At 62.0% G+C, this 52,546-nt stretch carries 50 protein-coding genes and 2 pseudogenes; 40 read left to right on the plus strand and 12 right to left on the minus strand.

The features are described 5' to 3' along the window. The 8 genes from AC1DWF_RS06685 to AC1DWF_RS06720 form a co-directional block, all read left to right on the plus strand. Positions 1 to 936: GMC family oxidoreductase (locus AC1DWF_RS06685; RefSeq protein WP_476841543.1), on the plus strand; the 936-nt coding region annotated here is incomplete at its 5' end. A gap of 39 nt (positions 937 to 975) precedes the next feature. Then, positions 976 to 1,920 carry an aldo/keto reductase gene (locus AC1DWF_RS06690; RefSeq protein WP_476782651.1) on the plus strand — a complete coding sequence of 315 codons (945 nt, stop codon included), beginning with the start codon at positions 976 to 978 and terminating at the stop codon, positions 1,918 to 1,920. Between the two features lie 114 nt (positions 1,921 to 2,034). Further along, the gene (locus AC1DWF_RS06695; RefSeq protein WP_476782652.1) at positions 2,035 to 2,931 is read left to right on the plus strand and encodes an enoyl-CoA hydratase; all 897 of its coding nucleotides are present in this window, start codon (positions 2,035 to 2,037) and stop codon (positions 2,929 to 2,931) included. A 40-nt stretch (positions 2,932 to 2,971) separates the two neighbouring features. Continuing rightward, the gene (locus tag AC1DWF_RS06700) at positions 2,972 to 4,135 is read left to right on the plus strand and encodes an acyl-CoA dehydrogenase family protein (RefSeq protein ID WP_476782653.1); all 1,164 of its coding nucleotides are present in this window, start codon (positions 2,972 to 2,974) and stop codon (positions 4,133 to 4,135) included. A gap of 15 nt (positions 4,136 to 4,150) precedes the next feature. Continuing rightward, complete coding sequence (locus AC1DWF_RS06705; RefSeq protein WP_476782654.1) at positions 4,151 to 5,215, plus strand: acyl-CoA dehydrogenase family protein; 1,065 nt, start codon at positions 4,151 to 4,153, stop codon at positions 5,213 to 5,215. Continuing rightward, entirely contained in the window at positions 5,208 to 6,359 is a 1,152-nt protein-coding gene (locus AC1DWF_RS06710; RefSeq protein WP_476782655.1) for an acetyl-CoA C-acetyltransferase, read from the plus strand. Before AC1DWF_RS06705 ends, AC1DWF_RS06710 begins: the two co-directional genes overlap by 8 nt. 29 nt (positions 6,360 to 6,388) lie before the next feature. Next, positions 6,389 to 6,961 carry a DapH/DapD/GlmU-related protein gene (locus tag AC1DWF_RS06715; RefSeq protein WP_476782656.1) on the plus strand — a complete coding sequence of 191 codons (573 nt, stop codon included), beginning with the start codon at positions 6,389 to 6,391 and terminating at the stop codon, positions 6,959 to 6,961. Between the two features lie 11 nt (positions 6,962 to 6,972). Then, complete coding sequence (locus AC1DWF_RS06720; protein ID WP_476782657.1) at positions 6,973 to 7,878, plus strand: SDR family oxidoreductase; 906 nt, start codon at positions 6,973 to 6,975, stop codon at positions 7,876 to 7,878. A gap of 168 nt (positions 7,879 to 8,046) precedes the next feature. On the opposite strand, the gene AC1DWF_RS06725 is transcribed toward AC1DWF_RS06720, so the two are convergent. Beyond that, positions 8,047 to 9,672, minus strand: coding sequence for an AMP-binding protein (locus AC1DWF_RS06725; protein ID WP_476788961.1), 1,626 nt, complete (start codon positions 9,670 to 9,672; stop codon positions 8,047 to 8,049). A 143-nt stretch (positions 9,673 to 9,815) separates the two neighbouring features. Between AC1DWF_RS06725 and AC1DWF_RS06730 the strand changes: the two genes are divergently transcribed. Both AC1DWF_RS06730 and AC1DWF_RS06735 read left to right on the plus strand, forming a co-directional pair. Continuing rightward, positions 9,816 to 10,622: an SDR family oxidoreductase gene (locus tag AC1DWF_RS06730; RefSeq protein WP_476804451.1), complete on the plus strand. Its 807-nt coding sequence runs from the start codon at positions 9,816 to 9,818 to the stop codon at positions 10,620 to 10,622. A gap of 102 nt (positions 10,623 to 10,724) precedes the next feature. Then, on the plus strand, positions 10,725 to 11,933 hold the full coding sequence (locus tag AC1DWF_RS06735) for an ABC transporter substrate-binding protein (protein WP_476782660.1): 1,209 nt from the start codon (positions 10,725 to 10,727) through the stop codon (positions 11,931 to 11,933). A gap of 125 nt (positions 11,934 to 12,058) precedes the next feature. On the opposite strand, the gene AC1DWF_RS06740 is transcribed toward AC1DWF_RS06735, so the two are convergent. Further along, positions 12,059 to 13,666, minus strand: coding sequence for a GMC family oxidoreductase (locus AC1DWF_RS06740; protein ID WP_476788963.1), 1,608 nt, complete (start codon positions 13,664 to 13,666; stop codon positions 12,059 to 12,061). 251 nt (positions 13,667 to 13,917) lie between these two features. On the opposite strand from AC1DWF_RS06740, the gene AC1DWF_RS06745 reads away from it, so the two are divergent. From AC1DWF_RS06745 to AC1DWF_RS06780, 8 genes and pseudogenes are all read left to right on the plus strand, one after another. After that, on the plus strand, positions 13,918 to 15,117 hold the full coding sequence (locus AC1DWF_RS06745) for an ABC transporter substrate-binding protein (protein WP_476782662.1): 1,200 nt from the start codon (positions 13,918 to 13,920) through the stop codon (positions 15,115 to 15,117). A gap of 57 nt (positions 15,118 to 15,174) precedes the next feature. Further along, the gene (locus tag AC1DWF_RS06750) at positions 15,175 to 15,459 is read left to right on the plus strand and encodes a DUF1330 domain-containing protein (RefSeq protein ID WP_476782663.1); all 285 of its coding nucleotides are present in this window, start codon (positions 15,175 to 15,177) and stop codon (positions 15,457 to 15,459) included. A gap of 38 nt (positions 15,460 to 15,497) precedes the next feature. Beyond that, positions 15,498 to 16,265 (plus strand): ABC transporter ATP-binding protein, encoded by a 768-nt coding sequence (locus AC1DWF_RS06755; RefSeq protein ID WP_476782664.1) that lies wholly within the window; start codon positions 15,498 to 15,500, stop codon positions 16,263 to 16,265. Beyond that, positions 16,258 to 16,974, plus strand: coding sequence for an ABC transporter ATP-binding protein (locus tag AC1DWF_RS06760; protein WP_476782665.1), 717 nt, complete (start codon positions 16,258 to 16,260; stop codon positions 16,972 to 16,974). Before AC1DWF_RS06755 ends, AC1DWF_RS06760 begins: the two co-directional genes overlap by 8 nt. A 4-nt stretch (positions 16,975 to 16,978) precedes the next feature. Beyond that, positions 16,979 to 17,887, plus strand: a pseudogene (locus AC1DWF_RS06765) (branched-chain amino acid ABC transporter permease); the annotation flags it as partial. A 132-nt stretch (positions 17,888 to 18,019) separates the two neighbouring features. Further along, the gene (locus AC1DWF_RS06770; protein ID WP_476788969.1) at positions 18,020 to 18,910 is read left to right on the plus strand and encodes a branched-chain amino acid ABC transporter permease; all 891 of its coding nucleotides are present in this window, start codon (positions 18,020 to 18,022) and stop codon (positions 18,908 to 18,910) included. Beyond that, positions 18,907 to 19,662 carry an SDR family NAD(P)-dependent oxidoreductase gene (locus AC1DWF_RS06775; protein WP_476786112.1) on the plus strand — a complete coding sequence of 252 codons (756 nt, stop codon included), beginning with the start codon at positions 18,907 to 18,909 and terminating at the stop codon, positions 19,660 to 19,662. The genes AC1DWF_RS06770 and AC1DWF_RS06775 overlap by 4 nt, the downstream gene beginning before the upstream one ends. 2 nt (positions 19,663 to 19,664) lie before the next feature. Further along, positions 19,665 to 20,450 (plus strand): SDR family NAD(P)-dependent oxidoreductase, encoded by a 786-nt coding sequence (locus tag AC1DWF_RS06780; protein WP_476786113.1) that lies wholly within the window; start codon positions 19,665 to 19,667, stop codon positions 20,448 to 20,450. Positions 20,451 to 20,553: 103 nt separating this feature from the next. On the opposite strand, the gene AC1DWF_RS06785 is transcribed toward AC1DWF_RS06780, so the two are convergent. Then, positions 20,554 to 22,092 carry a class I adenylate-forming enzyme family protein gene (locus AC1DWF_RS06785; RefSeq protein WP_476786114.1) on the minus strand — a complete coding sequence of 513 codons (1,539 nt, stop codon included), beginning with the start codon at positions 22,090 to 22,092 and terminating at the stop codon, positions 20,554 to 20,556. Between the two features lie 105 nt (positions 22,093 to 22,197). Continuing rightward, the gene (locus AC1DWF_RS06790) at positions 22,198 to 22,953 is read right to left on the minus strand and encodes an SDR family NAD(P)-dependent oxidoreductase (RefSeq protein ID WP_476788965.1); all 756 of its coding nucleotides are present in this window, start codon (positions 22,951 to 22,953) and stop codon (positions 22,198 to 22,200) included. 227 nt (positions 22,954 to 23,180) lie between these two features. Between AC1DWF_RS06790 and AC1DWF_RS06795 the strand changes: the two genes are divergently transcribed. The 9 genes from AC1DWF_RS06795 (at position 23,181) to AC1DWF_RS06835 (ending at position 33,193) form a co-directional block, all read left to right on the plus strand. Further along, positions 23,181 to 24,191, plus strand: coding sequence for an NADPH:quinone oxidoreductase family protein (locus AC1DWF_RS06795; protein ID WP_476782302.1), 1,011 nt, complete (start codon positions 23,181 to 23,183; stop codon positions 24,189 to 24,191). Continuing rightward, positions 24,188 to 26,281, plus strand: coding sequence for a 3-hydroxyacyl-CoA dehydrogenase NAD-binding domain-containing protein (locus AC1DWF_RS06800; protein ID WP_476782303.1), 2,094 nt, complete (start codon positions 24,188 to 24,190; stop codon positions 26,279 to 26,281). Before AC1DWF_RS06795 ends, AC1DWF_RS06800 begins: the two co-directional genes overlap by 4 nt. 50 nt (positions 26,282 to 26,331) lie before the next feature. After that, on the plus strand, positions 26,332 to 27,210 hold the full coding sequence (locus AC1DWF_RS06805; RefSeq protein ID WP_476782304.1) for a CoA transferase subunit A: 879 nt from the start codon (positions 26,332 to 26,334) through the stop codon (positions 27,208 to 27,210). An 11-nt stretch (positions 27,211 to 27,221) separates the two neighbouring features. After that, complete coding sequence (locus AC1DWF_RS06810; RefSeq protein ID WP_476782305.1) at positions 27,222 to 28,022, plus strand: CoA-transferase subunit beta; 801 nt, start codon at positions 27,222 to 27,224, stop codon at positions 28,020 to 28,022. A 65-nt stretch (positions 28,023 to 28,087) separates the two neighbouring features. Continuing rightward, positions 28,088 to 29,296, plus strand: a complete 1,209-nt coding sequence (locus tag AC1DWF_RS06815; RefSeq protein ID WP_476782306.1) for an acyl-CoA dehydrogenase family protein — start codon at positions 28,088 to 28,090, stop codon at positions 29,294 to 29,296. A gap of 9 nt (positions 29,297 to 29,305) precedes the next feature. Continuing rightward, the gene (locus AC1DWF_RS06820) at positions 29,306 to 30,376 is read left to right on the plus strand and encodes a phosphotransferase (protein WP_476782307.1); all 1,071 of its coding nucleotides are present in this window, start codon (positions 29,306 to 29,308) and stop codon (positions 30,374 to 30,376) included. A gap of 13 nt (positions 30,377 to 30,389) precedes the next feature. Beyond that, the gene (locus tag AC1DWF_RS06825; protein ID WP_476782308.1) at positions 30,390 to 31,169 is read left to right on the plus strand and encodes an SDR family NAD(P)-dependent oxidoreductase; all 780 of its coding nucleotides are present in this window, start codon (positions 30,390 to 30,392) and stop codon (positions 31,167 to 31,169) included. 185 nt (positions 31,170 to 31,354) lie between these two features. Further along, positions 31,355 to 32,560 carry an acetyl-CoA C-acyltransferase gene (locus tag AC1DWF_RS06830; protein WP_476782309.1) on the plus strand — a complete coding sequence of 402 codons (1,206 nt, stop codon included), beginning with the start codon at positions 31,355 to 31,357 and terminating at the stop codon, positions 32,558 to 32,560. A gap of 27 nt (positions 32,561 to 32,587) precedes the next feature. Further along, positions 32,588 to 33,193 (plus strand): VOC family protein, encoded by a 606-nt coding sequence (locus AC1DWF_RS06835; RefSeq protein ID WP_476782310.1) that lies wholly within the window; start codon positions 32,588 to 32,590, stop codon positions 33,191 to 33,193. A 49-nt stretch (positions 33,194 to 33,242) separates the two neighbouring features. Here AC1DWF_RS06835 and AC1DWF_RS06840 read toward each other — a convergent pair whose 3' ends face one another. The 5 genes from AC1DWF_RS06840 to AC1DWF_RS06860 all read right to left on the minus strand — a co-directional run bounded on the left by AC1DWF_RS06840 (position 33,243) and on the right by AC1DWF_RS06860 (position 37,334). After that, positions 33,243 to 33,983: a TetR/AcrR family transcriptional regulator gene (locus AC1DWF_RS06840; RefSeq protein ID WP_476782311.1), complete on the minus strand. Its 741-nt coding sequence runs from the start codon at positions 33,981 to 33,983 to the stop codon at positions 33,243 to 33,245. A gap of 184 nt (positions 33,984 to 34,167) precedes the next feature. Continuing rightward, a complete protein-coding gene (locus AC1DWF_RS06845) occupies positions 34,168 to 35,061 on the minus strand; it encodes an SDR family NAD(P)-dependent oxidoreductase (protein ID WP_476782312.1) in 894 nt (297 codons plus the stop codon). Beyond that, on the minus strand, positions 35,058 to 35,936 hold the full coding sequence (locus tag AC1DWF_RS06850; RefSeq protein WP_476788968.1) for an SDR family NAD(P)-dependent oxidoreductase: 879 nt from the start codon (positions 35,934 to 35,936) through the stop codon (positions 35,058 to 35,060). The genes AC1DWF_RS06845 and AC1DWF_RS06850 overlap by 4 nt, the downstream gene beginning before the upstream one ends. Positions 35,937 to 36,038: 102 nt before the next feature. Then, complete coding sequence (locus AC1DWF_RS06855) at positions 36,039 to 36,527, minus strand: nuclear transport factor 2 family protein (protein WP_476782314.1); 489 nt, start codon at positions 36,525 to 36,527, stop codon at positions 36,039 to 36,041. Between the two features lie 36 nt (positions 36,528 to 36,563). Next, positions 36,564 to 37,334, minus strand: a complete 771-nt coding sequence (locus tag AC1DWF_RS06860; protein ID WP_476782315.1) for an SDR family NAD(P)-dependent oxidoreductase — start codon at positions 37,332 to 37,334, stop codon at positions 36,564 to 36,566. A gap of 190 nt (positions 37,335 to 37,524) precedes the next feature. Between AC1DWF_RS06860 and AC1DWF_RS06865 the strand changes: the two genes are divergently transcribed. From AC1DWF_RS06865 to AC1DWF_RS06910, 10 genes are all read left to right on the plus strand, one after another. After that, positions 37,525 to 38,667 carry an acyl-CoA dehydrogenase family protein gene (locus tag AC1DWF_RS06865; protein WP_476782316.1) on the plus strand — a complete coding sequence of 381 codons (1,143 nt, stop codon included), beginning with the start codon at positions 37,525 to 37,527 and terminating at the stop codon, positions 38,665 to 38,667. Further along, a complete protein-coding gene (locus AC1DWF_RS06870) occupies positions 38,664 to 39,839 on the plus strand; it encodes an acyl-CoA dehydrogenase family protein (RefSeq protein WP_476782317.1) in 1,176 nt (391 codons plus the stop codon). Before AC1DWF_RS06865 ends, AC1DWF_RS06870 begins: the two co-directional genes overlap by 4 nt. A gap of 49 nt (positions 39,840 to 39,888) precedes the next feature. Continuing rightward, positions 39,889 to 40,425 carry a nuclear transport factor 2 family protein gene (locus AC1DWF_RS06875; protein WP_476782318.1) on the plus strand — a complete coding sequence of 179 codons (537 nt, stop codon included), beginning with the start codon at positions 39,889 to 39,891 and terminating at the stop codon, positions 40,423 to 40,425. 41 nt (positions 40,426 to 40,466) lie between these two features. Next, entirely contained in the window at positions 40,467 to 41,234 is a 768-nt protein-coding gene (locus tag AC1DWF_RS06880; RefSeq protein ID WP_476782319.1) for an SDR family NAD(P)-dependent oxidoreductase, read from the plus strand. Positions 41,235 to 41,361: 127 nt separating this feature from the next. After that, positions 41,362 to 42,429 carry an NAD(P)H-dependent flavin oxidoreductase gene (locus tag AC1DWF_RS06885; protein WP_476782320.1) on the plus strand — a complete coding sequence of 356 codons (1,068 nt, stop codon included), beginning with the start codon at positions 41,362 to 41,364 and terminating at the stop codon, positions 42,427 to 42,429. 14 nt (positions 42,430 to 42,443) lie between these two features. Continuing rightward, complete coding sequence (locus tag AC1DWF_RS06890; RefSeq protein WP_476782321.1) at positions 42,444 to 43,202, plus strand: enoyl-CoA hydratase family protein; 759 nt, start codon at positions 42,444 to 42,446, stop codon at positions 43,200 to 43,202. Between the two features lie 23 nt (positions 43,203 to 43,225). Next, entirely contained in the window at positions 43,226 to 44,026 is an 801-nt protein-coding gene (locus AC1DWF_RS06895; RefSeq protein WP_476782322.1) for an SDR family oxidoreductase, read from the plus strand. 2 nt (positions 44,027 to 44,028) lie between these two features. Then, positions 44,029 to 44,487 (plus strand): MaoC family dehydratase, encoded by a 459-nt coding sequence (locus AC1DWF_RS06900; RefSeq protein WP_476789491.1) that lies wholly within the window; start codon positions 44,029 to 44,031, stop codon positions 44,485 to 44,487. A 34-nt stretch (positions 44,488 to 44,521) separates the two neighbouring features. Continuing rightward, a complete protein-coding gene (locus tag AC1DWF_RS06905) occupies positions 44,522 to 45,157 on the plus strand; it encodes a nuclear transport factor 2 family protein (protein WP_476786486.1) in 636 nt (211 codons plus the stop codon). Positions 45,158 to 45,161: 4 nt separating this feature from the next. Continuing rightward, complete coding sequence (locus tag AC1DWF_RS06910) at positions 45,162 to 46,256, plus strand: oxidoreductase (protein WP_476789497.1); 1,095 nt, start codon at positions 45,162 to 45,164, stop codon at positions 46,254 to 46,256. An 89-nt stretch (positions 46,257 to 46,345) separates the two neighbouring features. Here AC1DWF_RS06910 and AC1DWF_RS06915 read toward each other — a convergent pair whose 3' ends face one another. Then, positions 46,346 to 47,413, minus strand: a complete 1,068-nt coding sequence (locus AC1DWF_RS06915) for a helix-turn-helix transcriptional regulator (protein WP_476789492.1) — start codon at positions 47,411 to 47,413, stop codon at positions 46,346 to 46,348. A 424-nt stretch (positions 47,414 to 47,837) separates the two neighbouring features. Continuing rightward, on the minus strand, positions 47,838 to 49,055 hold the full coding sequence (locus AC1DWF_RS06920) for an ABC transporter substrate-binding protein (protein ID WP_476789493.1): 1,218 nt from the start codon (positions 49,053 to 49,055) through the stop codon (positions 47,838 to 47,840). Between the two features lie 302 nt (positions 49,056 to 49,357). Here AC1DWF_RS06920 and AC1DWF_RS06925 point away from each other — a divergent pair, with 302 nt between their 5' ends. The 3 genes and pseudogenes from AC1DWF_RS06925 to AC1DWF_RS06935 form a co-directional block, all read left to right on the plus strand. Beyond that, complete coding sequence (locus tag AC1DWF_RS06925) at positions 49,358 to 50,191, plus strand: AraC family transcriptional regulator (RefSeq protein WP_476789498.1); 834 nt, start codon at positions 49,358 to 49,360, stop codon at positions 50,189 to 50,191. 468 nt (positions 50,192 to 50,659) lie between these two features. Next, complete coding sequence (locus tag AC1DWF_RS06930; RefSeq protein ID WP_476789494.1) at positions 50,660 to 51,571, plus strand: alpha/beta hydrolase; 912 nt, start codon at positions 50,660 to 50,662, stop codon at positions 51,569 to 51,571. A 149-nt stretch (positions 51,572 to 51,720) separates the two neighbouring features. Continuing rightward, positions 51,721 to 51,798: pseudogene (locus tag AC1DWF_RS06935) on the plus strand (recombinase zinc ribbon domain-containing protein); the annotation flags it as partial. Between the two features lie 255 nt (positions 51,799 to 52,053). Here AC1DWF_RS06935 and AC1DWF_RS06940 read toward each other — a convergent pair. Next, the coding region (locus tag AC1DWF_RS06940) for a hypothetical protein (protein ID WP_476841544.1) at positions 52,054 to 52,546 on the minus strand (493 nt) is incomplete at its 5' end.

The following is a 52,546-nucleotide window of genomic DNA, read 5'->3' on the forward strand; positions in this document are numbered from 1 at the left end:
GAGCGCGGCATCGCCACTGGCGTGGAGTTCGCCCGGGCGGGACAGGTGAAACTGGCGTGCGCGCGCAAGGAGGTGATCCTTTCCGGCGGTGCGGTCAATTCGCCGCAATTGTTGATGCTGTCGGGCGTTGGGGAAGCAGCACGACTGCAGAAACTCGGCATCAAGCCGGTGGCCGACAGGCCAGAGGTTGGAAAGAATCTTCAGAATCACCCGATGTATCGGCTGATGTACACGACCACCAAGCCGGTGAGTGCCTACAGCCACGTGCGTCCATGGGGCGCGCTCAAGGCCGGCGCACAATATCTGTTCGGGCGAAGCGGCGTGTTGAGCCGTGGGCTGTTTCCGACGAGTGGGTATTTCCAGGCAGATAGCCGCGATGCCGGTGGCGAAATCCAGGTGTGCATGGCACCGGCATTGGTCATCCGGCGCGGGCCGGGCGTGCTCGGCATGTTGCCCAAGCAGCATGGGTTCACGCTGCTGCTCAACCACGGATCGCCCTATAGCCGCGGCCGGGTGACGCTGAAATCAGCCGATCCGCTTGTTCACGCAGCGATTTCGCCGAACTATTTCTCCGACCCGCGCGACATCCGCATCCTAGCAGAAGGTGCCGACCGGGCGCGTGCCATCGTGCATCAGCCGGCTCTTGCAAACTCGCTTGGGAAGGAGTTGCTGCCGGCCCGGCCGATACGATCGCTGGACGATTTGTGCGCCGATATACTTGCGACAACGGTGACACACTACCATGCCGCCGGAACCTGCCGAATGGGCGCAGATGAAGACTCGGTGGTCGATCCGCAACTGCGCGTGCGCGGCGTCGAGCGGCTCAGGGTGGCGGACGCTTCGGTGATGCCTGTGCTGGTCAACGGCAACACCTATGCCGCGACCATCATGATCGCCGAGAAGGCGGCCGATATGATCAAGGCGACTATCAATTGATACATATGCTTAGCGACGAATGATGATGGAGTAGGCGATATGGAAAAGCGCGTTCTGGGCCGTTCTGGCCTCGAGGTTTCGGTGGTCGGCCTCGGCTGCAACAATTTCGGCGGTATGATCAAAAGCCTCGACACTGAAGCTGCGCGCAAGGTGGTGCATGCAGCACTGGACGCCGGCATCACGCTACTCGACACCTCCGACTCCTATGGCGTCAATGGCGGTTCGGAGACCGCGCTGGGTGAAGTCCTTGGCGACCGGCGCAAAGACGTGGTGCTGGCAACGAAGTTCGCTTCGCCGCTGAATCGCGAAAAGAGCACGCGCTACAACGGTTCGCGCGGCTACATCATGGGTGCGGTGGAAAACAGTCTGCGCCGGCTCAAGACCGACTACATCGATCTCTACCAGTATCATTTCCCGGATCCGCTGACCCCGATCGAAGAGACGCTGCGCGCCCTCGACGATCTCGTGAAGCAAGGCAAGGTGCGCTATCTCGGCTGCTCCAATTTGTCGGCATGGCAGCTGGTCGACGCCAGCTGGACCTCGCGCCACCACAATCTGCACGGCCTGCAATCCACCCAGGCCGAATACAATCTGATTTCACGCGCGGCCGAAACCGAGTTGTTTCCAGCTATGCGCCGTATGGGCATGACGCTGCTGCCCTATTTCCCGTTGGCGAGCGGCCTTTTGACCGGCAAATACCGCAAGGGCCAGGAAATGCCCGCCGACACCCGCATGAACATGGCCTACTTCAAGGCCGGCCTGACCGACGCCAATCTCGACAAGGTGGAAAAACTGATCGCCTTCAGCGAGGCGCGCGGCAAGACCATCCTCGAACTGGCCTTCTCCTGGCTGGCGTCGCAGCCGATCGTGTCGAGCGTCATCGCTGGCGCAACGCGTCCCGAACAGGTTGTCGCCAATGCTGCTGCTGCTTCGTGGAAGCTTTCGGCAGAAGAATTGGCCGAGATCGACACGATCTGCCAGTGACTGGACGACGCACAGCTCCGCCGATGCGTTAGTCCCTTTGGACGATTGCGCCGCTTGCTGGCGGACGTAGTTTCCCGTCAGCTACGAATTTGAATTGTCAGCGGAAAACCTGAAATGAGTGATCTGGTAGAGCCGCGCACGGCCGATATCGCCTATGAGACCGACCAGCCGGTTCTCTACGAGACCGAAGGGCCGATTGCCTGGGTGACGATGAACCGCCCGCAGTTCAACAATGCCCAAAACTCGCAGATGACCTATGCGCTCGATGATGCGTTCAAACGCGCCGTCGACGACGACGCGGTCAAGGTCATCATCCTGCGTGGCGCTGGCAAGCATTTCTCTGCCGGCCACGACATCGGGACGCCCGGCCGTGACGTCAACAAGAGCTTCGACCGCCGCCTGATGTGGGCCAACCACACCAACAAGCCGGCGGCCGAGATGCTCTACACCCGGGAGCACGAGGTCTATCTCGGCATGTGCCGGCGCTGGCGCGACATTCCCAAGCCTACCATCGCCCTGGTGCAGGGTGCTTGTGTTGCCGGCGGACTGATGTTGGCCTGGGTCTGCGACTTTATCGTTGCGACTGACGATGCGTTTTTCCAGGATCCGGTGGTACGCATGGGCATCCCCGGCGTCGAGTATTTCGCCCATGCCTTCGAGCTGCCGCCGCGCATTGCCAAGGAGTTCCTGATGATGGGCGAGCGGATGCCAGCGGCACGCGCCGAGAAATACGGCATGGTCAACAAGATCGTCTCGCGCGAAGAGCTCGAAGACGCCGGTCGCAGCATGGCGAGCAAACTCGCCGAATATCCGCGCCTTGGGCTCTGGCTGTCCAAGCAGGCGATTAACCATGTCGAGGATCTGCGCGGCAAGCGCACGGCCATGGATGCACACTACCACATGCACCATTTCGCCCATGCCCAGAACGACCTGACCACCGGCAACACGCTGGGCGGGCAGGACGCCAAGAGCATGGCAGCAGCTAACAAGAAGCAGGCTGGCGAAGGTTGAGCCATTCGCCGCCAGATCGACCCAACAGGATTTCCCACGCGTGGATTTGAACTACACCGATGAGCAGAAGGCCTTCCGACAGGAAGTGCGCTCCTGGCTCGAAACCCATGTGCCACAAAAGCCGCTTCCGTCCTTCGACGCTAGCCGCGAGGGTTTTGAAGCGCATCGCGCCTGGGAGCGCGTGCTGAACGAAGGCCGCTGGGGCATGGTCACCTGGCCCGAAAGCTATGGCGGACGCGGTCTCGACCTGATCCAGTGGCTGATCTTCGAGGAAGAATATTACCGAGCCGCAGGGCCATTGCGCGTCAATCAGAACGGCATCTTCCTGCTTGGCCCCACGTTGATGGAATATGGCACGCCGGAGCAGAAGGCGCGCTTCCTGACGGCCATGGCTTCCGGCGACGAGATCTGGGCACAGGCCTGGTCCGAGCCGCAGGCCGGTTCCGACCTGGCTGCCGTGCGCGCCACGGCTGTGCCCGAAGGCGACGAATATGTGCTCAAGGGCCACAAGATCTGGTCGTCGCGCGCCGTCTTCGCTGATTGGGCTTTCGGCCTGTTCCGCACCGATCCGGCCTCGCAGCGTCACAAAGGCCTCTCGCTGATCTTTTTTCCGCTCAATGCGCAAGGCGTGCGCGTGCAGGCGATCCCGCAGATCGATGGCGAGACCGGCTTTGCCGAAATCTTCCTCGACAATGTTCGCGTGCCGGCATTCAACCGCCTCGGCGGTGAGGGCGAAGGCTGGAACATCTGCATGGCGACAGCCGGCTTCGAGCGTGGGTTGATGCTGCGCAGTCCGGCACGCTTCCAGGTGGCGGCGCGCAAGCTGGTCGAACTCTACAGAGCGCATGAGGCCGAGGTGGAACCCATAGTCCGCGCGGCAGTGCTGCAGGCCTGGATGGACGCCGAGGCCTATGCGCTGTCGATCTATGCCACAGCATCGCGCCTTGCCGCCGGCGGCCATATTGGCGCGGAAGCGAGCACCAACAAGATATTCTGGTCGGAAATGGACATCGCGCTTCACAAGGCGGCATTGTCGATCCTAGGCGCGCGAGCGGAGCTCCTGCGCAGCGCACCTGAGGCAGGCGACATCGGGCGTTGGCTCGACGGCTATTTCTTCTCGCTCGCCGGTCCGATCTATGCCGGCTCGAACGAGATCCAGCGCAACATTATTGCCGAGCGCATGCTCGGCCTGCCGCGCGCTTAAAGGGGAGGCGAAAAGATGGATTTCCGTTTCTCCGAAGAACAGACGATGACCGCTGACGTGGTTCGTGAACTGCTCGCAGATGTCTGCCAGCCGGCCGACCTGCGCCGGTTGATGGGCGAGGGCGCTGCGCGAGACGAAAACCGCTGGGCCAAGATCGTGGAGATGGGCCTAGCCGGCGCGCTGGTCGCTGAAGATAGGGGCGGGTTCGGCCTCAAGGCCATCGATTTCGTGCAGATCGCCGAAGCCTGCGGTTATGCCGGGCTGCCGGAACCGCTGGTCGAGAATGCGGGTGTCGCGCTTCCGTTGCTCGCGGAATTTGCCGACAATCTACGTGCTGCAGTAGTGCTCGAAAGAGCGCTGGCGGGCGAGGTGACCGTGGCGGTGGCTCATCCGGCCAATCCGTTCGTTGCCGATGCCGACAACGCAGCTGCGATACTCGTCGTGCGCGACGGGGCCGTGCATCTCGTTGAGAGCGCAAATGCGAGCATCGTGGCGCAGCCGAGCGTCGACCCGTTTCGGCGCCTTTTCACTGTCGAATTCACGCCAAGCTCTGAGACGTTGGTGGCAGATGCAACGCAGGCCTTAGCGCCATTGGCAGCGGCACTCGACCGAGGCGCGCTGTTTGCAGCCGCGCAGATGCAAGGCATGGCCCAGCGCTGCGTCGATCTCGGCGTTACCTATGCCAAAGAGCGCCAGCAATTCGGCAAGCCGATCGGCTCCTACCAGGCAGTGAAACACCATCTTGCGACCGCGCAGGTGAAAATCGAGTTCGCCCGGCCGGTGCTGCATGCGGCTGCTGCTCAGCTGGAGAACGCCGACCTCTACAGCCGCGCCCGCATCTCGCAGGCCAAGCTCGCCTGTACTGACGCTTGCGACGTCGCTGCCCGTACCTCGATCCAGGTGCATGGCGCTATGGGCTATTCGTGGGAAGTGGACGTCCACTTCTTTCTCAAGCGCGGCATTGCGCTCGCCAACTGGTGGGGCGGTAGCGCCTTCCACCGCGAGCGCGTCGCCGCACGCGTCTTCGGTCGCCCGCTCGGACCCGAACATACCTTTACCAGAGAGGCCGAAAATGCCTGAAGCCTACATCGTCGATGCCATCCGCACGCCGGTCGGCCGCAAGAAGGGCTCGCTTGCGGGGCTGCATTCGGCCGATCTCGGCGCCCATCCAATCAAGGCACTCATGTCGCGTACCGGCGTCGATCCGAATGCGGTCGACGATGTGATCTATGGCTGCACCGACACGATCGGTTCGCAGGCCGGCGACATCGCCCGTACCTGCTGGCTGGTGGCAGGATTACCCGACCATGTGCCTGGTGTGACGGTTGATCGCCAGTGCGGTTCGGCCCAGCAGGCTGTGCACTTCGCCGCCCAGGCGGTGATGAGCGGCACGCAGGACCTTGTCGTTGCCGGCGGCGTGCAGAACATGAACATGGTGCCGATGGCTTCCGCCATGATCGTCGGACAGCAGTTCGGATTTCCGGACCCCTTCAGCACTTCGCCGGGATGGCTGGCCCGCTACGGCGACCAGGAGATCAGCCAGTTTCGCTCGGCTGAGATGATCGCGGAGAAGTGGCAATGCTCGCGCGAAGAGATGGAGCAGTTCGCGCTTGAAAGCCACCTGCGCGCCATTGCCGCGATCGATGAAGGCCGCTTCGTCAATGAGATTGCCCCAATCGGCGATTTCGCCGTCGACGAGACGCCGCGCCGTGACACGACCCTGGAAAAGATGGCGACGCTGAAGCCGCTGATCGAGGGCGGCCGCGTGCATGCCGGCGTCGCCAGCCAAAACGCCGACGCCTCGGCAGCGCTGCTTATCGCCTCCGAGCGCGCCGTGAAGGATCACAATCTCAAGCCTCGCGCTCGCATCCACCACATGACGGTGCGTGGCGCCGATCCGGTGTGGATGCTGACGGCGCCCATTCCGGCAACGCGATACGCTCTGGAAAAGACCGGCCTGAGGATCGACGACATCGACCTGTTCGAATGCAACGAAGCCTTCGCCTCGATCCCTCTTGCCTGGATCAAGGAGCTTGGTATTCCGCGCGACAAGGTCAACGTCAATGGCGGCGCGATCGCGCTCGGCCATCCCCTTGGTGCCACCGGCGCACGCATTATGACGACGATGCTGAACGAGCTCGAGCGCCGCAACGGCCGCTATGCGCTGCAGACGATGTGCGAAGGCGGCGGCCAAGCCAACGTGACCATCATCGAAAGGCTCTGACCATGCCTGTCTATGCATTCGAGGGCATCGTGCCGGTGGTCGACCCGACCACCTATCTGCACCCGACGGCGGTGCTGATCGGCGACGTGACCATCGGCCCGCGCTGCTATATCGGCCCGAACGCGTCGCTTCGCGGTGATTTCGGGCGGATCACGGTCGTCGGCGATGCCAGCGTGCAGGACAATTGCACGCTGCATACGGGCGCCGGGTCGGACTGCATCGTCGGTCGGGGCGCGACCGTTGGCCATGGCGCGATCCTGCATGGCTGCACGGTGGGCGAGAACGCGCTGATTGGCATGAACGCGGTCATTCTCGACGGGGCGGTGATCGGCGACGACAGCCTGGTGGCAGCACTCAGCCTCGTCAAGAACGACGTGGTGACACCGCCGCGCAGTCTGATCGCCGGCAATCCGGCCAAGATTATCAAGGAAATGCCTGAAGAGGCGATCCGTTGGCGCAATAACGGCGACGGCGAATATCAGCGGCTGGCCGACCGATCGATTGCCGATCTCGTGGAATGCGAGCCGCTCGGCACCGCCGAGCCAAATCGCAAGCGCAATGCCGGCCAGGCTCGCGCCGTGCGGCTGTCGAAGACCAAGTGAGAAGGACTGACATGTCGGGTATTTGCGAAAACAGGGTTGTGATCGTCACCGGCGCGGGCCGGGGCCTTGGCCGTGCCTACGCGCTCGGTCTGGCGGCCGAAGGCGCAAAAATCGTGGTCAACGATCTCGGTGTCGGCACGCATGGCGACAGCACGGCTGAAACCCCGGCCCAGCAAGTGGTCGACGAGATCAAGGCGATGGGGGGCGAGGCAGTTGCAAACTATGACGATGTCGCCGATTTCGAGGCTGGCGGGCGCATCGTCAAGGCGGCGCTTGACGCTTTCGGCGACCTGCATGCCGTGGTCAACAATGCCGGCTTCGTGCGCGACCGCATGTTCGTGTCCTGCACGCCGGAGGAATGGGACGCCGTGCTGCGTGTGCATCTGCGCGGCCATTTCTGCGTCAGCCGCCATGCCGTCGACTACTGGCGCGCCCAGCAGAAGGCAGGCAAAACCGTTGACGCACGCATCGTCAACACCTCGTCGGGCGCAGGCCTTCAAGGGAGCGTCGGTCAAAGTGCCTATTCGGCGGCCAAAGGCGGCATCGCCTCGCTGACGTTGGTACAGGCAGCCGAACTGCGCCGCTATGGCATCACCGCCAACGGCCTTGCACCCAATGCCCGCACGCGCATGACCGAAACGGCATTCGCCGAGGCAATGCAGGCCAAGGAAGGTGAATTTGACATCTTCGCGCCGGAAAACACCGCGCCGCTGGTCGCCTGGCTGTGCAGCTCGGCCTCTGCCGATGTGAGCGGGCAGATATTTGAGCTGATAGGTGGCAAGATCCGCGTGACGCTGGGCTGGAACGACGGGCCCGAATTCGACAAGGGCAGCCGCTGGGATGCCGCCGAACTCGGCGACAAGATCAAGCAACTGGTGGCGGAGCGCCCGGCCTCGAAACCGGTTTACGGCGCGTAGGCCATACGAGCCAAGCAATCAGCAAAAAGGGGCGTCGGCAAACCGGCGCCCTTTTTGCTGTCCGGCGTAGCTCGAATGCCCGGGCCTTGGCTGCAAAACGAACGGGACGGCGATGCACCGTCCCGTTTTGTCTTTCTGATCCAAAGCCTGACGCTTCGGCGGCTGCGATCAAGCGTCTTGGGGTGTCTCTTCCCGCAGCAGGTTTTTCAGCACCTTGCCCTGGGGGCTGGTGGGCAGCGACGGGCGGATCTCAACGCTGCGCGGGCATTTGTAGTTCGCCATGTTGGCGCGCGACCAGTCGATGATGTCCTTTTCGCTGGCCATGGTTCCTGGACGCAGTACGACGAAAGCCTTGCCGACTTCGCCGAGACGCTCGTCAGGCACTCCGATGACGGCGACGATGCCGATCGCCGGATGGGTGCTGAGCATGCGCTCGATCTCGGCTGGATAGCAGTTGAAGCCGCCGGTAATGTACATGTCTTTGAGACGGTCTTCGATGCGCAGATTGCCGTCCGCGTCGAAATAGCCGACGTCGCCGGTGTGCAGCCAGCCTTCGGCGTCGATTGTCTTGCCGGTCGCTTCGGGGTCGTTGAAATAGCCCTTCATGACGATGTAGCCGCGGATGACGACCTCGCCGGGCTGGCCGTCGGGTAGGAAATTCCTGTCATCGCCCATGATGAGGACTTCGACGCCTGGCGCCGCCTTGCCGGCGGTGTTGGCAATGACCTCGTCGGGATCGGTTGCCAGGCACATGGTGCCGTAGCCGCCACATTCGGTCAGGCCGTAGCCGTTGACGACGCCGGCAAAGCCAAGTTCCTCGCGCATGCGCCGGATCAGGATCGACGGCACGACCGCGCCGCCGGTGACGCCGAGGCGCAGGCTGCCGGTGTCGAACTTCGCCAGTTCCGGATGCTGGAGCATACCGTGGAAGATGGCAGGCGGGCCAGGGATGACGCTGATCTTTTCCTCCGAGACGCGGCCGAGGATTTCTCCGGCGTCGTAAGTGAGGTGCGGCATCAGCACAGCGCCGCGCATCATCGAGACGATTGCGCCGGAGCGGTAGCCGAAGGCGTGGAAGAAGGGCGGGATGACCAGAATGCGGTCGTGTTCGCGGATGCCCACGCGTGTCGCCCAAGCGTCGATCGCCTTGAGGCACTGCTGGTGGCCGTACATCACACCCTTGGGATAGCCCGTGGTGCCAGAGGTGAAGAGCATATCGCATAGGTCGTCGGGGCCGACAGTTGCTTCGCGTTCGGCAAGTTCGGTATCGCTGACGCGTTCGCCACCGGCGACGAAGGTCTCCCAGTCGCTGTCGCTGCCGCGTGTCTCACCGATGACCACCACCTGGCGCAGGATCTCGCGCGTTTCGGCCTTGAGTTGGTCGGGATAGTAGGTGCCCAGGAACTCGCCGACGGAAAACAGCATCGAGGTGCCGCTGCGCTTGACCAGTTCGGCGATCTCGGTGCCTTTGAAACGGGTGCTGGCGGGGATAAGCACGGCACCCGCGCTGACCAGGCCAAGGGCCGTGGCGAACCATTTCCAGGTGTTGGGCGCCCAGATCATGATCCGATCGCCCTTTTTAACACCGGTTGCGATCATCGCCTTGGCGACGCGGCGCCGGATTGCGTCCAGCTCGACGAAACTTAAGGTGATGCCGTCCTCGATGGCGGTACGCGTGCCGTAGACTTCGGCCGCGCGCGCGCAAAGATTTGGAATGGTGGTGAATTTCCAGTCGGCGTCTTCTGATATCATCTGGTTACCTGTCCGGCGCGGGACGACGATTTGGCTGCGCATCGGTGCCAGCCGGGCTAGTTTGGCGGAAACATAGGCATCGAATACCGTCCAGCATCGTCCGAAGGGACGAATAAACCCGCCGTTGGTGGACTTAAAGGCGTGTAGGATCACGGGCAACGGCAGACGCAGGCTTGGAGAACGACATGAGCAGCGCCACACATCCGGCTTCGACCATTTTCGAGGGACGTGTGGTCGTCGTGACCGGCGGCACCAAAGGCATCGGCCGCGCTATCGCCGAAGGCTTTCTGGGCGCCGGCGCGACAGTCGTAGTCTGCGCGCGCGGCGAGCCCGACAGCCTGCCGCATGCCAACGGCCGCCGAGCGACCTTCATGCAATGCGACGTGCGCAATGCCGCAGCTTGCAAGGAGCTGATCGACAGGGTCGGCGAAGAGCATGGTAGTGTCGACGTGTTGGTCAACAATGCCGGCGGCTCGCCGCATGTCGAGGCCGCGACGGTTTCGCCACGGTTTTCGGACGCCATCGTCAATCTCAACCTCATGGCGCCGCTCTATCTTTCCCAGGCGGCCTATCATTGGATGGCCAAGCTGCCGGAAGGCGGCAACATCATCAACATCGCCAGCGTTTCGGCCCGCCGGCCTTCGCCGGGCACGGCTGCCTATGGTGCTGCCAAGGCCGGCCTGCTCAGCCTGACCACCAGCCTGGCGCAGGAATGGGCTCCGAAGGTACGAGTCAACGCCATCGTCGTCGGCCTGGTCGAGACCGTAAAGGCCGCCGAAACCTATGGTTCGCACGAAGCACAACAGGCAATTGCCGCTTCGGTGCCAATGAGGCGCATGGGCCGGGGCGAGGACATCGCCGAGGCGGCTCTCTACCTGGCTGGGCCGACGGCGGGCTTCCTGACCGGTACGACGCTCGAGGTCCATGGCGGCGGCGAGACACCGTTGTTTCTCGACCTCATCAAACGCCACGCCAAGCCGGACGCGAGCTGAGCACGGTAGGGCGAGGCTTCAATAGAATGTGGTCCTTATGGACGATGTTTCCACCCGCCTTTGAGTGGAAGGGCGGGGACTGATTTTGAGGAGACGATCAATATGAATTCAACGCCCCTCCGCCGGCGCACGCTCGCTACAGCGCTGATGTCTTTCACCGCGCTTGTTGGCGTCAACGCCGCACAGGCCGAAGAGACGATTAAGATCGGCGGTATCATGTCGCTGACCGGTGCTGGTGCCTCGATCGGCAAGAATGCCGAGATCGCCTGGAAGCGTGCAATCGACGACATCAATGCTGCCGGCGGCATCCTCGGCAAGAAGGTTGAACTGGTGCTCGCCGACACCATGACCGATCCGACCCATGGCGTCAGCGAAATGCGCCGGCTGATCGAAAGCGAAAAGGTGCAGGCCGTGGTCGGTCCGGCGACAAGCCAGGAAACAATGCCTTTGATGCCGATCGGCACGGAGGCCAACATCGCGCAGGTTTCGAGCGCCGCCTCGACCCAACTGACGCCGAAGGTCGGCCCGTATCATTTCTCGACCTCGCCGATCGGCGAAAACCAGATGATCCCAAACATCGCCTATGCGCTCGACGTGCTGAAGCTCAACAAGCTGGCGCTGATCTCGGACAATGGCGGCATGTCGAAGGCGGCTGTCGCCGACATCGTCAACTACATGAAGGCCAAGGGCGTCGAGCCTATTGCTGTCCAGGAGTTCGCCTTCCGCACCGAAGATATGACCCCACAGTTGTTTTCGCTGCGCAGTTCGGAAGCGCAGGCGGTGTTGCTGATCAATTCGATCGGCGATGACTCGCGAAAAATGCTGGAAAACCGTTACGACATCGGCTGGGACGTGCCGGTGCTGGCGAGCCTGACCATGACCAACTACGCGGTCGGCAATGCGGCAACGATCGGCACTGAGCCGTTCGAAGACGTCTACTCGGTGCAGTTCGAAGGCATGACTTATTGCCCGGGCGATGCGCTGGGCGAGAAGGAATTCGCAAAGTTCGCGGCCAAGGCGAAGGCTGAGATTCCGGACCTCGACCGCATGGGCGGCCCTTCTGCGCTGACGCCGTATTACATCCAGCCCTTCATCCTGGCTGCCGCGATGAACGGTTCGGGCAAGACCGACGGCAAGTCTGTCGCGGCCTGGATCGAGGCCAATGCTGGCACCATCCAGACCCTCACCGGCAAGCTTGCGGCGAGTGCCGACAACCACTTCCTGCCTTCGGTGGAGAGCCTGAAGGCGGTCAAGAACCCGTATCTGCTGCGCGAGGATGGGCTGGTCGAGCGCGCCGATTGCGCCCAATAATCCAGGGCGGCATCAGAACTTGGAAAGGCGCTGCCGGATTCCGGTGGCGCCTTTTTAGCTTTTAGATGCAGGCTTAGGCAGGGCTATCGTGGTTCATATTTAAAATGAGTAATGACAATATATTACTAGAATTTTCTATCTTGAATTATCAGATCGGCGGCGCGCCAGGCGAGCGCCATGACTGGGCCGTTGGTGTTGCCGGACATCGGCGCTGGAATGACCGAGGCGTCGACGACCCGCAGGCCGTTTACGCCATGAACGCGGAGGCGCCCGTCGACCACCGCGTCGGCGTCGCTACCCATGCGACACGCGCCGATGGCATGCAGGCCGGAGACGAATGTGCCGCGAAAAGCGGCGAGCAAATCCTCGTCCGTTTGCACCGAGGCCCCTGGCCAGATCTCTTCTTTCACGTAGGGGCGTAGCGATGGCTGGGCGACGAAGTTGCGCATGGTCCGCATCATCGCGACCGCCATACGGCGATCGCTTTCGGTAGCGAGCCAGTTGGGCTTGATCTGCGGCATGTCGCGCATATCAGGCGTGCGGATGTTAACCTCGCCGCGGCTTTCTGGACGCAGCGCATAACCGATAATCGTGAGGCCCGGCTTGTCCTCGAGCTTCAGCCTGCCTTGCAGCAGGCCGCGCGCAAAGGTGTAGGGCGAAAGCGACAGCTGGAGGTCGGGGTGGACTACACCAGGCGATGAGCGGACGAAACCGCCCATTTCGGAGGCGCCAAAACTCATCAGGCCGGTGCCGTTGAGATAGTAGCGCATGACCTCGCCAACGAGGCGCAGGCCGCGCAGGCGGCCATTGTGGCCAGGCAGGCCAGCCAAGCGGTGAGGCAGGGCGACGACGAGGTGTTCGGCGAGGTTTTTGCCGACCCCGGGCAACGCCGCGACGACATTGACGCCAGCCGCCGCGAGTACGTCCGCCGGGCCGACGCCCGAGACCTGCAGCAGTTGCGGCGACTGGATCGCGCCGCAGGCAACGATCACTTCGTGCCGGGCGCACACGACTTCCTTGCGCGTGCCACTGTCGAATTCGACACCGACGGCTCGGCAGTCTTCAAAGAGGATCCGTGTCGCCTGCACGCCGGTGCGCACGACGAGGTTCTTGCGCTTCATCGCCGGGTGCAGGAAGGCGCGGGCGGCACTCATGCGTCGGCCATCGTGGCCGACGGTGTGGGCATAGGTGCCGACGCCTTCACGGGTTTCGCCATTGAGGTCATTGAGCCTTGCCAGCCCCAGCGATGCGCCGGCTTCGAAGATGGCGTTGCCGAGCGGATCGGCGAGGGGCCGCATGCTGACCTGAAGCGGGCCGTCGCCGCCGCGAATGTCGGTTGCGCTGCGCTCATGGTTTTCGATCTTGCTGAAGACCGGCGCCATAACGGACCAGTCCCAGCCGCTCGCGCCAAACTTGCGCCAACTGTCGTAATCCTCTGGTGCACCACGACAATAGAGCATGCCATTGATCGAGCTGGAGCCACCGAGTCCGCGACCACGGGCCCAAATTTCGCCTTCGGGACGACCTTCTTCACGTTCGACCGGGAAACTCCAGGAGCGCTTTGGGTGCCTGGTCAGCTTTACCCAACCGCGCGGCATGCGCACTAGCGGATGCAGGTCGGAAGGGCCAGCCTCAAGCAGCAAGATGCGGTGCGCCGGGTTTTCGCTCAGCCGGTTGGCCAACACACAGCCGGCTGATCCGGCGCCAACGATGATCGTATCGAATTCGCTCATGCGGCGATGTCTGTCGCCCCAGCCCGCAATCGCATCCCACAAACGAACTAACAGGTGCTAGACGATGCCAGCAAGCGCCCAGCTTTTGGCTACGGCGAACATGCGCTAGTCCGCATGGACGATGCTCGAACCACGGGCTTGCTGCGATTTCTCTTGCAGAGTCGGCGGGTCCTTTGTGGCCCGCTGGCTTGATGCGCATTGCCGCGCATACAAGATCGGCAACAAAGTTTTCGTTTCTCGGGAGGAAACATATGAAAAGGTCCATTTTCGCAGCGGCATTGCTGCTGTCGACTGCCCTGAGCGCTGCCGCGCAGGATGCGCCGAGCGTCAAGCTCGGCGTGCTCAACGACCAGAGCTCGTCCTTCTCAGCGCTTGGCGGAACCGAGGTCGTTGAAGCGGTGAAACTCGCCATTTCCGATTTCGGTGGCGAGGTGCTCGGCAAGCCGATCGAGCTGGTCTCGGCCGACCATCAGAACAAGCCCGAAATTGCGCTGTCGATCGCGCGCGAATGGCTGGAGCGCGACAATGTCGACGCGCTGTTCGACGTCGCCAACTCGGCCATTGCGCTTTCCGTCAACACGCTGCTCGGTGACCAGAAAAAGCTCGGCTTCTTCGTCTCGCCGATGACTGACAAGATGACCGAGGCCGATTGCAACGGCTACGGGATCGCCTGGGCCTATGACGCGTATTCGCAGGTGCGCTCTTCGGTCAGCGCTCAGCTCAAGGACGGCGGCGAAAGCTGGTTCATCATCTCGCCTGACTATGAGGCAGGCAAGGTGCTCGAGGCGAGCGTCAAGACCGCCGTCGAGGAAGAGGGCGGCAAGATCCTCGGCGCCATCCGCGCACCGCTCGGTACAACCGATTTCTCGTCCTACATCCTGCAGGCGCAGGCGTCAGGCGCCAAGGTCGTGGCACTCACCGTCAACGGTCCGGAACTGGTCAATGCGCTCAAGCAGGTGCAGGAATTCGGCCTGATCGACCAAGGCCAGCGCGTGGCGCTGACCGTGCTGCACCAGTCTGACGCGCGTGCCATTGGTCTTGAGGCTCTGAAGGGCATCCAGTTCGCTTCGCCATGGTACTGGAACACCGACGACGCTTCCAAACGCTTCAAGGAAGAGATGCAGAAAAGGACCGGCAACGCGCCAGGCTGGGTTGCGGCTGGCGCTTATTCGGCGGCTACCAACTACCTTGACGCGGTCAAGGCCGTCGGCACCGACGATCCGACCGCCGTGCTCGCCAAGCTGCGCGAGGGCAAGATCAACGACATGTTCGCGCACAATGCGACCCTGCTGCCGAACGGCCGTCTGGTGCATGACACCACGCTGCTTCAGGTTCGCGCGCCCGGCGAGGCTTCCGATCCGCAGGACGTGTTCAAGGTCGTGACCACCGTTCCGGCCGATGTCGCCTTCCGCTCGATCGACAAGAGCGTCTGCAAGCTTGCCAAGAGCTGATCCAGGCTGCCGGGCCGCTGCCAAGCGGTCCGGCAACCATCTTTTGGGAGCGGGACATTGGCTGGCTATCTGATCTTCGAAATCGAGGTTACCGATCAGGCGGCCTATGACCATTATCGCGCAGTGGCCGGGCCTATCCTTGCTGGCAGCGGCGGACGTTTTGTGTTGTCGAGCGAGCGCATCGAAAGTCTCGAAGGAGGCTGGGAGCCGGCGTCGATCTCTGTTGTCGAGTTTCAGAGCGCTGAAGACGCAAGGCAATTCTACCGCTCGGAAGACTACCAGAAGGTCGTGGCCCTCAGGCAGGTGGCTTCCCGCGCCAAGGGCATACTCGTCGACGCCTGAGCGCAGCGCCGCAATATCTGAATTACGTGGAGGACAAGGTGCGACAAGGCACTGCGGACGACTATATCATCGAGGCGTCTGGACTGAGCCGGTATTTCTACGGCTTCGCGGCGGTCAAGGACGTCGACCTCAAGGTCCGGCGCAATACCATCCATGCCCTGATCGGCCCGAACGGCGCCGGCAAGACCACCACCTTCAACCTCATCACCAAGTTCCTCGCGCCGAGCGAAGGCACCATCCGCTACAATGGCGAGGATATCACCGCGCTGAAGCCCGAAGAGGTGGCGCGCAAGGGCATTGTCCGCTCGTTCCAGATATCGGCTGTGTTTCCGCGCATGAGCGTGCGCGAGAATGTCCGCATGGCGCTGCAGCGCCCGCTCGGCACGTCCTACCGCTTCTGGCAAAGCGAGCGCACGCTGGGTGTGCTCAACGACCGCATCGACGAACTGCTCGACGCTGTCGGCATGCTGTCTTATCGCAACCACGTTGCGGTCAACCTGCCTTATGGGCGCAAGCGCGCGCTTGAGATCGCCACCACGCTGGCGCTCGAGCCCGAGATGCTTTTGCTCGACGAGCCGACGTCGGGCATGGGCCACGAGGATGTCGACCGCATCGCCGAGTTGATCCGCAAGGTTTCCGCCGATCGCACGATCCTCATGGTCGAGCACAATCTGTCGGTCGTTGCGGCCCTTTCCGACACCATCACGGTGCTGGCGCAGGGGCGCGTGCTTGCCGAGGGCAATTACGAAACCGTGTCGCGCGATCCGCGCGTGATCGAAGCCTATATCGGTGGTGCGGATGACTGAGAACAATAACAAGGTGGTGCTCGACATTGCCGACCTGCATGCCTGGTACGGCGAAAGCAAAGCCCTGCATGGCATGAGCTTCGACATCCGCGAGGGCGAACTCGTCACGCTGCTCGGCCGCAATGGTGCCGGCAAGACGACAGTGCTTCGCTGCATCATGGGACTGGTGCGCAAGAAGACCGGCGCGATCAGCTACAAGGGCGAAAACCTGACCCAGAAGGCGCCGGAGATCGTCGCGCGCCGTGGCATTGCCTATTGCCCTGAAGAGCGCGGCATCTTTTCCAGCCTTTCTGTCGCGGAGAACCTCGAATTGCCGCCGGTCATCGCGCCAGGTGGCATGAGCGTCCAAGAGATCCTCGAACTGTTCCCAAATCTCAAGGCGCGCTGGTCTAGCCCCGGCACCAAGCTGTCTGGCGGCGAACAGCAGATGCTGGCCATCGGCCGTATCCTGCGCACCGGCGCGAAACTGCTGATCTTCGACGAGCCGACCGAAGGCCTGGCCCCGGTCATCGTCAAGCAGATCGCGGTGGTGCTCGAAAAACTCAAGGCGAGGGGCTTCACCATCCTGCTCGTCGAGCAGAATTTCCGCTTTGCCTCGAAACTCGCCGACCGGCACTTCGTCGTCGACCATGGCAAAGTCGTCGAACGCTTCAGCCGCGACGAGCTCGCTGGCAACGAAGCCAAGATCCAAGCTTATCTCGGGGTGTGAAGCCATGATGGATCTGATTGGCGTTCCGCCGGCACTGCTTTTCGGCCAACTTCTCGTCGGTCTCATCAATGGCTCGTTCTACGCCATGATGAGCCTTGGCGTGGCCATCATCTTCGGCATGCTGCGCATTGGCAACTTCGTGCATGGCGCGCAATACATGCTCGGCGCATTCGGTGCCTGGTATCTCCTGCGCTTGCCTGAACTGTTCCCGGGCCTTGGCCTGCCGTCCATCGGCTATTGGTGGGCGCTGGTCATCGTGCCGCTGGTCGTCGCCGTTATCGGCGGCCTGATGGAGCGCATCTTCATTCGCCGCGTCTACGATCTCGACCACGCGTACGGGCTGCTCCTGACCGTTGGGCTCGCCATGGCGATCGAAGGCGCGTTCAACGTTCATTATGGCGCCGCGGGCCAGATGTACGGGGTACCGGATAGCCTCAAGGGCGGCATCAATCTCGGCTTCATGTTTCTGCCGATCTACCGCGCCTGGGTTATCGTCGCTGCGATCATCGTCTGCTTCAGCACCTGGTACGTGGTCGAGCGCACCAAGCTTGGCTCTTACCTGCGTGCTGCCACCGAAAACCCCGATCTGGTGCGCGCTTTCGGTATCAATGTGCCGAGGCTTTTGATGCTGACCTATGCCTTCGGCGTCGGTCTCGCCGGGTTCGCTGGTGTGATGGCAGCCCCGATCTATCAGGTCAGCCCGCAAATGGGGCAAGGCATCATCATCACCATCTTTGCCGTGGTGGTCATCGGTGGCATGGGCTCGATCTTCGGCGCCATCGTCTCTGGCCTGATGCTCGGTGTCATCGAGGGGCTGACCAAGGTCTTCTATCCGCAGGCGTCGGCCACGGTGATCTTCATCATCATGGCGCTCGTGCTGATCTTCCGTCCGGCGGGCCTGTTCGGCAAGGAAACGACAAGCCATTCGGTCGCCGACGTTTCGTCCGGACGCGCTGGCAGCTTCCTCGAAAACGGCAGGCTGTGGCTGGCCGTCTTCACCGTGGGTGGCATTGCATTGCCATTCCTTGTCTATCCCATCATGGGCATGAAGATCCTGGTGCTGGCGCTGTTTGCCTTGGCCTACAATCTGATCTTTGGCTATGTCGGCCTGCTTGCTTTCGGCCATGCCGCTTTCTACGGCACATCAGCCTATGTGACGGCGCATGCCGCTGCCGCCTGGGGTCTGCCGACCGAGCTGTGCATTCTGATGGGTGTCGCAGCTGCAACGGCGGTCGGCGTGCTGTTTGGCTGGCTCGCGATCCGCCGCCAGGGGTTGTACTTCGCCATGATCACGCTGGCGCTTGCCCAGATCATCTATTTCTATGCGGTGCAGGCACCTTGGACACATGGCGAGGACGGCATCCAGTCGGTGCCGCGCGGCACGCTGTTCGGCGTGGTCGACCTCTCCAACACGTTCAACATGTATTACGTGACGCTGGCGGTGTTCCTGGCAGGATTCGCCTTCGTCTACCGCATCATCCATTCGCCTTTCGGCCAGACGCTGAAGTCGATCCGCGAGAACGAGCCGCGCGCCATTTCGCTCGGCTATTCGACCGACCGGTTCAAGCTGATCGCGTTCACCTTGTCGGCGATGCTGGCGGGCCTGGCTGGATCGATGAAGGCGATCATATTCCAGCTCGCCTCGCTTGCCGACGTGTTCTTCATGACTTCGGCCGACGTGCTCTTGATGACGCTGATAGGCGGTGTCGGCACGCTGCTCGGGCCGGTGGTCGGTGCGGCGGTGCTGGTTACGCTGCAGCGCGAATTGGCGACCTTCGGCGCGTGGGTGGTGGTGATCCAGGGCGTGATCTTCGTTCTCTGCGTGCTGTTCCTGCGCAAGGGCGTGATCGGGACGCTGGAAGAGTTCCTGGCAAACCGGGCCGAACGCAAGACCCAAGGCACAGACGCCACAGCCAAGGCAAAGGTGGCGCAATGAGCGCGCCATCCACCGTTGTCATAGGCATGGGGCCGGGTCTCGGTCAGGCGCTGGTCAAGAAGTTCGCGCGTGAAGGCCATCAGGTGGCCTTTGTAGGTCGCCGCGCCGAGGCAATCAGACGCCACGAGCTGGAGCTTCGCGCGGAAGGTTTGGACGTGGCTGGCTTTGTCGGCGATGCCGGCAACCCCGAACAGATGGACAAGGTGCATGCCGCGATCCGTGAACGGCACGGTGCACCCGAGGTGCTGGTCTACAATGCAGCGATCATCGAGCCGGCGCGGTTCGTAACGCCGTCCCGCATGGGAGAGGTGAAATACGGCACCGCCGACGGCTGGAAGGCGCGTGGCGAACCAGCGAGCGTCGACTACCTCTTCGATGCCTTGAAGACCAATGTTGCCGGCGCGCTACATGCCGCGCAGGCGGTGGCGCCTGACATGATCGAACGCTGTCGAGGCACGATCCTGCTCACCGGTGGCGTGCTGGCTTTCGGCCCATGGATTGAGTGGGGCGTGACCTCGCTTGGCAAGGCGGCGCTACGTAGCCTCGGGCTTTCGCTCGAAAAGGAGATGTCCGAGGCAGGCGTGCATGTCTGCACCGTCGCCATCCATGGCACGATGCAAGCGGGCACACCCTATGATCACGATCTGGTCGCCGACGCCTATTGGCTACTGCATATGCAGCCACGCGCTGAATGGCAGCCCGATTATCACTTCCGCCAGGATGCGGAAGACGGCGGCGATCCGGACGCTTGACGATGGCTGCACCGGCAATCAGGCTCGATGGCAAGCGTGCACTGGTGACGGGTGGCGCAAGCGGCATCGGGGAAACGGCGGCGAAGCTGCTCCACGATCTTGGCGCCGAAATTGTCATTGCCGACCTCGACCGAGGTAAATTGGACGAGGCACAAGCGCGGACCGGCGCCAAGGCCATCACCCAAGGCGATGTCTCAAGTGAAGCCGACAGCGAACGGATGGTTGCAGAGGCCATCTCCGCGCTGGGCGGCCTCGACCTTGTTTTCAATTCGGCCGGGATCGGCGACGATTTGCTGCCTGTCCACGAGCAGTCTGTCGAGCGCTGGCAGCGCGTCATCGACGTCAATCTGCGTGGCACCTATCTGATGTGCCGGGCGGCGGCACGGCCAATGTTGGAGCAAAAGAGCGGTTCGATCGTCAATGTCTCTTCCATTGTCGGGCTTGGTGGCTTTCCGCGCCGGTCGGCATACGCTGCGGCGAAAGCTGGCATCAATCATCTGACGCATACGCTTGCTTGCGAGTGGGGGCCTCAGGGCATCCGCGTCAACGCCATCGCCCCGGCCTATACTCGCACGCCGATGGTCGAGGCGCTGCTCGAGCGCAAGGCATTCGATCCGACCATATTGGAAAAGCGCACGCCGCTCGGCCGCCTGGCCGTACCGGAAGAGATGGCGCGGGCCGCGGTGTTCCTGCTGTCGGACTGGGCGTCCTACATTACCGGTGCGGTGCTGCCAGTGGATGGCGGCTGGAGCGTATTCGGCGGCGCAGGCGATGTGGCCAGCGCCTGAGGCCGCTTTGACGATTGATTAGGCAGTTATTCCAACACATTGATCTGATGATAAAAGCCGCCCCTGATCGGAGCGGCCTTTTCATTGCGATAAGCTAACAGGATCACGTGTTGCGAAAGTCGTCCATGCGGTTCTCATGCAGTGCCAGAACAAGCTCGCGCTTGCGGATCTTGGCGGCTTCGACAGGCATTTTGTCGATGAAGTGGATGGCGCGGGGTGCCTTGTAGGCGGCAAGGTTTTCGCGGCAGTAGCGCGTGATTTCCTCGGCGCTGACCTCCTGGCCCTCAGCCTTGACGATGACAGCTACGGGGATTTCACCCTTGCTCTCGTCGGGCGCACCAACGACCGCGCACATGGCGACCCCTGGGTGCTTGTAGAGCAGCGCTTCAATTTCGAGCGGATAGACATTGTGGCCGCCAGCAATGATGACGTCCTTCTTGCGGTCGACGATGAACAGATAGCCGTCCTCGTCGACATAGCCGAGATCGCCTGACTTCCAGCCGCCATTGCCAAAGGCTTCGGTCGTTGCCTTCTCGTCCTGCCAGTAGCCCTGGGCTACGCAATCGCCCGAGATAATGACTTCGCCGATCTCGCCCTGGGGCACCGGATTACCGTCGTCGTCGAGGATGGAGATACGCGAACTGCCGACCGGCAATCCGGCGGAGCCCGCCTTGCGGATGCCAGCGGTGGGTTCCATGACGTTCTGGCCGCTGGTTTCGGTCGAGCCATACACTTGCGTGACGCGCGCGCCGGAGAGGTCCTCGAAACGGCGGATAACCGGCTGCGGAACCGGCGAGCCGCCGGTGGTGCAGATGCGCAGAGAGGACAGGTCGTGCCTGGTCGGGTCGACCTCGTTGACCATGTAGACATACATGGTCGGCGTACCGCCGAAATAGGTCGCCTTGTGCTTGCTGATGTCGGCCAGAACGCGGCCAGTGTCCCAGCGCTCGTGCAAAACGATGGTGCCGCCGGTGTAGAGGCACAAATTGAGCGTCACCGTCAGGCCAAAATTGGTGAACAGCGGCACCGCGCAGAGATAGGTTTCCTCAGCAAAGCGCGTACGGTGCGAAACCATCATGTCGCGCAGCGTCGAACTTTGGTTGAACTGTGACTGGGCCGCCCCCTTTGGCGCGCCGGTGGTGCCGGAGGTGAAAAACAGGGCGCAGATATCGTTGATATCGCAAGGCGCATCGTCGAAGGTCGAAGGGGCTTCGGCCATCAGGGTGCCAAGGTCGTCGGCGTCAGCTTCGCCGGATGCAACCAGACAGTGCCTCAGCTCGGAAAATTCGTCGCGAATCTCGGAGAAGTAAGGCCAGGTCGAACCGTCGGCTATGAGTGCCTTCATGCCGGTTTGTGTGACGATCTTGCGCAGCTCGGCGTGTCGGAACATGGCGCTGAGCGGCGCGGGGACCGCGCCGAGGCGCTGGCAGGCCCAAAAACCGATCGCCATCATCGGCGTGCTCGGCAGATACAGCCCGACGCGGTCGCCCCTGGTGACGCCACGCGAGGCCAGCACATTGGCAAGCTGCGCGGTCAGTTCGCCGAAGCGCGCATATGTAATCGTTTCCTTGTCGGTCACGATGAAGCGGCGGTCGCCGATCAGCCGCGCATTGCGCGCCAGGATCTGGCTCAGGATTTCCATGCTCGTCTTCCTGCACTTGCAAATTGGGATTCTGCGCCGACTTGAAAACCCGCGCGCACCACAGGGCATCGTCTGCACAGACTAAGGCCTATCGGCAAGCACCAGTCAGGAGATGAGGATGCCGCCGTCGATGGGCAATTGGTGGCCGGTCATGCGACGAGATTCGTCGGATGCGAGGTAAAGCGCTGCGTTGGCCACATCGATCGGCTCGGCGATGCCGAGCAGATAGGCGTCGAACTGCGCCTTGAGATGCGGTTCGCGCTCGAAGAAGCCGAGCACGCGCTCGGTGGCGACAGCGCCGGGAACGAGCGTGTTGACGCGGATGTTGTCCTTGGCGAATTCGACGGCCATCGAACGCGTCAGCGAGATGATGCCGCCCTTGGCAGCCGAATAGGCGTCGCGGTTGGGGATGCCCATCGCGCCGACGATAGACGAGCAGTTGATGATCGAACCGCCGCCGGACCGCTGCATCAGCGGAATGGCGTTGCGGCAGCAGACCCAGGTACCAAACAGGTCGAGCTTGATGCAGCGCCAGAATTCCTCGAACGGCGCCACAGTCACCGGGCCGTCGGCAGAGCTTGAGCCGCCTGCGTTGTTGTAAAGCACGTCAAGACGTCCCCAGGCGTCCATCACCGCCTTGAACGAGGCTTCGACGTTATCGGGCTCGGTGACATCGGTTTCGACATAGATGGCAACGCCGCCCGCGGCGTTTATCGAGGCGGCAATTGCTTCGCCTTTGTCGCGGCGGCGGCCGGCAATAGCGACCTTGGCCCCTTCCTGAGCGAACAGCCGCGCGGCGGTCTCGCCGATGCCGCCGGTTGCGCCAGTGATGAATGCGACTTTGCCTGCCAGACGGGCCATGATTTTCCTCCTGATATGATTGCGCGAACCTGCGCGCGATGGCGCCCGCAACATCGTCCGAAAAGACTAACGCTGCGCATCAACCCCTTCGTTTTCAGCGCAAATCGGCGGGTTCCCGATGACTAGTCCCATCAGACGATGTTTGCCCTGTGCCGCTGTCCCATTCCTTGCCTCGATCAAAGATGTTGGCAGCGCCGAAATGGCAGCAAAAAACGGCGTAGGGGAAAATGAAGGCAGTCATCTGCAGGGAGTTCGCCCCAAGGGCAGAACTCAGGATCGAAGAGGTTCCCGCGCCACGGGCCGGGAACGGTCAGGTTGTCATTCGCGTCGAGGCATGCGGTATCAACTTTTTCGACGGGTTGATGGTCGAGGGCAAATACCAGACCAAGCCCGAGCGGCCGTTTTCGCCGGGAAGCGAAGTGGCTGGTGTCATCAGCTCCGTAGGTGCGGGTGTCGAGCATCTGAAGCCCGGCACGCGTGTGTTGGCTTTTGCCGGTATCGGCGGCTATGGCGAGCAGGTGGTGGTTGATGCCTGGCGCGTGTTCCCGATCCCGGACGAAATGAGCTTTGTCGAAGCTGCGGGCTTCCTCATCACCTATGCGACCTCGCATCACGCATTGAAGGATCGGGCGCAGATCAAGCCTGGCGAGACGCTGCTTGTCCTTGGTGCTGCCGGCGGCGTTGGCCTGACGGCCGTCGAACTGGGCAAGCAGATGGGCGCTCGTGTCATCGCCGCAGCCTCCAGCGACGAAAAGCTTAAGCTGTGCCGCGAATATGGTGCTGACGAGACGATCAACTATTCCACCGAGGATTTGCGCCAGCGCATCAAGGACGTGACCGACGGGCAGGGCGTCGATGTGGTCTATGACCCGGTCGGCGGTAGCCTGACTGAGACTGCTGTGCGCAACCTTGCATTGTTCGGCCGGCATCTGGTGATCGGCTTTGCCGCCGGCGACATTCCCAAGATCGCGCTCAACCTTCTGCTGCTCAAGCAGTCGGCGCTGATCGGCGTCTTCTGGGGCGCCTATGCGCGCTCTGCGCCGGAGAAGAACGCGGCCAATATCGCCGAGCTCATGGGCTGGTTCGCCAAAGGCAAACTCAAGCCGCACATCTCGGCCGAATATCCGCTCGAACGCTTCGCCGAAGCGCTCGACGTGGTGATGGAGCGGGCGGTCAAGGGCAAGGTGGTTCTGGTCACCGGAACTAGTGGCAATAGCAGGGAAGGAGTGCCGGCATGACCGAGCAACTCGTCAAGACCGTTTCGGTCGCAAAGCACGGCAATATTCTGGTCGCAACAGTCGACAATCCGCCCGTGAATGCGCTGTCGCACTCAGTGCGCGCTGGGCTGATCGACGCCGTTCAGGCGCTGGAGAGCGATGCGGAAGCGTGCGCCATGGTGATCGTCTGTGCGGGCCGCACCTTCATTGCCGGCGCCGACATCCATGAATTCAAGAAGCCGATGATGGAGCCGCTGCTCGGCGAAGTTATCGAAACCCTCGACGCTGCCACCAAGCCAATCATTGCCGCCATCCACGGAACCGCGCTCGGCGGCGGCCTCGAAGTAGCGATGGCCTGTAGTTACCGCCTTGCCCTCGACGGCTCGAAGGTCGGCCTACCCGAAGTCAAGCTTGGCATCCTGCCGGGATCGGGCGGCACCGTCCGTCTGCCGCGCCTGATCGGTGTCGGACAGGCGCTGACGATGATCAGCGAAGGCGGCCAGATTTCGGTGCGCGATGCCCGCGAGAAGGGCCTGATCGACGAGGTCGTGTCGGGTGACCTCAAGGCTGCGGCCATCGTCTTCGCCGAGAAGGTGATTGCTGATGGTTCCAAGGTTCGCCGTACCAGCGACCTGCCTGTGCCTACATTCGATCCGGCCACGCTCGAGGCCAGCCGCGCCGCATTGGCGAAGAAATACAAAGGCTTCAAAGCACCTCTCGTCGCAGTGGATCTGCTCAAGATGGTCACCGAGACGTCGGTCGCCGAGGCTACTGCGCTCGAATACAAGACCTGCAAGGAGCTGTTGGTTTCGCCGCAGTCCAAGGCATTGCGCCACATCTTTGCGGCTGAACGCGAAGCCCTCAAGATAGACGGCGTTGGTGCGGACGTTAAGCCGCGTGACGTGAATAAGGTCGCGATTGTCGGCCCTGGCACGATGGGGCGCGGCATCGCTGCTTGCTTCCTCAATATCGGCATTCCGGTGACGCTGATCGGCCTCACCGACGAAGGTCTGGCTTCCGCGACCAAGGCAATCGGCAAGATCTACGAAGGCTACGTCAAGCGCGGCAGCCTCAAGGCTGAAGAGATGGAGCGCCGCCTGGCGCTGCTGACCACTACGACTTCTTATGACGGTATCGGTGACGTAGATCTGGTCATCGAGGCGGTGACGGAACAGCTTGACGTCAAGAAGGAGGTCTTCGCCAAGCTTGACGCGGTGCTGTGCAATGAGGCGATCATCGCCACCAACACCTCGTTCCTGGATATCGAGGAACTGGCGACGACCAGCAAGAATGCGGCGCGCGTTGCCGGCATGCATTTTTTCAACCCCGCCAATGTCATGAAGCTGCTCGAAAACGTCCGGGCGGCAAACACCGCTCCCGACGTGCTCGCCACCACCACAGCGCTCGGCAAGCGTCTCGGCAAGGTTCCTGTCATGGTTGGGCGTTCCGAAGGTTTCGTTGCCAACCGCATGCTTTCCAAGCGGACGCGCGAAGCACAGTTTTTGCTTGAGGACGGTGCGACGCCGCAACAGGTCGACCGCGTGCTAACCGCCTTCGGCTTCCCAATCGGGCCATTCGCCCTCGCTGACCTTGCCGGAATGGACATCATGGCCGCCGCGCGTGCTGCACGCGTCGCCCGGATGTCGCCACGCGAGCAGCAGTGCAACATCGTCGACCGCCTGGTGGCTGCTGGCCGTCTCGGCCAGAAGTCGGGCGCGGGCTATTATATCTATGACGAGAACCGCAAGGCCTCGCATGACCCCGCAGTCGACGAACTGCTTGAGGCACACCGCAAGGAGCGCGGCTTCGTCGCGCGTACCATCACCGACGAGGAGATTCTCGAACGCTGCCTCTACGCCATGGTCAACGAGGCGGCCAAGATCCTCGACGAAGGTGCGGCAGTAAGGCCTAGCGATATCGACGTCATCTGGACCAACGGCTTCGGTTTCCCGACCTATCTGGGCGGACCGATGTTCTACGCCGACCAGATCGGCCTGGCGAAGGTCAAAGCTGCGCTCGACAAATATGCCGGCCTGGTGGGCGATCAGTATTTCAAGCCGGCCGCGCTCATAGAGCGGCTGGTAGCCGAGGGCAGGGGTTTTTACGGCTGAGCCGTGGAACCTTGCCGAACCAATACGAAGAACAAACGGATTAGGTATCTATGAACAAGGAAATGGACCTGAAAGCGGTCGTCGGCCAATTGCGCGACGGCATGACGATCGGATTTGGCGGCTGGGGTCCCCGCCGCAAGCCGATGGCGCTGGTGCGTGAGATTCTCCGTTCCGATCTCAAGGATCTGACGCTGGTGGCATATGGTGGCCCCGAGATCGGCATGCTGTGCGCGTCCGGCAAGGTGAAGAAGCTGATGTATGGCTTCGTGTCGCTCGATGCGATGCCGATCGAGCCCTATTTCCGCAAGGCACGCGAGGCTGGTGCGGTGGAAGTCAGCGAACTCGACGAGGGTCTGCTGCTGCTCGGTCTCCAGGCTGCCGGTCACAATTTGCCTTTTGCAGCGACCCGCGTCGGCCTCGGTTCGGACGTCATGAAGTACAACCCGCACTTCAAGACCGTGAAGTCGCCTTATGACGACGGCGAAGTGCTGCTCGCCATGCCGGCGATCAAGCTCGACGTTGCGCTGATCCACGTAAGCCGCGCCGACCGGCTGGGCAACACCCAGACCGATGGTCCGGACCCGTTCTTCGACGGCCTGTTCGCTCGCGCCGCCGATAAGGTGTTCGTCACAACCGAAGTTCTGGTCGACCGCATCGGCGATGAATATTCCGACAAGGCCAAGTCGAACCTGTTCGAGCGCTGCCTGGTTACCGGCGTGGTCAAGGCACCGCTCGGCGCCCATCCGACCGCAGCGCATGACGCTTATGGCTGGGACATGGGCCACCTCAAGGCCTATGCCGCGTCGGCGACCGAAGAGGGCGCCTGGCAGCGCTATGTCGACGAATATGTGAAGGGCGATGAGGCCAGCTACATCGCGAGCGTGGGCGGCGAAGCCCAGATCCGCGCCTTGCCCCTCCCCATTTTCTGATCGGATACGATATGACGACTGCAAAAGACTTCACGCTTGCCGAATTGATCATCGCCACCGGCGCGCAAGCCTGGGCGGCCGATGGCGAGGTTCTGGCCACCGGCATCGGCCCGCTGCCGCGTCTGGCGGCTGGCCTTGCCAAGCTCACCTGCGCGCCCGGCATCATGATGACCGACGGCGAGGCTTATCTCGTCGAAGACCCGATCCCGCTTGGACCGCGCGGCGACTACAAGCCAAAACTTTCCGGCTGGATGCCTTATAGCCGCGTCTTCGACAGCGTCTGGAGCGGCCGCCGCCACGCCATGGTGACGCCGGTTCAGGTCGACCGCTACGGGCAGGGCAACATCTCCGCTCTTGGTGGTGATTTCCAAAAGCCCAAGGTTGCGATGCTGGGTGTTCGCGGGTTTCCGGGCAACTCGATCTGCCACAAGAATTCGATGTTCCTGCCCAACCACTCCAAGCGCACCTTCGTTGAAGGTGAAGTCGATGTGGTGGCGAGCGTCGGCTACAACGCCAAGAACTGGCCGGAAGGCACCAAGCCTGCCGACGTTAAGCTCGGCGTGGTCGTCACAGACCTGTGCGTGTTCGATTTCAACGGCCCCGATCACGTCGCCCAGGTGCTGTCGCTGCATCCAGGCGTCACCTTCGAGCAGGTGCAGGAAGCAACCGGCTTCCCGCTGCTGCGCGCTGTAGGCATGACCACGACGGCCGCGCCGACCGAGGAACAGCTGGCGATCATTGCAAAGCTTGATCCGCACAATGTCCGCGCGACCGTGCTGAAGGGCAATCCTTCGGGCGTCCGCGCTGCCTGATACGCACTCGCCGCCGGTGAACCAACCGGCGGCACCTCTCTTGAAATAGCAGCGGCGGACGGAATATGGACTTCGAATACAGCGCAAAGACCAAAGACCTGCTCGCGCGTCTCAACGCCTTCATGGACGAGCATGTCTATCCGAACGAACGCCGTTATCACGACGAAGTGGAAACCGACCGCTGGGGCCATCCACCTGTGCTCGAAGAGCTGAAGGCAAAAGCCAAGGCTGCCGGACTGTGGAACCTGTTCCTGCCGGAATCCCACCATGGTGCAGGCCTCACCAACACCGAATACGCGCCATTGTGCGAGGTGATGGGTCGGGTGCATTTCTCGTCGCAGATCTTCAATTGCTCGGCGCCTGACACCGGCAATATCGAGACCATCGAGCGCTACGGCACTGAAGAGCAGAAGGCGCGCTGGCTGCCCGGCATGCTCGACGGTTCGATCCGCTCGGCATTCGCCATGACCGAGCCGGATGTCGCTTCCAGCGACGCCACCAATATCCAAAGTTCGATTGTCCGCAACGGCGACGATTATGTCATCAACGGCCGCAAGTGGTGGATTTCGGGTGTCGGCGACCGGCATTGCGAACTTTTGATTTTCATGGGCAAGACCGATCCCAACGCTGCCAAGCATCAGCAGCAGTCGATGATCCTGGTGCCGATGGACACGCCTGGCATCAAGGTTTTGCGCCCGATGACCGTGTTCGGTTATGACGACGCGCCGCACGGCCACATGGACATGACCTTCGAGGATGTGCGCGTGCCTGTTGCCAACATGCTGCTCGGCGAAGGACGCGGCTTTGAGATCGCGCAAGGCCGCCTTGGACCTGGTCGAATCCACCACTGCATGCGCTTGATTGGCCTTGCCGAACGCTGCCTGGAGCTGATGTGCCGGCGCGTGAAAAGTCGCGTAGCGTTCGGCCGTCCCATCGGTGAACAGTCGGTGACGCTGGAGCGCATCGCAGAATCCCGCATCATGATCGACCAGGCGCGTCTGCTGACGCTGAAGGCCGCCTACATGATGGACACTGTCGGCAACAAGGCGGCGCGCGCCGAGATTGGGATGATCAAGGTCGCCGCGCCCAACATGGCCTGCAAGGTCATCGACTGGGCAATCCAGGCCCACGGCGCGGCAGGTGTGTCGCAGGACTTCGTGCTCGCCAACTACTATGCGCACGCCCGCAAGCTGCGTTTCGCCGATGGTCCCGACGAGGTGCACCGCAACCAGATCGGACGCATCGAGTTGGCCAAATACGCTGACATCGGCTGAGGGCGGAGCATGGACGCCAGCCGTTTCGTCGGTACCGAACCGCTCGCAGCCGACAGCCCGATCAATGTCGAGCGGCTTCACGCCTATCTGAAAGCCAACATTGAGGGCTGCGAGGGCACGCTCACTGTTGAGCGCTTCCGTGGCGGACAGTCCAACCCGACGATGCTGCTTAGTTTCAACGGCAAGCGCAGCCTGGTGTTGCGCAAGAAGCCGGTCGGCAAGCTATTGCCCTCGGCACACGCGGTCGACCGCGAATTCCGCGTCATCAGCGCGCTCCGCGACACCGACGTGCCGGTGGCCGGCGCCAAGCTGCTCTGCGACGACGAGACTATAGTTGGGGCAATGTTCTACATCATGGATTTTGTCGAGGGTCGCTCCTTCTGGGCGCCGTCGCTGCCGGAGCAGTCACCCACCGAGCGCCGCGCGATCTACATGGAGATGAACCGTGTCGCTGCCGCCTTGCACAACACCGACTATAAGGCGATCGGCCTCGAAAGTTTCGGCAAGCCCGGCGACTATGTCGCGCGCCAGGTGGCGCGCTGGTCCAAGCAGTATCGCGCTTCCGAGACCGAAACCATCGAGGCGATGGACCGGCTGATCGAATGGCTGCCTGACAATATCCCGCCGGAAACCCGCACTTCGCTTATCCACGGCGACTTCCGCATCGACAACATGTTGTTTCACCCGACAGAGCCGCGTGTGTTGGCTCTGGTCGACTGGGAGCTGTCGACGCTGGGCGAGCCGATGGCCGACTTCGCCTATCACATGCTGACATGGCGCCTGCCGAACAAGCCTTATCGTGGCCTCGGCGACCTCGACATAACCGGGCTCGGCATTCCCGACGAGCGCAGCTACCGCGACGCCTATCTCAAAGCGACCGGGCAGGAGGGGGGCTCGGATCGGCATTGGTATGCCTACCTGGCCTACAGTCTGTTTCGCGTTGCCGGCATCCGCCAAGGCATCATGAAGCGTGTGGTCGACGGCAACGCATCGAATGCGCATGCCCGCGAAGCCGGCGCGCTGGCGCGGCCCGTGGCCGAATTCGGCTGGCGCTACGCCGAACTGGCAATGAAATCATAAGGGAGCGAGCCCCATGAGCACGACGCAGGCGTTGTATCGGGCTGAAGGCACAGCCATCGTCATCGGCGGCAGCGGCGGCGTTGGCGCCGAGATCTGCCGGGTGCTGGCGCGTGATGGCTGCGACGTGGCGTTGACTTATCATAGCAACGAGGCCAAGGCCGAAGCTGCGGCAGAGGCCGTACGCGGCGAGGGCCGCAAGGCCTCCATCCACAAGCTCAATATCGAGGATGTCGAAGCGACGCGCGCGTTCATCGACGGCGTTGCCGAAGCTGGCGGCGGTATCCACACGGTCGTCTATGCCGCCGGGCCGCTGGTGCCGCTGATCCATCTGAGCAAGATCGAGCCGGAACAGATGCGCAAGCACTTGATGCAGGACGCATTCGGCTTTTTCAACGTCATTCATTTCGCTATTCCGCATCTGCGCAAGGCACGAGGCTCGATCGTCGCCTGCCAGAGCTCGGCGCAATATCGCTATGCTTCAGCGGATGGATTGTCGGTGGTGCCGAAATCCGCCGTGCATGCGCTGATGAAGGGCGTGGCCAAGGAAGAAGGACGCTACGGCATCCGCGCCAATGGCGTGGCGCTTGGCATCATCGAGACCGGCCAGCATACGGAACTGACCAAGCTCGGCTTTATCGACGAGAAATACGCGCAAGCGGCTGCAATGAACACGCCTCTGCGCCGCAACGGCAAGGCCATCGACATCGCAGAAGCCGTTTCGTTCCTGGCCTCCAGCCGCGCCGGCTTCATCACCGGCGAAGTCATCAATGTTGATGGCGGCTACCACGTCTGATCGCATTTCCCGCGCGGGTTTCCGAGCCCGCGTCGACCGTTAGTCTTTTCAGACGATGTTCAGACCTTGGCACGCTCCTAGGCAAGTGGTTGGAAAACTTCGGTTCCGGACGTTTCGAAGCGGGGCGCAAACGCCCACTTTGTCTCCGGTTCCCCGCCGAAACATAGCATTTCTGGAGCCATCCCTTGCGAGAAGCCGTCATCGTTTCAGTCGCCCGTACCCCAATCGGTAAGGCCTTTCGCGGTGCCTTCAATGACACCGAAGCCCCGGCACTGTCCGGCCACGCGGTGCGCGAAGCGGTCAAGCGAGCGGGCATCGCCCCCGACGCGGTCGAAGATGTCATTTTGGGTTGTTCGGCCCAGCAGGGCACACAGGGCTACAACATCGGTCGCCTCAGTGCTGCCGCCGCCGGCCTGCCGGACAATGTCCCAGGCATGACTATCGACCGCATGTGCTCGTCGGGCCTGATGGCTCTGTCGATTGCCGCCAAGCAGATCATCGTCGACGGCATGGAAACTGTCGTTGCCGGCGGCGTCGAGTCGATCAGCCTGACCCAGAACAAGCACAAGAACACTTTTCGCGCGCGCTCGCAGGCCGTGACCGAGCATTGGCCGCATATGTACATGACGATGATCGAGACCGCGGAGATCGTCGCCAGGAAGTATGGCATCAACCGCGAAGTGCAGGACGAGTTCTCGCTGGCGAGCCAGTTGCGTACGGCCGCTGCCCACCAGGCCGGACGTTTCGACGACGAGATCGTTCCGATGGCCTCGCGCAAGATGGTGGTCAACAAGGAGACCAACGAGACCAGCTTCCAGGACGTGACGCTGGCGCAAGACGAAGGTTTCCGCGCCGATACCAATCTTGAAGGCCTGGCCAAGCTGAAGCCGGTTTTCGCCGACGGTGAAGTCATCAAGGTTGGCGAATACATCACTGCCGGCAACTCCTCGCAGCTCTCCGACGGTGCTGCAGCATTGGTGGTCATGGAAGCCAAGCGTGCCGAACAGCTCGGGTTGAAGCCGCTCGGCGCCTATCGCGGCATGGCCGTTGCCGGCTGTGCGCCCGAGGAGATGGGGATCGGTCCGATTTACGCCGTCCCCAAGCTGCTGCAAAAGCACGGGCTCAAGGTCGACGATATCGGCCTGTGGGAATTGAACGAGGCCTTCGCCAGCCAGGCCGTCTATTGCCGTGACATGCTGGGCATCGACCCGGAAAAGCTCAACGTCAATGGCGGCGCCATCGCGGTCGGCCATCCCTTCGGCATGACCGGCGCGCGCACCAGCGGCCACCTGCTGATCGAGGGACGCCGCCGTGGCGTGAAATACGGCGTCGTCACCATGTGCGTCGGCGGCGGCATGGGGGCTGCCGGACTGTTCGAAATCTTCAACTGACGAATGGAACTACGGGGAGGGCGTTCGATGATTGGTAGCGAGATCGAAATTCAACAAGGTCTCAGGCCCATACTCGGCCCCGCGACCCAGCTTGGCTTCGTCGTTCGCGACATCGAAGCCGCGATGCGCCACTGGATCGACGTGTTCGGCGTCGGTCCATTCATCTTCATGGAACACGGGGTCAGCCAGCCGGTTGGCATCACCTATCATCGCGGCGAACCCGTACAGGTCGAGCTCAAGCTGGCATTCGCCTACATGGGCGACGTCCAGATCGAGCTCATCGAACAGACCAACGACGCAACATCGCCCTATACGGACTTTCTCAAGGCTGGACGCGAGGGCCTGCAGCACCTTGGCTTTTGGGTGCATGATCACGACGAAGCGACGAAGCGTGTCGAGGCAGCCGGCTACGAACGCGACTATGAAATCCGCGTCGCCGGACAGACGCAGCCGATCATCTATTACAAGTCGCCTTCGCTTTACGGGCCGATGCTGGAGATCGTGCCGCCGATGTGGCGCCGTTCGCGCCAGGCGGTGCTGGATCATATCCGCGCCTACAAGGGCGCGGACCCGATCATCCGCTTCGAGACCTATAGCGCCTTCATCGCGCATGCCGGCGTGAAGTTCGACTGAACCTGATCGTTGGTGTTGGCCGTCGGCGTGATCGGCGGCCGACAAAGGCTCACTTTACCAACTTCTCCAGATCGTCGATCTGTTGGCGCAAACCTGCGATTGTCTGGCGCACGGCTTCTGCGTCGCGCGGCTGGTCTTCATGGGCGCGCAGGCCGGCGAGCGCCAGGTCGGCGATGATCTCGCCAATCTCCGTTGGCGTCTTGGCGCCTGAAGGCGAGTACCAGCGCGACGTCCAGTTGGCCATGCCGATCACGGCGAAGGCGGTGACCTTGGGGTCGACAGCGCGGAACTCGCCGCTCGCCATGCCGTCCGAAATGCAGCGCACGTAAAAATCGTATATGTGGCGGCGACCCTGGTTGTAGAGTGGGCCGAGAGCTTCCGGGATCTGCGTTTCCAGGCGCGACAGCAAGATGAATCGGGCGCCCGAAGACAGCCTGCGGACGATACCATCGACAACCGCGCGGCGCAGTCTGTCCGACGCCGACAGGCCCGGTGAGGCCATCAGTTCCTGCAACCGATGCGAAGGCGTGAGCGCCTCGGATTCGACCAAGGCCGCCAACATCTCTTCTTTGTTGCGAAAGTAGTGGTAGACGGCCGAGCGGCCAAGCCCAAGCGCCTGGGCAATGTCGTTGATGCTGGTCTGGACGTAGCCCTTGCTGTCGAAAAGTTCGGCGGCGATGTCGATCAGTTGTTCGCGAACCAGTTCCTTGCGCGGGTTCGTGGATGCACGTGCCGAGAGCTCGCGATCCAAAGCTTCAGCGCCGATACCAGCCGTATCCGTTTGTGTCATTCGCGCCATCCTGCTCAACGCCGAATCTCCAGGCTCAGTGGGCGAACACCGGCCCGTGATTGTTTCGCAAGCAACCGTGGGTCGAATCGTCCGCAGCCCAAGACTGTGGTCAATTCGAATATAATACGGTTCGCACATCTGTAAGCCTGCGATGATGCAGGGTTCTTGTCGTAGCCAGCCAGGATCATGATGTGCTCACGCCGACTTCGCCGCAAACCGGCTGATAGAGTGGAGAGCCGAACATCGGCCGGCGCGAAAGAGGGCGACGGCCATCGGCATCCATGACGCCGTAACGCTCGGCAAGTTCGGTCGAATAGAAGGTTCCGCCGCTGAGCGACATGGCATCTCTTGCGGCATGGACGGCTGCGAGAACACGGCCAATGAAGAACGGCGTTTCAAGATGCGGCAAGGTGCCGGCATTGTCGCCGACCACGCCTCCGGCGGCGATGCCCGCCAATGTACGTTCAGTGCCGATTAGTCCCGGCCATAGCGAGATCGCAGCCACGTTGAACGGCAGCAACTCATGGGCCATGTCGTGCGCGAACTTGTCTTGGCCGGCCTTACCTATTCCGTAGGGCAGGCTGTGGCGATAGACCTTGCCACCGGGGCCGGACGTGTTGGCGATCAGCCCAGAGCGCTGGCGAACCATGATCTGGGCGGCGAAACGGCTTGCTGCATAGCTGGAGCGCAGCCCGACATCGATCATGTCACGCCAAAGCGTCAGCGGCCTTTCCCAAAAATTGCCATCCGGCACGGCCCAGTCGGGCATGGCGAAAGCATTGTTCACCAAAAGATCAAGGCGGCCTTGTTCGGCATCGACACGCTTGAACAACGCCTCGGTCTGGCTGTCGTCGAGGTGATCGCAGATAGCGACGATGCCCTTGCCCCCAACCTTGTCGATTTCCTCGGCGGTCACGCGGACAGTGCCGCCCCAGGAGCCGATGGCCGCCTTGTCGCTGCGGCCGGTGCAGTAGACGGTGAAGCCGGCTTCGCCGAGCGCAATCGCGATGCCACGGCCAAGGCCCCTGCTGGCGCCGGTGACCACCGCGACGGGCCTATCGGTGTCCTGTGCGCTCATTGGGGGCTCCTCGCGTAGCCGAGGCCGAGAGGCTGCTGGTTGTTGGCCAGGGTTTCGGCGAAAGCGGTATGTACAGCAACATCGTTCCAGTCACCTTCGAGAACGGGGTCGGCAATCAAGGGATGCGTTACGAATGACAGCTGCTTCCCGGCGATGCGCACCACCTGGCCATTGATCTTTTCCGCGGCATCGGAGAGCAGGAAACTGACGACCGGTGCGTTAATTTCTGGATCGGGCAGGGCGGCGTAGTGCACCTCTCGGCTGGCAGCCTGTTCGGCCATCAGCGCCTTGTTTTGAGCGGCCATTGCCGTCTCGGCCAGCGGCGACAATGCGTTGACGCGGACGCCTGTGCCGCGCAGTTCCATTGCCCAGCTATAGGTCAGCGAGGCTACGCCGCCCTTGGTTGCGCCATAGCCGCCAAGCGCGATGTCGCCGGCCTGCGAGCCGGATGCGACGTTGACGATCGATCCGCCTTTGCCGGCAGCCAGCATGCGCCGCGCCGCGTGGCTGGCGCAGGCGGCGGTGCCGATCAGATTGACCTCGATCATCCGGCGAAGATCCGCCTCGGTCAGGTCGAGTATCTTGCCGATGCGCAGGATGCCGGCGTTGTTGACGATGCCTGATATCGCGCCGAACGCGTCGATACAGGCGTCGACCAGCGATTGGGCGTAGTTCCAGGAGGAAACATCGCCTGCGTGGGCGACAGCCCTGCCGCCTGAAGCGGTGATAGCGTCGACCGTCGCCTGGGCGGCCTGGGCGCTGATGTCGTTGACAACCACAGCTGCACCTTGCCCGGCCGCGTGGCGCGCATATGCAGCGCCAAGGCCAGAACCGGCCCCGGTGATGACCACCGCCTTGCCTTCAAGTGCCTTCATTTCATGTCCTCCCGGCGGTGAGCATGGCGACGGGGAACGATAGGGGCATCCCACATTTGGACGATGTCGTCACCTGCGTCCGATCGGATCTCAAGGCGAGCGTTAGCCCTTGGGCTTGATACCTTCTGACAGCAAAGCGCGGGCTTCCGGCTGGCCGTTGAGCAAGCGGTTGACGCGGTTCTGCACTCGCCACCCGTCAGCGCTGCGAACCAGTTCCCACCGGTTGGCCCCGGCACGCTCGACACGCCAATGGTCGCCCTGGTTGAGGTAGACACGTGAATAGCCGGTAGCCACCGCCCGGTCGCCGTCGACCGAGACATGCGGCATGGAGATGACATGGGCGCAGCCGTCAGCGACATAGTGGACGTGCGGCTCGATGTTGACCAGAGAACCGACGGTGGCAGCGCCTTCCAGCGGAGCGGCACCGTAGTCATAGCTGCCATTTTCCGCCCAGAGCGAGGCGGTGACATCGCCTGTACGGCTGTCGACCGAAGGGCCGTATGTCGCGAGCAACTGATAGATGGCGAGCTGGTCCTCCAGGCTCTTGATCCGCGCTTCGAGCGTGGCGAGCCGCGTTTCGGTATCCGACATGGGATCCTCCAATGATTTGAACGAGTCGCTTCGCCTTCAGCCGACGGTCTGTGCACCGTCGACCACGATGACCGCGCCCGAGACATACGAGGCGTCGTCGGAAGCGAGATATACGAAGGCCCCCGCTATATCCTCGGGTTCGCCGGTCTCGACCTTCCCCAGGAGCTTCGAGGGGCGGACCGATATGGCCGGATCCTGGTCCTCGATGGGCGACAGGCCGGTGCCGATTTCAGTGCGCACCCGGCCCGGGCAGACGGCATTGAAGCGGACGCCCTTGGGTGCATATTCGGTCGCCAGCGATTTTGTCATGGCGATGATGCCGGCCTTGGACGCGGCATAGGCAGCCGCATAAGCGATGCCGTCGAGACCGGCGGTCGAAGCTGTCGAGACGACATTGCCACGCGAGGCGATCAGCGCCGGCAGTGCCTGGTGCACGACATGGAAGACACTTTCCAGGTTGATGCCGAAGACCTGCGACCACTCTTCGCCGGTCTGTTTGGCGAAATGATCGCGGCGATAGATGCCGGCATTGTTGATGAGGCTGTCGAGTCGGCCATGCAGGGCGAGCGCTTCGTCGACCATGCGGCGAGCGGAGGCCGTGTCCGCTGCATCATAGGCAATCGCGTTGGCGCGCGTAGCGTACTGTTCGGTGGCGGCAGCGCACACTTTTTGCGCACCTTCGACATTGCGGTCGGCGAGGATCAGCGTCGCGCCTTCGGAAGCGAGGCGCAGGGCTGTGGCACGACCGATGCCGGTTGCGGCGCCGGTGACGAGCACCACCTTGTTGTCGAAACGCTTGAGCCCCATTCTTTCCTCCACTGAAGTCGCGGCCGCCAAATGCTAATCGGTCTTCCATAGAGTGGCTGCCAAGGCGAACGGGCATCCCACATTCGGACGATGCTGCTGGCGTCTGCCAATGGCATCCGGCATGAAGCGCTTTCGCATTCATTGCCGAGCCCGATAGCTTGAAGCCACACCTCACGCGTGATGGACCCGCATGATCCTTGAATTCACATCCGACCAGCAGATGATCCGCGAGGAGGCAGAACGCTTCTTGCGCGAGCAGTCTTCGTCTGAAGCCATTCGGCGTGTCATCGACACCGGCGCCGCATATGATGCCAATCTATGGAACATCATTTCGCGCGAACTCGGCTGGTGCGCGATGGCAATTCCTGAGGAATTCGGCGGACTGGGCCTTGGCGCGACCGAAGTCGCAATCTTGATGGAACTCACCGGTTCGCGACTTGCCTGCGTGCCCTTCTGGTCGACGGTATGCCTGGCGGCACCACTTCTCCAGTCGGTGGGAAGCGAAGCAGCCAAGGCGAAATATCTAAGGGCCATCGCCGTCGGCGAAATGGCCGTGACAGTTGCCATTGCCGAACCTTCCGCAGCCGATCCGCTGGCGATGGTTGCGGTCAAGGCCACCAAAACGGCCGGCGGTTACCGGCTCGATGGCAAGGTCGACCAGGTGATCGACCTCGCAGCTGCCGACGTAGTGTTGATCCCGGCCCGGCTTGACGATGGCGAGCTCGCACTCTTTGCCCTAGCGCGCGAGGCCGGCCAGAAAATCACGCCGCTCAAAGTGATGGACGCTACCCGCTCGATTGCCTCGCTTGAGCTGGCTGGGCTCGAAGTGTCGGCGGAAAGCCGCATCGATGGCGGCGGAGTGATCGAAGCCGAGTTCCGGCAGGCATTGTCATTCGCCAATCTTGGCCTCGCCGCTGAACAGGTGGGGGCGGCACAGGGCGCACTCGACATTACGCTCGCTTACATTTCCGAGCGCGTGCAGTTTGGCCGCACCATCGCGTCGTTCCAGGCGATCAAGCACCGCTGCGCAAAGCTGGTCGTCGACATCGCCGAGGCGCGTTCGCTGGTTTTTGGCGCGGCCGCGTCCCTCGGTCATATCGAAGTGGCCGAAAGCGCGCTCGAAATCGCTGGTGCGCGCATCGTGGCATCGGACGTGCAGTACCTCGCCGCCGAAGAAGCGATCCAGCTGTATGGCGGTGTCGGTTTCACTTGGGAATACGATCCGCATCTCTATTTCAAACGCGCCCAGGCGTCGGCTTGCCTGCTCGGTTCGCGCGAGGCGCATCTCGACCGCATTGCCGCAGCCCTATTCAGCGATGGAGGCCGTTCATGAGCGATCTCGACGCTTTCCGCACCGAAGTGCGCGGTTGGATGGATACACATCTGGTCGGCAAATTCGCGGAGCTCAAGCATCGCGGCGGCTCGGGTGAGGGCGATGCCTTGCCTGAACTGCGCAAGGAATGGGAGCGCGAACTGGCAACCGGTCGCTGGACCTGTCCCGGCTGGCCAGTTGAGCACGGCGGACGCGGACTTTCGGTCGCCGAGCAGGTCGTGTTCCAGGAAGAATACAGCCGTGCCGGCGGACCGGGCCGCATGGGCCATATCGGCGAAGGGTTGATGGGGCCGACGCTGATCGCCTTCGGAACCGAGGAGCAAAAACAGCGCTTCCTGCCCGGTATCCTGAGCGGTACCGAATTCTGGTGCCAAGGCTATTCCGAGCCGAGTGCCGGATCCGACTTCGGCAACATCAAGACCCGCGCCAGGCAGGAAGCCGAGACCGGTGACTGGCTGGTCTCTGGCCAGAAGGTGTGGACCTCGCTTGCGCATCTGTCGGACTGGGTCTTCGTCGTGGCGCGCAGCGATGAAGCATCGGTCGGGCGCAACGGGTTGATCTTCTTGCTGATGCCGCTTGACCAGCCGGGCGTTGAAATCCATCCGATCAAGCAGATAGGCGGCGGTTCCGAATTCAATTCGGTGTTCTTCGATGGCGCCCGCGCCAAGGCTGATCATGTTTTGGGCAAGCCCGGCGACGGTTGGAAGATCGCCATGGCGTTACTTGGCTTCGAACGAGGGATTTCCACGCTTGGCCAGCAGATGGGTTTCCAGCAGGAACTCGACCTGATCGTCGAGCTCGCCAAGGAGAACGGTTCGGACCGCTCGCCAGCCATTTGCCAGCGTGTTGCCCGCGCTTGGGTCGGGCTGCGTGCCATGCGTTATCTTGCCATGCGCGTGTTGAGCGACGAGCCCTCAGCGGAGACGCGTCGCGAGGCCCTTTCCTACAAATACCACTGGTCGAACTGGCACCGCGACCTCGGCAAGCTTGCCATGGATGTGCTGGGCATGGACGCCAACGTCGTTTCAAACGATCCGCGCCGTGAGCGTCTGCAGCAGATGTTCCTGTTTGCCCGCGCCGACACGATCTACGGCGGCACCAACGAGATCCAGCTCAACATCATCGCCGAGCAAGGGCTTGGCATGCCCAAGGAGCCGCGCGGCAAGCTGTGATGAATACATTCGCGCCGCCCCTGGCGCGGTGAGGTTTGGGAGGACCTGTATGGGCATTCGGGAGGTGGACCTGAGCCAACTTGCGGCGCGCGACGCGCTGCGGCGACTAGTGACGGCTTATTCGCGGGCGGTCGACCGGCGTGATTTCGCGCTGCTGCGCAGCCTCTACCACGACGATGCCCACGAGGTGCATGGCGAAATGTTCGTCGGCGGGCCGGACGCCTACGTCGCCTTTGTCGAAAAAGCGCTGTCGAACTATGCCGCGACTGCGCATTACGTGGTCAACGCCAGCTTCGAAATCGACGGCGAACGTGCCGAAGGCGAGATATACAAGATCAACTATCATCGCACGCACGGCGCCGATGCCCATGAAGTGATCACCGGCAGCCGCAGCCTCGACCGCTACCGGCGCGACGAGGGTGAATGGCGCTTCACGGGCCGTTCGATCACGCTCGACTGGTCGACCAAGCGCAGCGTCGATGCCGATGCCTATCGCGATTTCGCCGCCGGCAGCCCGCTCGGGCGGCCAGGACCCGATGATTTGTCTTACGAGGTCCTGAAATTGTTCGGCCGCTTCGGTGGCTGATCCAGAAAAGTGCAATAGCGGGCGTTCCGCGCGGAGGAAACATGACTGCACAGACGAGACAATTCGCAGGCAAGATTGCCGTGGTGACAGGGGCAGGCAACGGCATCGGCCGCGCCGCGGCCATCGCCTATGCCCAGGAAGGCGCTGACGTTGCCATTCTCGACCGCGAGGCCGATGCTCTTGCCGAGACCGCCGAATTGGTGCGGGCGTTTGACGTACGCGCGCTGCCGCTGGTCGGCGACCTGACGGATCAGCAGGTTGTCGTCGACAGCTTTGCCCGCATCAAGCGTGAACTGGGGCCTGTCGATATCCTGCTCAACAACATCGGGCAGACCGCGCGGGAGAATTACTCGGAATTCTGGCAAGCCAAGCCCGAAACACTGCAGTTCGTTGTCGGGGTATCGCTCATGACCACGTTGACCTGCACCCGTCAGGTGGTCGAAGACATGCGCGAGCGCCGCTCGGGCAAGATTGTGTCCATCTCGTCCGACTCGGCGATGAATGGTGACATCGGCACAGTCGATTATGCTTCGGCCAAAGCTGGTGTGCTTGGCTTCACCCGTGCACTCGCCCGCGAACTCGGGCCGTTCAAGGTCAACGTCAACGCCGTTTGCCCTGGGCCGACGAACACGCGCGCCATGCAGCGCATTCCCAAGGACGCCTATGAGCGCGCCAAGAACATGATCCCGCTGGGCGAACTGAGCGAGCCTGAAGACATCGCCAACGCGGTGGTGTTCCTGTCCAGCGACAAGGCGCGCTTCATTACCGGCCAGACGCTGATGGTCAATGGCGGCCGCGTCTTCTACTGAAAATGGCCGTTAGTTCATTCAGACGATGTTCGGCTTTGTGCGGCGCATCATTTGAAACGAGACAGCGTGATCGCCCCATGTCGATAGGGCAATGGGCGGTCGCCGAATTCAGCAAGAGAGAATGACCATGAGCCTGCATACCGTCCTGTGCGAACGCCTCGGGAGCCGCTTCCCGGTTGTGCAGACGGCCATGGGCTGGGTCGCCGACGCCAATCTGACTGCCGCCACCTGCAATGCCGGCGGCTTCGGCTTCTTTGCCGGTGCGACCACAGAGCCGGGCGATGTCGAAAACCAGCTCCTTGCCATCAAGTCGAAGACCGACCGTCCCTTCGGCGTCAATTTTCACATGTTCCAGCCCAACGCCGAGGAAGTGATTGCGGCTGTCATCAAGCACAAGGTTCGCGCCGTCAGCTACGGTCGCGGTCCCGATGCCAAAACGATCAAGCGGCTGAAGGACGCCGGAGTTGTCTGCATGCCGACAGTTGGCGCGGTCAAGCACGCGATCAAGGCTGTCGAACTTGGTGCCGACATCATCACAGTGCAGGGCGGCGAGGGCGGCGGACATACGGGTGCCGTGCCGACTACCATCCTGTTGCCCCAGGTGCTTGACGCGGTGAAGGTGCCGGTCGTTGCCGCGGGCGGCTTCTTCGACGGTCGCGGCCTGGCGGCCGCTCTCGGATATGGCGCAGCTGGCATTGCCATGGGCACGCGTTTCTTGATGACCAAGGAATCGCCGGTCCCGCGCTCAGCGCTTGACCGCTACCTCGCCACCAAGGACCCGACGCTGATCCGCACGACCACCGCCGTCGACGGCATGCCGCAGCGCTTCATCGAGAATGCCGAGATCAGGCGCCTTGAAAGCATGGGCCTGCCAGCGAGGCTTGCGATGAGCATGAAATATGCCCGCCAGTGGGGCAAGGAGGCTGGCCTCGGCCCGATCGCCATGGCCAAGCTTGGGCTCAAGGTTCTGTCGAGCGGCGAAAACAGCTTTGCTCAGACTGTGATGGCACCGAACCTGCCGACGCTGGTGCAGCGCGGCGTGGTCGAAGGCAACACGGAAACCGGCCTGCTGCCATCTGGCCAGGCGGCAGCGATGATCGACAAGCTCGAAAGCTGCGAGGAGCTGATTACACGCATCGTCGCCGAGGCCGAAGCGCGGCTTAGGGAAATTTCGGCGCTCGTCGCCACGAAGTGAAGGAGAGTCTCGCGATGAGCGATCAGTTCTGGACCAAGATCGACGCAGGCATGGCCGAGCTGGTGATCGAAAACCCGCCGGTCAATGCGCTCGACAGCATCGGCTGGCGCAAGCTTTCGCAGGCCATCGACGGCCTGAATGCCGACCCTGAGGTGCGTGTGATCGTCATCCGCGCCGAGGGCCGGGGCTTTTGCGCTGGCGTCGACATCAAGGAACTGCAGAAGCATCCCGAGCGCATCCCTGAGGTGAACGCTGGCAACTGGGAGACCTTCCGCTCCGTGCATCGCGGCCTCAAGCCGGTGATCGTGGCGGCGCATGGCTACATTCTCGGCGGCGGCATCGGCATCTGCGGCTCGGCTGACATTATCATCTGCTCGCCCGACGCGACCTTCGGCGTGCCGGAAGTCGACCGTGGCGCTCTGGGCGCTGGCGCGCACCTGCAGCGCCTGTTTCCGGTCCAGAAGGTTCGCCAGATGTACTTCACCGGCGAGCCGATCGATGCGGCCGAGGCCTACCGCCTGGGGGCTGTCGAAAAGATCGTTCCGCGTGAGGAGCTGCGCGCTGCCGCGATGGAATTGGCAAAGACCATCGCCGCCAAGAGCGCGATCATGATCCGGCTCGCCAAGGAGGCGCTGAACGGCATCGAGGACGGCGATCTCGAGAAGAAGTATCGCTGGGAGCAAGGGTTCACGGCCCAAGCCTACTTGACCCAGGAATCGCAGGAAGCCCGTGATGCCTTCGTCGGCAAGCGCGACTCCGACTTCAAGAAATAATTAGACAGCAGGACGTTCGATCAATGACCGCCACCAAAATCATCCCCGTTCCGCCTTATGTCGAAGGCCATGGCCTGCTCAAGGGCCGTTCGGTGCTCATCACCGCCGCCGCCGGCGTCGGCATCGGCTTTGCCGCCGCCCGCAAGGCGATCGAGGAAGGCTGCCGCGCGATCATGATCTCGGATGTCCATGACCGCCGCCTGGCTGAAGCTGCCGAGAAGCTGCGCGAGTTTTCGTCGACCGTCGAGATCTACAGCCAGCTCTGCAACGTCACCGACGAGGTACAGGTCCAGACGCTGGTCGACGCTGCCGAAGAAAAGTTCGGCGGCATTGACGTGCTGATCAACAATGCCGGTCTTGGTGGCCTGAAGCCCGTTGTCGAGATGACCGACCAGGAGTGGAACCTGGTTCTGGACGTGACGCTGACGGGAACCATGCGCATGACCCGCGCGGCGCTGAAGAAGATGCAGCCGCGCGGCAAGGGCGCCATCGTCAACAACGCCTCGGTGCTTGGCTGGCGCGCCCAGAAGGGCCAGTCGCACTACGCAGCGGCGAAAGCCGGAGTGATGGCGTTCACCCGCTGCTCGGCGGTCGAAGCCGCAGAATACGGCATCCGCATCAACGCGGTGTCGCCGTCGATTGCCATGCATGACTTCCTCAAGCGCTCGGCGCCGCAGGAGCAGCTCGACGCCCTGGCGAGCCAGGAAGCCTTCGGCCGCGCCGCGGAAGTCTGGGAGATCGCCAACGTCATGATGTTCCTTGCCAGCGACTACGCCGGCTACATGGTCGGCGAGATCGTCTCCGTCTCCAGCCAAAGGTCGTGACGATGGGGCTCGTCTTCTCTTCGCCTGAAGAGGCGGTGGCGGCAATTGGCCAGAACCTCGGTTCAAGCGATTGGCTGACGATCGACCAAAAGCGCATCGACACTTTTGCCGAGGCGACCGGTGATCACCAGTGGATCCACGTCGATCCGGTGCGCGCCAAGGGCGGCCCGTTCGGCACCACTGTTGCGCATGGCTGCCTGACGTTTTCGCTGATCAACGGTTTCCTGCCGGAGCTATTCCAGGCGGAAGGTATGAAGATGGGCATCAACTATGGCTGTGACCGGATGCGCTTTCCAGCACCGGTGCCGGTCGGGTCGAAGGTGAGGGCGGTTGGCGAATTGGTCGATGCCGAGCTGCTGGCTGGCAATGCCGTGCAGACGACTGTGCGGGTGACCATCGAGATCGAGGGTTCGGCCAAGCCGGCCTGTGTCGCCGACATGGTCGGGCGGTACTATTTCTGAGGCGCTTGGCGCCGTTCAGGCATCGGAGACGACAATGGACACAACGAGCGAGGCGCTGGCCGAGATCCTGGCGCGACTGGACCGGCTTGAGTCGCGCGACGAAATCCGCCAGCTGATTTCCAAATATTCGCTGGCGCTCGACATGCGCGACATGAGTGCCATGGCGTCGCTGTTTGCACCCGACGTCAAGGTCGGGGGTGGCAAGTCGGGCAGGACCGCCCTGCGCGACTGGCTCGACGAGACCATGCGTAAGCAGTTCGACGGCACCTCGCACCATGTCGGCTCGACGATCATCGAGTTCGTCGACGCCGACAATGCGGTGGGCGTTGTCTACTCCAAGAACGAGCACGAATGCGGCGCCGAATGGGTCATCATGCAAATGATGTATTACGACCGCTACGAGCGCATCGACGGCCGCTGGTGCTTCCGCCGCCGTCAACCTCTCTACTGGTACGCCACCGACCTCAACAAGCCGCCGATCGGTTCGCGCAAGATGCGCTGGCCCGGCCGCGAACCCTATGAGGGTTCCTTCCACGACCTGTTCCCGTCCTGGAAGGAATTCTGGACGCGTTCCGGTCCCGACGAAGCGCTGCCGGAGCCGGCGCCGCTCGAGGCTTTCATCGAAACCATGCGCAAAGGCAATGAAGTCCGTGGAAACCGCGTACGCTGATAATATGATCGCCGATAGGCTCTTTCAGTCGATCAAGGTCGGTCAGCTGGATCTGGCAAACCGTATCGCCATGGCGCCGATGTCGCGCTATTTCTGCGCCGACGGTGTGCCCCATGAAAAGGTGGCGAGCTACTATGCGCGACGCGCGCTGAACCAGGTTGGCCTGATCATCACCGAGGCCACCTATATCGGCCACCCGACAGCACCAAGCTATGAGGGCGTACCTTATTTCGTCGGTGAGGCGGCTCTAGCCGGCTGGGTGAAGGTGCTCGCGGCGGTGCATGCGGCAGGCGGCAAGATCATGCCCCAGCTTTGGCACACCGGCAGCTTCCGCAATTCGGCCATGGCGCCGCACCCCGGCATTCCAGGCGCCGGGCCATCGGAAAACCTCAACGCCTTCACCGGTCATCCGGAACCGACAAAGGCGATGACGGAAAAGGCCATCATCGAGGTCATCGAGGCTTATGCGGACGCAGCCGAGGCGGCGCAGAAACTGGGCTTCGACGGCGTCGAGATCCATGGCGCGCATGGCTATCTGATCGACGAGTTCTTCTGGGCGACGACCAACAGGCGGGCCGATCGCTATGGCGGCGACCGTCGCGAGCGTACGCGCTTTGCCGTCGAGCTGATCGAAGCGATGCGCGCACGCGTTGGCTCCGATTTCCCGATTTCGTTTCGCTATTCGCAGTGGAAACAGCAGGACTACAAGGCCGTTCTCGGTGAAACGCCGGCGGAGTTGGCTGACGTTTTGGAACCGCTGGCCGATGCCGGTGTCAGCATCCTGCATTGCTCGACGCGCCGTGTGTGGGAACCAGGTTTTGCAGCTGAGGGCGATCTGACACTTGCCGGCTGGACGAAAAAGCTGACCGGCCTGCCAGTGATCGCGGTCGGCGGTGTCGGGCTTGACCGCCCAGGCTTGAATGCTGCGGAACCCGCGTCGCTGGACGCGATCGAAAAGGCGCTGGCACGCGACGAGTTCGACATTCTTGCCGTCGGCCGGGCGTTGCTTGCCGATCCGGGCTGGGTGCTCAAGGTCAAGCGGTGCCGCGCGCATGAAGGCATCGGCTATTCCAAGGAGCAGCTTAAGACGCTGTTCTGAGCAACAAGGACGAAAAAGCGCCGGGGACATCGTCCGCCGGCGCTTTTTCTTGTTGGTCTGTTGAATTCCGAGGAGACGGGCCAGCCCGCTTACGCAGCCTGGCGCGGACCTTGGCCGAGTATGACGGCGCTGTTCAACACCAGGCGGACCAGTTCGGTCTGGCGGGTGATGCCACTTTTGGAAAAGATCGAGCGCAGATGCGCGCGCGCCGTGTTGCGGCTGATGTCGAGCGAGGTTGCTGCATCTTCGAGCGACAGGCCGGCTGTCAGGCGACGGGCCACCGCTGCCTCGGCTGGCGTGAGGTCGAAGAGCTGGCGCACGAGTTCGCCCTCGACCTCGGGATTGGTCTCGGGGTCACGGATATAGACGGCGACTGCGGAATTCGCGGCGGCTGCGTTGCCGTTGCTGATGCGGATCGGCCGGACGATGACGCCGAGATTGCGCGAACCGGACTGTTTGGTCAGCGACAGACCGCGCGAAACAGTCGCTTCGCCACCGGCAGCCCCCTGCGTTGCTGCCTTGATGGCGTTTTGGAAATCTCGGTCTTCCTTGGCCAAAGTCGCGCGCAAGCGGTTGCCCTGGATCTGCAAGCCGTCGCGCGTTTCGAGGAAGCGAGTGGCCGCATCGGAGGCGCGGATGATCTTGCCGGAATGGTCCAGGATGACTACGCCGACATAGAGCTTGTCCATGACGTCGGAGTAGAGCGTGCGCTCGACCTCGGTAGCGCCCATGCGCCACGACATTTCAATGCCGCGGGATAGCTGGGACACCAGGATTTCGCAGACAGAGGCCGCATCATCGTCGAACTTGGGTCCGGCGCGGTCGCGGAAGAGCCACAAGGTGTAGCGGGCGGACTCGTCGGACGTGAGCAGCGTCGCCGACATCGGCTGGCAGCGCTCGGTGAGGTAGGCCAACTGAGCGGGGCGCCCGAGAGCGGTGCCTGATGCATCGATCATGTTCTCGTCGATCTCGGTGAAGACATAGTAGGTCTCGCCGGTACGTGCCCGATCCTCGATGACGACAACGGCCGCATAGGCGTCGAACTGTTCGCGGATCAGCTCCAGCGAGTTCCTGAGCGGCGCACCATTGAATACGCTGTCGGAGACGCGGTTCAGGAACAGTCCGAATTCGACGATCGATCTGGAATGAAAGGTCATTGGAACTCCCCGGTATTCTATCGCACGGGCATGTGCGGCGTCGATCCCGAACGGCGATGGCGCCACCCAGGTCGTCAAAGTCAGCAGAATTTTCGACTTAAAAGCTCGCGATGATCGCGGGCGTCGGCGTATCAGGAAGGCGGGAGGAAACCTCGTCGGGCGCGGTGCCGGACGAATGACGACGCAGCTGTGAGAGACACTTTGCTCGAACTGGTCATCGCGCTCCTCCCGAATGCGAATGGCTTGTATCGACACATTGTCATTAAATCGACACAGCGTCAAACGCGAAATGAGTGACGTGAAATTTTCGACACCATGTCAGCAGTGGATAAACGCTGTCGCCTCGACCCGCGCAAACGAAACGAGCCGGATCTTGCGACCCGGCCCGCCAATCTGAATGTTCGGCCAGAAATATCTGGCAGATTTATGCGCCGCAGTCGGCTCGTTCGACGAGACCGTCCTCCCGCGGCTTGTAGGCGTTCTTGACGACCTTGATCGCCTCGGGAGCCGGCAGGAAGTGGCTCGTCTTGCTCGCCTGGATCGGCCCGATCAGCAGGTCGACCTTCGCGGCGTTCTCCTGCAGCCAGGCCGTGATCGACGGACCGTCGGTCTTGCCCGAACCATTGATCGCCGCCGCGAGCACGATGGGCTGGAGGTAGTAGGGCGTCAATGCGGGCGCCCCGCCCATACGGTCGAGCTCGGGAACAGTTTCCTTGGCGCGCTTGGCGAATTTGGCGAAGGACGACTCGCCGACAGGATCGCTTGGGCAGTAGGTCATGCCGACGAACTGAGTGCTGTAGACATTCGCGAAGGCTTCCTCGCCGATCACGCCGACATTGCCGACGGCGTAGTTGGTCATGGTCTGGTTGGCGAGTACAGGAACGTCCCAGCCGATATCTGCCCGGTTTTCGAGCAGTTTGCGCGAGTCATCGCCTATCGAGTTGATTAGCAGGATCGCTTCGGCGCCCGAGCTGCGCATCTGGAACAGCTGTGGGGTCATGTCTTCAGTGCGGAACGCGAATTCCTGCACCGCCGTCGGCTCGATGCCGCGCGACTTGAGATAATCGACGATCTCGGTGACCGCTGCCTTCGACATGCCGCCATTGTCCGAGATCAGCGCGAGCTTGGTCAGCTTGAGCTTGTCGAGGGCGTAGTCGATGTTCGGCTTCATCTGGTTGACGCCAGTGGCCGAACCAGAGAAGTGGAACGGACCGACTTCGGGCGTCAGTTGCGTAGAAGCAGCTGACGAGACCTGGGCAATATTCTTTTCGGTCGCAACTGGAACCACGGGAATGGTTTCCTGGCTGGTAGCCGGGCCGACCAGAGCCTGGACCTTCTCGTTTTCGATCAGGCGACGGACTTCGCTGACGGCGTGGGTCGGATCGGTCATCGTGTCGCCAAGAACAAGCTCCGCTTTCTTGCCCAGGATGCCGCCGGCAGCATTGATGTCTTCGATGGCGAGCTTCCAGCCGATTTCGGCGGTCTTGCCGATGGAGGCGCCGCCACCGGTAAGTGACATGATGCCGCCGACCTTGACGGTCTCTTGGGCGTGCGAAATGCCGGCCGAAAGCGCCAATGCGGCCATCGAAACCATTCCGATGGCGCTGTGTCGCGTGATGGATTTATTCCATTGGAAGTTCATGCGTATCTCCTCCGCTTACTTCAATCGCCAGCCAGTCACGTCCAACTGTCGGCGGCATCGTCTGGTCGGACGATGGAGGGTCGCAGAGAAATGAAATTTTGGTGGTTCATCTGCCGCTACTGGCGCAGTAGTGCCTGTTGGAGGTGGCGGCTCAAAATTGCCTCTAGGCCAGTGCGCTGTGGCCCCGAGGTATAAGCATGAGGTGAGACCCAGGTGACAGCAATTTTCTTCAATACAGCCCATTCTGGCAGCTACAATACTCAGTTATGAAGGCTGATCGGACACGTCCCCATGCCGCTGAAATGCGGGCCCTTGCAAGAATAGACCGCTCGCATTTTTTTGTGGGCAAGAGTTTCGACCAGCCTGAGTTCGTCACAGCCAGCGTTTCGTCTCAGCGGCAAGCTCCGCACGCCCACGAGACGTTCGTGATCGGCGGCATCAATGGGGGATACGGGACACAGTTCGTCCGCGGCAGCCAAAGGCTTGCCGGTGCGGGCGATCTGACCCTGTACAACCCAGGCGAGGTTCACGATTGTGCGCCTGGATGCGAAGCCGGATTTGACTATCGCGTATCATATCCCAGCGTCCATTTGATGAAGCGAGTCGCGATGGAGGTCTCAGGCCATTCGCGGGTAGGCACACCGTTCTTCAAGGCGCCGATTATTCAGGATCCAAATGGTTTGGCCGCGTTCACGATGGCGCACCGCACAATCGAGCTGGATCGGGATACCTTGGCTGGGGACGAGGGGCTGATACAAATCTACGCGCGCTTTCTCGTTCGACACGCGGAGATCATCCCAGCAGCAATCGGTCGAGAGCAGAGACCCGTCGAGCGCGTCAAAGTGATGATTGCCGACCGATGCACCGAAGACATCTCTTTGGCGGACCTCGCAGCGGAAGCTGGCCTTTCGCGCTTCCATCTGATCCGGGTCTTTCAGCGCGCCACCGGGCAGACGCCGCATGCCTATCTCATCAATCGTCGCATCGAACGCGCAAAGGCATCGCTAAGGGCGGGAGAAAAACTGAGCGTGGTGGCGGTTGCAACTGGCTTTTCAGACCAGGCCCATCTGACGCGTGTTTTCAAAGCTCGCGTTGGTGTGACGCCTGGGGTTTATCGCGCGGCCGTCGCTTCGTAAGCCGTCCTTGATAACCACATGACTTACCCGGCCAGCGCGTTGATGCGAGCGCTGCGCATACTTGATCGGCAGAGCTTAACTTTCTTCAAGGTGGGGAAGATCGGCCTCATCGGTGGATGCGTGCACCCGGATTCATAGTGCACGCGAACCGAGAGCCGATGGTTTGCCCAGCCGGTACTTCAGATTCTTGAAAACATCTCTCGTGGCCCGACCGAAAACACGGGCCACAGCAATTTGCTTCAATACCAAGCGCTTCCGCTACTGCAGCATTCGGTCATGAAGGCAGGTCGTTCTTGATCGCCTTCAGGACGGGGGGATTGGATTGTCGCTGTGGGGGGCGACGGCGCGGACACGGATCACACCACCTGTACCCAATGGAGATGAGACGGACCTCGTAGGGCCGTCAAAGCTCTGACTTGTCGAACGCAGCAATCATGCAGCGCTGTAGTCAAACGCGGAGGATACGCCATGTCGAATGCACAACCAGATGCCCTCAAGTCCCTATACAAAAGTTGGTCAGGCTCCATGGCCAGCAATCCAAGCATGCCCCTGGACGAATTGCGACGCATGTTCGAGCACTGGGCTGACGTGACTGCTGAGCCCGGCGGGGTGGACTACATCGAAGGCGATGCCGGCGGCGTCCAGGGGCTCTGGGCGGTACCGAAGGGAGCTAGCCAGGACAGGGTCCTGCTATGCACGCATGGTGGCGGATATGTCTGTGGTTCTATGTATTCGCATCGCAAGATGTACGGGCACTTCGCCAAGGCGTTTGGTTGTCGCGCCCTGATCCTGAACTATCGCTGTGCTCCCGAACATCCGCATCCTGCACCTGTTGAAGATACGACAAACGCCTATCAGTGGCTGCTGGATCAGGGCATCCGGCCCCAGCACGTTGCCCTGACCGGCGACTCGGGCGGTGGTGGGCTCGCCCTTGCAACGTTGTTGCGAGCGCGGGAACGCGGCCTTCCAATGCCATCGTCGGTGATACCCCTGTCGCCCTGGCTCGATATGGAGGCGACAGGCGAGACGTATCACTCCAATAGCGACAAGGATGCCCTGGTGCAGCGGGAAATTGTTTTGGGGATGGCCACCACTTTCCTGGGCGAGGACGGCAACCGGAACGATCCGTTGGCAAATCCGCTAATGGCCGACCTCCGCGGCCTGCCGCCCATGTATATACAGGTCGGCGGCGACGAGACGCTGCTCGATGACAGCCGCAAGCTCGCCGACAAGGCGCGCAGCGAAGGAATCGAGGTAATGTTCGAGATCGAGCCAGGCATGCAGCATGTCTATCATTTCCTCGCAGGTGTTGCCCCGCAGGCAGATGCGGCTATCCGGCGTTTGGCTGATTGGGTCCGCCCCAAGCTTGCGCTTGCTTGATTGTTCACAGGCACGCAGCTCGGAGAACGCTTGGCCACCCGCTTTTCCATGTGCGCGGGCGACACCTTGCGAGGGGAGGCGGCTGTGTCGCCTCCCCAGACAGTTGGGGCGGATGATCCGCCCGACCCCTTACTTGCCGATACTATCACTGCAGTAGTGCCAATCGCGGCAAGTTTGTCTGTAGCGGTCCGAGCATCCCCGAGAAACAGCTCGATCAAGCTGTTTTGACGGCGGTTCGGACAAGAGTTCTCGATCACGGTCATTTGAGGGATTTGATTTTAGGCCTACAGCGCCGTGAGCGGATTAGGGCTCTTTCGGCCACACAGGATTTACCCATCCTTCGATCGAGAGTGGTCGCGGCAGAGACTGCCATGGAGGGATTGTGGGCAAGTATACGTCTCGCTCCGTCACTGGAGGGTGATCCGCTTTTTCAGCGCAACTTGCAGCGTGCCGCCGATGAAATCGGGATGGCTCGTGCTCGGCTACAGGATGCAATGTCGGCACTTGGCGGACACGGCGAAGTCAACGATGCGGACATCGCTTATTTCCGCACCCTCATGCTCGAGCTTCTTGAGAAGGAGAGTCCAGCTCGAACAAAGATTTATCTCTCCACCATCATTGAGCGCATCGAGGTTGGTGTGGGTGATGTTCGGATCGAAGGTCATATCGATGACCTTCGAAGAGCTGTGGAGAGCTCCTCCGATACCTCTGGCGGTCCGGCTATGCCAGAAGTTCGCAGATATGTACGCAGATGGCGGTGCTCGCAGTCTGGTGCGAACTGGTCTCTCCTTTGGCTTCCCTGTTTTGGGCGAGAAACAGGGAGTTTTGTCCACCAACAGCGAAATCTCGTTCGCCTGCTGGCGGAATGCGCCAGTGAATTCAACGGGTTCGTAGACAAATTCCCTGGCGAAATAACAGGGATCTAAGCTCAACAAACGGACCCTGAATGGGAATGAGCTGGCGCGGCAGCGGCAA

This window comes from Aminobacter sp. P4_D5 (assembly GCF_056401815.1).

What these genes read in the sequence shown, in the direction of transcription:
- AC1DWF_RS06690 (WP_476782651.1), top strand. Translation starts at nt 976, where the DNA reads ATGGAAAAGCGCGTTCTGGGCCGTTCTGGCCTCGAGGTTTCGGTGGTC.
- AC1DWF_RS06695 (WP_476782652.1), top strand. Translation starts at nt 2,035, where the DNA reads ATGAGTGATCTGGTAGAGCCGCGCACGGCCGATATCGCCTATGAGACC.
- AC1DWF_RS06705 (WP_476782654.1), top strand. Translation starts at nt 4,151, where the DNA reads ATGGATTTCCGTTTCTCCGAAGAACAGACGATGACCGCTGACGTGGTT.
- AC1DWF_RS06710 (WP_476782655.1), top strand. Translation starts at nt 5,208, where the DNA reads ATGCCTGAAGCCTACATCGTCGATGCCATCCGCACGCCGGTCGGCCGC.
- AC1DWF_RS06720 (WP_476782657.1), top strand. Translation starts at nt 6,973, where the DNA reads ATGTCGGGTATTTGCGAAAACAGGGTTGTGATCGTCACCGGCGCGGGC.
- AC1DWF_RS06725 (WP_476788961.1), bottom strand. Translation starts at nt 9,672, where the DNA reads ATGCGCAGCCAAATCGTCGTCCCGCGCCGGACAGGTAACCAGATGATA.
- AC1DWF_RS06730 (WP_476804451.1), top strand. Translation starts at nt 9,816, where the DNA reads ATGAGCAGCGCCACACATCCGGCTTCGACCATTTTCGAGGGACGTGTG.
- AC1DWF_RS06735 (WP_476782660.1), top strand. Translation starts at nt 10,725, where the DNA reads ATGAATTCAACGCCCCTCCGCCGGCGCACGCTCGCTACAGCGCTGATG.
- AC1DWF_RS06740 (WP_476788963.1), bottom strand. Translation starts at nt 13,666, where the DNA reads ATGAGCGAATTCGATACGATCATCGTTGGCGCCGGATCAGCCGGCTGT.
- AC1DWF_RS06745 (WP_476782662.1), top strand. Translation starts at nt 13,918, where the DNA reads ATGAAAAGGTCCATTTTCGCAGCGGCATTGCTGCTGTCGACTGCCCTG.
- AC1DWF_RS06760 (WP_476782665.1), top strand. Translation starts at nt 16,258, where the DNA reads ATGACTGAGAACAATAACAAGGTGGTGCTCGACATTGCCGACCTGCAT.
- AC1DWF_RS06770 (WP_476788969.1), top strand. Translation starts at nt 18,020, where the DNA reads ATGAAGATCCTGGTGCTGGCGCTGTTTGCCTTGGCCTACAATCTGATC.
- AC1DWF_RS06775 (WP_476786112.1), top strand. Translation starts at nt 18,907, where the DNA reads ATGAGCGCGCCATCCACCGTTGTCATAGGCATGGGGCCGGGTCTCGGT.
- AC1DWF_RS06780 (WP_476786113.1), top strand. Translation starts at nt 19,665, where the DNA reads ATGGCTGCACCGGCAATCAGGCTCGATGGCAAGCGTGCACTGGTGACG.
- AC1DWF_RS06785 (WP_476786114.1), bottom strand. Translation starts at nt 22,092, where the DNA reads ATGGAAATCCTGAGCCAGATCCTGGCGCGCAATGCGCGGCTGATCGGC.
- AC1DWF_RS06790 (WP_476788965.1), bottom strand. Translation starts at nt 22,953, where the DNA reads ATGGCCCGTCTGGCAGGCAAAGTCGCATTCATCACTGGCGCAACCGGC.
- AC1DWF_RS06795 (WP_476782302.1), top strand. Translation starts at nt 23,181, where the DNA reads ATGAAGGCAGTCATCTGCAGGGAGTTCGCCCCAAGGGCAGAACTCAGG.
- AC1DWF_RS06800 (WP_476782303.1), top strand. Translation starts at nt 24,188, where the DNA reads ATGACCGAGCAACTCGTCAAGACCGTTTCGGTCGCAAAGCACGGCAAT.
- AC1DWF_RS06805 (WP_476782304.1), top strand. Translation starts at nt 26,332, where the DNA reads ATGAACAAGGAAATGGACCTGAAAGCGGTCGTCGGCCAATTGCGCGAC.
- AC1DWF_RS06810 (WP_476782305.1), top strand. Translation starts at nt 27,222, where the DNA reads ATGACGACTGCAAAAGACTTCACGCTTGCCGAATTGATCATCGCCACC.
- AC1DWF_RS06815 (WP_476782306.1), top strand. Translation starts at nt 28,088, where the DNA reads ATGGACTTCGAATACAGCGCAAAGACCAAAGACCTGCTCGCGCGTCTC.
- AC1DWF_RS06820 (WP_476782307.1), top strand. Translation starts at nt 29,306, where the DNA reads ATGGACGCCAGCCGTTTCGTCGGTACCGAACCGCTCGCAGCCGACAGC.
- AC1DWF_RS06825 (WP_476782308.1), top strand. Translation starts at nt 30,390, where the DNA reads ATGAGCACGACGCAGGCGTTGTATCGGGCTGAAGGCACAGCCATCGTC.
- AC1DWF_RS06835 (WP_476782310.1), top strand. Translation starts at nt 32,588, where the DNA reads ATGATTGGTAGCGAGATCGAAATTCAACAAGGTCTCAGGCCCATACTC.
- AC1DWF_RS06840 (WP_476782311.1), bottom strand. Translation starts at nt 33,983, where the DNA reads ATGACACAAACGGATACGGCTGGTATCGGCGCTGAAGCTTTGGATCGC.
- AC1DWF_RS06845 (WP_476782312.1), bottom strand. Translation starts at nt 35,061, where the DNA reads ATGAGCGCACAGGACACCGATAGGCCCGTCGCGGTGGTCACCGGCGCC.
- AC1DWF_RS06850 (WP_476788968.1), bottom strand. Translation starts at nt 35,936, where the DNA reads ATGAAGGCACTTGAAGGCAAGGCGGTGGTCATCACCGGGGCCGGTTCT.
- AC1DWF_RS06855 (WP_476782314.1), bottom strand. Translation starts at nt 36,527, where the DNA reads ATGTCGGATACCGAAACGCGGCTCGCCACGCTCGAAGCGCGGATCAAG.
- AC1DWF_RS06860 (WP_476782315.1), bottom strand. Translation starts at nt 37,334, where the DNA reads ATGGGGCTCAAGCGTTTCGACAACAAGGTGGTGCTCGTCACCGGCGCC.
- AC1DWF_RS06865 (WP_476782316.1), top strand. Translation starts at nt 37,525, where the DNA reads ATGATCCTTGAATTCACATCCGACCAGCAGATGATCCGCGAGGAGGCA.
- AC1DWF_RS06870 (WP_476782317.1), top strand. Translation starts at nt 38,664, where the DNA reads ATGAGCGATCTCGACGCTTTCCGCACCGAAGTGCGCGGTTGGATGGAT.
- AC1DWF_RS06875 (WP_476782318.1), top strand. Translation starts at nt 39,889, where the DNA reads ATGGGCATTCGGGAGGTGGACCTGAGCCAACTTGCGGCGCGCGACGCG.
- AC1DWF_RS06880 (WP_476782319.1), top strand. Translation starts at nt 40,467, where the DNA reads ATGACTGCACAGACGAGACAATTCGCAGGCAAGATTGCCGTGGTGACA.
- AC1DWF_RS06885 (WP_476782320.1), top strand. Translation starts at nt 41,362, where the DNA reads ATGAGCCTGCATACCGTCCTGTGCGAACGCCTCGGGAGCCGCTTCCCG.
- AC1DWF_RS06890 (WP_476782321.1), top strand. Translation starts at nt 42,444, where the DNA reads ATGAGCGATCAGTTCTGGACCAAGATCGACGCAGGCATGGCCGAGCTG.
- AC1DWF_RS06895 (WP_476782322.1), top strand. Translation starts at nt 43,226, where the DNA reads ATGACCGCCACCAAAATCATCCCCGTTCCGCCTTATGTCGAAGGCCAT.
- AC1DWF_RS06900 (WP_476789491.1), top strand. Translation starts at nt 44,029, where the DNA reads ATGGGGCTCGTCTTCTCTTCGCCTGAAGAGGCGGTGGCGGCAATTGGC.
- AC1DWF_RS06905 (WP_476786486.1), top strand. Translation starts at nt 44,522, where the DNA reads ATGGACACAACGAGCGAGGCGCTGGCCGAGATCCTGGCGCGACTGGAC.
- AC1DWF_RS06910 (WP_476789497.1), top strand. Translation starts at nt 45,162, where the DNA reads ATGATCGCCGATAGGCTCTTTCAGTCGATCAAGGTCGGTCAGCTGGAT.
- AC1DWF_RS06915 (WP_476789492.1), bottom strand. Translation starts at nt 47,413, where the DNA reads ATGACCTTTCATTCCAGATCGATCGTCGAATTCGGACTGTTCCTGAAC.
- AC1DWF_RS06920 (WP_476789493.1), bottom strand. Translation starts at nt 49,055, where the DNA reads ATGAACTTCCAATGGAATAAATCCATCACGCGACACAGCGCCATCGGA.
- AC1DWF_RS06925 (WP_476789498.1), top strand. Translation starts at nt 49,358, where the DNA reads ATGCGGGCCCTTGCAAGAATAGACCGCTCGCATTTTTTTGTGGGCAAG.
- AC1DWF_RS06930 (WP_476789494.1), top strand. Translation starts at nt 50,660, where the DNA reads ATGTCGAATGCACAACCAGATGCCCTCAAGTCCCTATACAAAAGTTGG.